Annotated in this window: 59 protein-coding genes (1 of these 59 only partly in view); 27 read left to right on the plus strand and 32 right to left on the minus strand. The window is 60.2% G+C overall.

Annotated features, from left to right (window positions below; genetic code table 11):
* Positions 1-75: 75 nt before the first annotated feature.
* Positions 76-1,005 carry a fatty acid desaturase gene (locus A7D21_RS15540; protein ID WP_053257682.1) on the minus strand — a complete coding sequence of 310 codons (930 nt, stop codon included), beginning with the start codon at positions 1,003-1,005 and terminating at the stop codon, positions 76-78.
* A gap of 301 nt (positions 1,006-1,306) precedes the next feature.
* Here A7D21_RS15540 and A7D21_RS15545 point away from each other — a divergent pair, with 301 nt between their 5' ends.
* Positions 1,307-1,738, plus strand: coding sequence for a GNAT family N-acetyltransferase (locus tag A7D21_RS15545; protein ID WP_053257683.1), 432 nt, complete (start codon positions 1,307-1,309; stop codon positions 1,736-1,738).
* Between the two features lie 66 nt (positions 1,739-1,804).
* The gene (locus A7D21_RS15550; RefSeq protein ID WP_069552062.1) at positions 1,805-2,623 is read left to right on the plus strand and encodes a class I SAM-dependent methyltransferase; all 819 of its coding nucleotides are present in this window, start codon (positions 1,805-1,807) and stop codon (positions 2,621-2,623) included.
* Positions 2,624-2,761: 138 nt separating this feature from the next.
* On the opposite strand, the gene def is transcribed toward A7D21_RS15550, so the two are convergent.
* From def to A7D21_RS15565, 3 genes are all read right to left on the minus strand, one after another.
* Positions 2,762-3,301: a peptide deformylase gene (gene def, locus A7D21_RS15555; protein ID WP_053257685.1), complete on the minus strand. Its 540-nt coding sequence runs from the start codon at positions 3,299-3,301 to the stop codon at positions 2,762-2,764.
* A 3-nt stretch (positions 3,302-3,304) separates the two neighbouring features.
* Positions 3,305-4,255, minus strand: a complete 951-nt coding sequence (locus A7D21_RS15560; protein ID WP_053257686.1) for a YihY/virulence factor BrkB family protein — start codon at positions 4,253-4,255, stop codon at positions 3,305-3,307.
* A 180-nt stretch (positions 4,256-4,435) separates the two neighbouring features.
* Complete coding sequence (locus tag A7D21_RS15565) at positions 4,436-4,621, minus strand: CsbD family protein (RefSeq protein WP_069552063.1); 186 nt, start codon at positions 4,619-4,621, stop codon at positions 4,436-4,438.
* A gap of 199 nt (positions 4,622-4,820) precedes the next feature.
* On the opposite strand from A7D21_RS15565, the gene A7D21_RS15570 reads away from it, so the two are divergent.
* Positions 4,821-5,198 (plus strand): hypothetical protein, encoded by a 378-nt coding sequence (locus A7D21_RS15570; RefSeq protein ID WP_053257688.1) that lies wholly within the window; start codon positions 4,821-4,823, stop codon positions 5,196-5,198.
* A 104-nt stretch (positions 5,199-5,302) separates the two neighbouring features.
* Here A7D21_RS15570 and fadD1 read toward each other — a convergent pair whose 3' ends face one another.
* Together fadD1 and fadD2 are read right to left on the minus strand one after the other, a co-directional pair.
* Positions 5,303-6,994: a long-chain-fatty-acid--CoA ligase FadD1 gene (gene fadD1, locus A7D21_RS15575; protein WP_053257689.1), complete on the minus strand. Its 1,692-nt coding sequence runs from the start codon at positions 6,992-6,994 to the stop codon at positions 5,303-5,305.
* A gap of 384 nt (positions 6,995-7,378) precedes the next feature.
* Entirely contained in the window at positions 7,379-9,067 is a 1,689-nt protein-coding gene (fadD2, locus tag A7D21_RS15580; protein WP_069552064.1) for a long-chain-fatty-acid--CoA ligase FadD2, read from the minus strand.
* A 222-nt stretch (positions 9,068-9,289) separates the two neighbouring features.
* On the opposite strand from fadD2, the gene A7D21_RS15585 reads away from it, so the two are divergent.
* Together A7D21_RS15585 and A7D21_RS15590 are read left to right on the plus strand one after the other, a co-directional pair.
* Positions 9,290-10,234 (plus strand): alpha/beta hydrolase, encoded by a 945-nt coding sequence (locus tag A7D21_RS15585; RefSeq protein ID WP_069552065.1) that lies wholly within the window; start codon positions 9,290-9,292, stop codon positions 10,232-10,234.
* A gap of 71 nt (positions 10,235-10,305) precedes the next feature.
* Complete coding sequence (locus A7D21_RS15590; RefSeq protein ID WP_024077080.1) at positions 10,306-10,776, plus strand: MaoC family dehydratase; 471 nt, start codon at positions 10,306-10,308, stop codon at positions 10,774-10,776.
* 149 nt (positions 10,777-10,925) lie between these two features.
* Here the strand turns inward: A7D21_RS15590 and A7D21_RS15595 are convergent, their stop codons facing one another.
* Entirely contained in the window at positions 10,926-11,393 is a 468-nt protein-coding gene (locus tag A7D21_RS15595) for a PA2169 family four-helix-bundle protein (protein ID WP_053257692.1), read from the minus strand.
* 204 nt (positions 11,394-11,597) lie between these two features.
* Between A7D21_RS15595 and A7D21_RS15600 the strand changes: the two genes are divergently transcribed.
* Positions 11,598-11,834, plus strand: a complete 237-nt coding sequence (locus tag A7D21_RS15600) for a DUF3820 family protein (RefSeq protein WP_003213031.1) — start codon at positions 11,598-11,600, stop codon at positions 11,832-11,834.
* Between the two features lie 11 nt (positions 11,835-11,845).
* Complete coding sequence (locus A7D21_RS15605; protein WP_069552066.1) at positions 11,846-13,021, plus strand: aminotransferase class V-fold PLP-dependent enzyme; 1,176 nt, start codon at positions 11,846-11,848, stop codon at positions 13,019-13,021.
* Positions 13,022-13,239: 218 nt separating this feature from the next.
* Here A7D21_RS15605 and A7D21_RS15610 read toward each other — a convergent pair whose 3' ends face one another.
* The 3 genes from A7D21_RS15610 to zwf are packed head-to-tail and all read right to left on the minus strand — an operon-like array spanning position 13,240 to position 16,089.
* Entirely contained in the window at positions 13,240-13,905 is a 666-nt protein-coding gene (locus tag A7D21_RS15610) for a bifunctional 4-hydroxy-2-oxoglutarate aldolase/2-dehydro-3-deoxy-phosphogluconate aldolase (protein ID WP_048726837.1), read from the minus strand.
* 17 nt (positions 13,906-13,922) lie between these two features.
* Positions 13,923-14,636 (minus strand): 6-phosphogluconolactonase, encoded by a 714-nt coding sequence (gene pgl, locus A7D21_RS15615; RefSeq protein ID WP_053257694.1) that lies wholly within the window; start codon positions 14,634-14,636, stop codon positions 13,923-13,925.
* On the minus strand, positions 14,623-16,089 hold the full coding sequence (zwf, locus tag A7D21_RS15620) for a glucose-6-phosphate dehydrogenase (protein ID WP_069552067.1): 1,467 nt from the start codon (positions 16,087-16,089) through the stop codon (positions 14,623-14,625). The genes pgl and zwf overlap by 14 nt, the downstream gene beginning before the upstream one ends.
* A gap of 219 nt (positions 16,090-16,308) precedes the next feature.
* Between zwf and A7D21_RS15625 the strand changes: the two genes are divergently transcribed.
* The gene (locus A7D21_RS15625) at positions 16,309-17,169 is read left to right on the plus strand and encodes a MurR/RpiR family transcriptional regulator (RefSeq protein WP_169875662.1); all 861 of its coding nucleotides are present in this window, start codon (positions 16,309-16,311) and stop codon (positions 17,167-17,169) included.
* 130 nt (positions 17,170-17,299) lie between these two features.
* Here the strand turns inward: A7D21_RS15625 and A7D21_RS15630 are convergent, their stop codons facing one another.
* From A7D21_RS15630 to A7D21_RS15675, 10 genes are all read right to left on the minus strand, one after another.
* Positions 17,300-18,145, minus strand: a complete 846-nt coding sequence (locus A7D21_RS15630) for a D-hexose-6-phosphate mutarotase (protein ID WP_053257696.1) — start codon at positions 18,143-18,145, stop codon at positions 17,300-17,302.
* A gap of 102 nt (positions 18,146-18,247) precedes the next feature.
* Complete coding sequence (locus tag A7D21_RS15635; RefSeq protein WP_053257697.1) at positions 18,248-19,594, minus strand: carbohydrate porin; 1,347 nt, start codon at positions 19,592-19,594, stop codon at positions 18,248-18,250.
* Positions 19,595-19,679: 85 nt separating this feature from the next.
* On the minus strand, positions 19,680-20,840 hold the full coding sequence (locus tag A7D21_RS15640; protein ID WP_053257698.1) for an ABC transporter ATP-binding protein: 1,161 nt from the start codon (positions 20,838-20,840) through the stop codon (positions 19,680-19,682).
* Between the two features lie 2 nt (positions 20,841-20,842).
* A complete protein-coding gene (locus A7D21_RS15645) occupies positions 20,843-21,688 on the minus strand; it encodes a carbohydrate ABC transporter permease (RefSeq protein WP_069552068.1) in 846 nt (281 codons plus the stop codon).
* A complete protein-coding gene (locus tag A7D21_RS15650) occupies positions 21,681-22,589 on the minus strand; it encodes a carbohydrate ABC transporter permease (protein ID WP_053257700.1) in 909 nt (302 codons plus the stop codon). The genes A7D21_RS15645 and A7D21_RS15650 overlap by 8 nt, the downstream gene beginning before the upstream one ends.
* A gap of 92 nt (positions 22,590-22,681) precedes the next feature.
* Entirely contained in the window at positions 22,682-23,968 is a 1,287-nt protein-coding gene (locus A7D21_RS15655) for an ABC transporter substrate-binding protein (protein ID WP_053257701.1), read from the minus strand.
* A gap of 104 nt (positions 23,969-24,072) precedes the next feature.
* Positions 24,073-25,332, minus strand: a complete 1,260-nt coding sequence (locus A7D21_RS15660; RefSeq protein WP_069552069.1) for an AGE family epimerase/isomerase — start codon at positions 25,330-25,332, stop codon at positions 24,073-24,075.
* A 115-nt stretch (positions 25,333-25,447) separates the two neighbouring features.
* Complete coding sequence (locus A7D21_RS15665; protein ID WP_053257703.1) at positions 25,448-26,272, minus strand: hypothetical protein; 825 nt, start codon at positions 26,270-26,272, stop codon at positions 25,448-25,450.
* A 127-nt stretch (positions 26,273-26,399) separates the two neighbouring features.
* Positions 26,400-27,398, minus strand: coding sequence for an NAD(P)-dependent oxidoreductase (locus A7D21_RS15670; RefSeq protein WP_053257704.1), 999 nt, complete (start codon positions 27,396-27,398; stop codon positions 26,400-26,402).
* A gap of 52 nt (positions 27,399-27,450) precedes the next feature.
* Positions 27,451-28,344: a LysR family transcriptional regulator ArgP gene (locus tag A7D21_RS15675; RefSeq protein ID WP_053257705.1), complete on the minus strand. Its 894-nt coding sequence runs from the start codon at positions 28,342-28,344 to the stop codon at positions 27,451-27,453.
* 100 nt (positions 28,345-28,444) lie between these two features.
* Here A7D21_RS15675 and A7D21_RS15680 point away from each other — a divergent pair, with 100 nt between their 5' ends.
* The 7 genes from A7D21_RS15680 to A7D21_RS15705 all read left to right on the plus strand — a co-directional run bounded on the left by A7D21_RS15680 (position 28,445) and on the right by A7D21_RS15705 (position 35,937).
* Positions 28,445-28,846, plus strand: coding sequence for an ACT domain-containing protein (locus tag A7D21_RS15680; protein WP_053257706.1), 402 nt, complete (start codon positions 28,445-28,447; stop codon positions 28,844-28,846).
* 5 nt (positions 28,847-28,851) lie between these two features.
* Positions 28,852-29,451 carry a LysE/ArgO family amino acid transporter gene (locus A7D21_RS15685; RefSeq protein WP_069552070.1) on the plus strand — a complete coding sequence of 200 codons (600 nt, stop codon included), beginning with the start codon at positions 28,852-28,854 and terminating at the stop codon, positions 29,449-29,451.
* A gap of 178 nt (positions 29,452-29,629) precedes the next feature.
* Complete coding sequence (locus A7D21_RS15690) at positions 29,630-30,226, plus strand: superoxide dismutase (RefSeq protein ID WP_003212997.1); 597 nt, start codon at positions 29,630-29,632, stop codon at positions 30,224-30,226.
* A 157-nt stretch (positions 30,227-30,383) separates the two neighbouring features.
* On the plus strand, positions 30,384-30,551 hold the full coding sequence (locus A7D21_RS35790; RefSeq protein WP_155512289.1) for a hypothetical protein: 168 nt from the start codon (positions 30,384-30,386) through the stop codon (positions 30,549-30,551).
* 172 nt (positions 30,552-30,723) lie between these two features.
* Positions 30,724-32,772 carry a bifunctional diguanylate cyclase/phosphodiesterase gene (locus A7D21_RS15695; protein ID WP_069552071.1) on the plus strand — a complete coding sequence of 683 codons (2,049 nt, stop codon included), beginning with the start codon at positions 30,724-30,726 and terminating at the stop codon, positions 32,770-32,772.
* A gap of 127 nt (positions 32,773-32,899) precedes the next feature.
* The gene (locus tag A7D21_RS15700; RefSeq protein ID WP_053257709.1) at positions 32,900-34,234 is read left to right on the plus strand and encodes an imelysin family protein; all 1,335 of its coding nucleotides are present in this window, start codon (positions 32,900-32,902) and stop codon (positions 34,232-34,234) included.
* Between the two features lie 248 nt (positions 34,235-34,482).
* A complete protein-coding gene (locus A7D21_RS15705) occupies positions 34,483-35,937 on the plus strand; it encodes a TrkH family potassium uptake protein (protein WP_053257710.1) in 1,455 nt (484 codons plus the stop codon).
* Here the strand turns inward: A7D21_RS15705 and A7D21_RS15710 are convergent.
* Entirely contained in the window at positions 35,894-36,952 is a 1,059-nt protein-coding gene (locus tag A7D21_RS15710) for an AraC family transcriptional regulator (RefSeq protein WP_069552072.1), read from the minus strand. The genes A7D21_RS15705 and A7D21_RS15710 overlap by 44 nt on opposite strands.
* Positions 36,953-37,112: 160 nt before the next feature.
* Here A7D21_RS15710 and A7D21_RS15715 point away from each other — a divergent pair, with 160 nt between their 5' ends.
* The 3 genes from A7D21_RS15715 (at position 37,113) to A7D21_RS15725 (ending at position 39,315) form a co-directional block, all read left to right on the plus strand.
* Positions 37,113-37,424, plus strand: coding sequence for a DUF962 domain-containing protein (locus tag A7D21_RS15715; protein ID WP_053258034.1), 312 nt, complete (start codon positions 37,113-37,115; stop codon positions 37,422-37,424).
* Positions 37,425-37,821: 397 nt separating this feature from the next.
* The gene (locus A7D21_RS15720) at positions 37,822-38,016 is read left to right on the plus strand and encodes a hypothetical protein (RefSeq protein ID WP_069552073.1); all 195 of its coding nucleotides are present in this window, start codon (positions 37,822-37,824) and stop codon (positions 38,014-38,016) included.
* 102 nt (positions 38,017-38,118) lie between these two features.
* On the plus strand, positions 38,119-39,315 hold the full coding sequence (locus A7D21_RS15725; RefSeq protein WP_069552074.1) for an MFS transporter: 1,197 nt from the start codon (positions 38,119-38,121) through the stop codon (positions 39,313-39,315).
* On the opposite strand, the gene arfB is transcribed toward A7D21_RS15725, so the two are convergent.
* From arfB to A7D21_RS15740, 3 genes are all read right to left on the minus strand, one after another.
* Positions 39,312-39,725 (minus strand): alternative ribosome rescue aminoacyl-tRNA hydrolase ArfB, encoded by a 414-nt coding sequence (gene arfB, locus A7D21_RS15730; RefSeq protein ID WP_053257714.1) that lies wholly within the window; start codon positions 39,723-39,725, stop codon positions 39,312-39,314. The genes A7D21_RS15725 and arfB overlap by 4 nt on opposite strands.
* Positions 39,726-39,737: 12 nt before the next feature.
* Positions 39,738-40,421, minus strand: a complete 684-nt coding sequence (locus A7D21_RS15735) for a pentapeptide repeat-containing protein (RefSeq protein WP_069552075.1) — start codon at positions 40,419-40,421, stop codon at positions 39,738-39,740.
* Between the two features lie 106 nt (positions 40,422-40,527).
* On the minus strand, positions 40,528-41,949 hold the full coding sequence (locus A7D21_RS15740) for an amino acid permease (RefSeq protein WP_069552076.1): 1,422 nt from the start codon (positions 41,947-41,949) through the stop codon (positions 40,528-40,530).
* Positions 41,950-42,596: 647 nt separating this feature from the next.
* Between A7D21_RS15740 and A7D21_RS35795 the strand changes: the two genes are divergently transcribed.
* Together A7D21_RS35795 and A7D21_RS15745 are read left to right on the plus strand one after the other, a co-directional pair.
* Positions 42,597-42,734, plus strand: coding sequence for a hypothetical protein (locus A7D21_RS35795; protein ID WP_003175756.1), 138 nt, complete (start codon positions 42,597-42,599; stop codon positions 42,732-42,734).
* A 73-nt stretch (positions 42,735-42,807) separates the two neighbouring features.
* Complete coding sequence (locus tag A7D21_RS15745; protein ID WP_069552077.1) at positions 42,808-43,767, plus strand: leucyl aminopeptidase; 960 nt, start codon at positions 42,808-42,810, stop codon at positions 43,765-43,767.
* A 194-nt stretch (positions 43,768-43,961) separates the two neighbouring features.
* On the opposite strand, the gene rluB is transcribed toward A7D21_RS15745, so the two are convergent.
* From rluB to A7D21_RS15775, 6 genes are all read right to left on the minus strand, one after another.
* Positions 43,962-45,203, minus strand: a complete 1,242-nt coding sequence (gene rluB, locus A7D21_RS15750) for a 23S rRNA pseudouridine(2605) synthase RluB (RefSeq protein WP_053257718.1) — start codon at positions 45,201-45,203, stop codon at positions 43,962-43,964.
* A 144-nt stretch (positions 45,204-45,347) separates the two neighbouring features.
* Positions 45,348-45,539: a DUF1289 domain-containing protein gene (locus tag A7D21_RS15755; protein WP_005790815.1), complete on the minus strand. Its 192-nt coding sequence runs from the start codon at positions 45,537-45,539 to the stop codon at positions 45,348-45,350.
* A gap of 127 nt (positions 45,540-45,666) precedes the next feature.
* The gene (scpB, locus tag A7D21_RS15760; RefSeq protein WP_069552078.1) at positions 45,667-46,605 is read right to left on the minus strand and encodes an SMC-Scp complex subunit ScpB; all 939 of its coding nucleotides are present in this window, start codon (positions 46,603-46,605) and stop codon (positions 45,667-45,669) included.
* 12 nt (positions 46,606-46,617) lie between these two features.
* A complete protein-coding gene (locus tag A7D21_RS15765; RefSeq protein ID WP_169875663.1) occupies positions 46,618-47,316 on the minus strand; it encodes a ScpA family protein in 699 nt (232 codons plus the stop codon).
* Positions 47,317-47,436: 120 nt separating this feature from the next.
* Positions 47,437-48,066, minus strand: coding sequence for an L-threonylcarbamoyladenylate synthase (locus A7D21_RS15770; RefSeq protein WP_053257721.1), 630 nt, complete (start codon positions 48,064-48,066; stop codon positions 47,437-47,439).
* Positions 48,067-48,079: 13 nt separating this feature from the next.
* Positions 48,080-48,943, minus strand: coding sequence for a PHP domain-containing protein (locus A7D21_RS15775; protein ID WP_053257722.1), 864 nt, complete (start codon positions 48,941-48,943; stop codon positions 48,080-48,082).
* Between the two features lie 87 nt (positions 48,944-49,030).
* Between A7D21_RS15775 and A7D21_RS15780 the strand changes: the two genes are divergently transcribed.
* The 7 genes from A7D21_RS15780 to A7D21_RS15810 all read left to right on the plus strand — a co-directional run bounded on the left by A7D21_RS15780 (position 49,031) and on the right by A7D21_RS15810 (position 54,552).
* On the plus strand, positions 49,031-49,627 hold the full coding sequence (locus tag A7D21_RS15780; RefSeq protein ID WP_053257723.1) for a septation protein A: 597 nt from the start codon (positions 49,031-49,033) through the stop codon (positions 49,625-49,627).
* A gap of 1 nt (position 49,628) precedes the next feature.
* Positions 49,629-49,928 (plus strand): YciI family protein, encoded by a 300-nt coding sequence (locus tag A7D21_RS15785; protein WP_069552079.1) that lies wholly within the window; start codon positions 49,629-49,631, stop codon positions 49,926-49,928.
* 120 nt (positions 49,929-50,048) lie between these two features.
* Positions 50,049-50,456, plus strand: coding sequence for a translation initiation factor 2 (locus A7D21_RS15790; protein ID WP_053257725.1), 408 nt, complete (start codon positions 50,049-50,051; stop codon positions 50,454-50,456).
* A gap of 7 nt (positions 50,457-50,463) precedes the next feature.
* Positions 50,464-51,141: a response regulator transcription factor gene (locus A7D21_RS15795; RefSeq protein ID WP_053257726.1), complete on the plus strand. Its 678-nt coding sequence runs from the start codon at positions 50,464-50,466 to the stop codon at positions 51,139-51,141.
* A gap of 145 nt (positions 51,142-51,286) precedes the next feature.
* Complete coding sequence (locus tag A7D21_RS15800) at positions 51,287-51,751, plus strand: LTXXQ domain protein (protein ID WP_053257727.1); 465 nt, start codon at positions 51,287-51,289, stop codon at positions 51,749-51,751.
* A 67-nt stretch (positions 51,752-51,818) separates the two neighbouring features.
* Positions 51,819-53,162 (plus strand): HAMP domain-containing sensor histidine kinase, encoded by a 1,344-nt coding sequence (locus A7D21_RS15805; RefSeq protein WP_053257728.1) that lies wholly within the window; start codon positions 51,819-51,821, stop codon positions 53,160-53,162.
* Positions 53,163-53,202: 40 nt separating this feature from the next.
* Entirely contained in the window at positions 53,203-54,552 is a 1,350-nt protein-coding gene (locus A7D21_RS15810; RefSeq protein ID WP_069552080.1) for a CoA transferase, read from the plus strand.
* 114 nt (positions 54,553-54,666) lie between these two features.
* Here the strand turns inward: A7D21_RS15810 and A7D21_RS15815 are convergent, their stop codons facing one another.
* Both A7D21_RS15815 and arcD read right to left on the minus strand, forming a co-directional pair.
* Entirely contained in the window at positions 54,667-55,530 is an 864-nt protein-coding gene (locus A7D21_RS15815) for a DNA-3-methyladenine glycosylase (RefSeq protein ID WP_069552081.1), read from the minus strand.
* On the minus strand, positions 55,527-55,878 hold the 3' portion of the coding sequence (arcD, locus tag A7D21_RS15820) for an arginine-ornithine antiporter (RefSeq protein WP_053257731.1). Its footprint extends 1,076 nt past the window's final position; the window shows 352 of its 1,428 coding nt (coding positions 1,077-1,428); the start codon falls outside the window, past its right edge; it ends in the stop codon at positions 55,527-55,529. Before arcD ends, A7D21_RS15815 begins: the two co-directional genes overlap by 4 nt.

Here is a 55,878-nt window from a genome sequence, read left to right on the forward strand (position 1 = left end):
CTGGTTGGCGTGCTGCACCGCCTCTGGCGCGACGTACATCAGCAGCTCGGCGTAGTGGTCACTCATGGTCGTCTCTCAAGCAAAAGGGTGCCGGGGGCTGTCGATGGCCTTGAGGCCGTGGCGGCTGATCAGTTGGCCGTAACCCTGCAGCAGAAAGCCGCCGCTGCGAGCCACCCATTGTTCACGGCGGGCGCGGTAGACCGTGGGCAGCAAGTACCAGGGCAATTTCGGCAAGTCGTGGTGCACCAGGTGCAGGTTGTTATTGAGGAACAGCCACGTCCACGGCCACGCCGCTTCGTTGAGCACGGTGCGCTGTTCCGGCTGCGGGTGCGGGCGGTGTTCATAGTAGGAACGGATCGACGCCAGGGACAAGGCCGGCACACTGACCAGCAGCAGGTAGTGCCACACCGGCAGCGCGCTGTGATGGGCGATAAAGCTCAGCATCAATGCCGTCACGGCGCCGTGGGCCAGCCACATCGGCCATACCTGCGCCAGGCGCTGGAACTCATGGCGCGCCAATCGGCCAATCGCCAGCGGCGCGGCCAACACGCAACGGCCGAGCACGGTTTTGGTCAGCCAATGCACGCCACGTTCAAACAATGAGCTGGCGTCCCATTGTTGTTGAGTGAGATAGCGGCTTTCCGGATCGATGCCCGGCAGGGTCAGGTCTTGATCGTTGTGGTGGAGCAGATGGCTGTTGCGATACAGCGTATAGGGATACCACACGGCAAAGGGCGCGTAGCCGAGCAGTTTGTTCACCAGCAGGGAACGGGTGGGATGGCCGTGGAGCAGCTCGTGCTGCACCGACAGCCATAGCGTCACCAGAGGAATCAGCAACAGGGTGCTCAGCCACAGGCCGAGCCAATCGCTGCCCAGTATCACGGCGAACCAGCCGCTATACACGCCGATCAACAGTAGCCAGGTCGGCCATTCGGTCGTTGCGGTGAAACCGCGTGCCAGGGCTTCGATTTCCCGGCGTTGGGTTAGATCAAGGTAGTAGGCCATCGGCAGCTCAGAGCAGGTGTTTCCTGCTCTGTGCATTGAGGCGCGCAAATCTTGCAGATCGTTTGGTTCTAAGCGTGTAACTCAGTGACCGAACAGGCCTGTATCGGACTTTTTGGCTTTCTTGTCAGCGCGTTTTTCATCGGCGGTTTTTGCCGGTTTCTTCTTCGCGGCTTTCTTTGAATCCATACCTTTGGCCATGATGCATGCTCCACTTACGGGGGATGTAACACTGGGTATACCACCTATTGCCCGGCAGAAGGCGCTTATAATCCCCAGCCCTTGATTATGTTGCCCAAACACCATGCCTGAACTGCACATCGAACCCCTGGCAGAGCCGCTGTGGCCGCTGCTGAACAAGTTTTACCGCAGCCATGATTCGTCGATGAAGGCCATGAAGGGTGGGCGCTTATGGGTAGCGCGCGACGGCGAGATTGTGGCCGGGTTGTGCCTCTCCCCCGTGGTGGGAGGGCAGTGGCTGACCGGGGTGTTTGTCGACCCGGCTTATCGCGGCCAGGGGCTGGCCGCGCGTTTGATTTTGCAGGCGGTGGACGACGTGGCGGGGACCGTCTGGCTGCTGTGCCATCCCGACCTGGAAGGTGTGTATCAGCGCATGGGGTTCACCCAGGATACGCGGCTGCCGCAATCCCTCAGCGAGCGGTGGGTGCGCTACAAACGTAACAAGCCAATGATCGCCATGGGGCTTATAACCAACGCAAAGGTCGACCGCGGATAATGTGTGATCAGCCGGTCCGGAGCCCATGCTAGCCTCGATGGCACAGTGGCCCCTTACAGGATGATCATGAAAACGACACTTGCAGCGCTGTCCCTCACCGCCCTCCTCGCGCCAACCTTCAGCCACGCCGCGGATGCGCCGATTACCGCTGAGCAGTACGCCAGTGTGCTGGCCGGCAGTTGGCGCGACCCGGCCAACAGCGCACGCGACGGCTATCGCCACCCGCAGCAAACCCTGGCGTTCTTCGGCTTGGACGCCAAGCAGACGGTGATCGAAATCACCCCCGGTGCCGGCTGGTACAGCGAAGTGCTGGCGCCGCTGCTCAAAGACCACGGGCATTACATCGCCGCCGTGCAGGCAGCGAGCAGCAGCGCCTATGCGCGCACCTCCGAAGACAACCTGAAAAAGAAATTCGCCGCCGACCCGACGCGCTATGCCAAGGCCCACGTGGTGGAGTTCGACCCCAAGGCGCCGGTGTTTGGTACGCCCGCTTCGGCCGATGCCGTGCTGACCTTCCGCAACGTGCATAACTGGGTGGCGGCCGATACCGCAGGCGCTACATTCAGTGCGTTTTACACGGTGCTCAAACCGGGCGGCGTGCTGGGTGTGGAAGATCACCGGGCCAAAGACGGTGCGGACCTGGAAGCGATCAAGGACAGTGGTTACCTGACCACAGCCCAAGTGGTGAAACTGGCGACCGATGCCGGGTTCAAGCTGGCTGGGCAGAGTGAGGTGAATGCCAACCCCAAGGACACCAAGGATTATCCGGGTGGCGTCTGGACGTTGCCGCCAACGTTGAAGTTGGGCGAGCAGGACAAGGCCAGGTACGTGGCGATTGGAGAGTCGGATCGGATGACGTTGCGGTTTGTTAAACCCGCCAAATAGTTCGGTTTGAAATGCTATCCCAATGTGGGAGCCGGCTTGCTCGCGAAAGCGGAGTGTCAGTCAATGTATTCGGTGACTGATACACCGCTTTCGCGAGCAAGCCCGCTCCCACATTTTCGGTTTCAGTGTGGCTGCGCGTTACTCGTCGGCATTCGGGTCCATCTCCGGAAACATCACTTCGATGTATCCGAATTTGCTGAAGTCGGTAATCCGCGACGGGTACAACCGGCCGATCAGGTGGTCACATTCATGCTGCACCACCCGCGCGTGGAAGCCCTCGGCGACGCGCACGATGGGCAAGCCCTTGGGGTCGAAACCTTCGTAGCGGATCTGCTGGTAACGGTCCACCGCGCCACGTAGACCGGGCACGGACAGGCAACCTTCAAACCCCTCTTCCAGCACGGGACTGAGCGGCGTAATCAACGGGTTGATCAAGATGGTCTGCGGCACCGGTGGCGCGTCCGGGTAGCGTTCACTGGCCTCAAAACCAAAGATCACCAGTTGCAGATCAACGCCGATCTGCGGGGCCGCAAGGCCGACACCGCCGACGTGCTCCATGGTCTGGAACATGTCATCAATCAATTGCCACAGCTCGGGGCTGTCAAACATTTCCGGCGGAACCGGTGGGGCGATACGCAGCAGGCGTTCGTCGCCCATTTTCAGGATTTCACGGATCATCGATCAGACTTCGTCGGTAGTGGGCTTGGAGTGGTCCCGGCCGAGGCCTGAGACGTGCTGTTTTTCATCCGTGTGCGTGCTTTCATCAAAATCCTTTTCGCCTGGGTCCTTGCCTTCGGCGGACATGTGTTCGATCACGGCATTCATCTCGGCCCCGAGCAATAGCACGGCGGCGGAAATATAGAAGTACAGCAGCAGGACAATAATCGCACCGATGCTGCCATACATGGCGTTGTAGTCGGCAAAGGTTTTGACGTAATAGCCAAACCCCAGGGAGGCAATAATCCACACCACCACGGCCAGCACCGAGCCGGGGGTGATGAAGCGGAATTTCTGCTGCACGTCAGGCATCACGTAGTACATGAGGGCCACCGCGAACATCAGCAAAATCACGATCAGCGGCCAGCGCAGGATGGTCCACAGCGTCACCACGAATTCCTGCATGCCGATCTGCCCGGCGAGCCACTCCATCACCTGCGGGCCAAGCACCATCAGCGCGGCGGCGGCCAGCAACATGCCGGCGATGCCGACGGTGTAGAAAATCGACAGCGGGAAACGCTTCCAGATCGGCCGACCTTCGACCACATCGTAGGCGGCGTTCATCGCGCTCATCATCAGCCGCACACCCGCCGACGCGGTCCACAAGGCGATCACGATACCCACGGACAGCAAGCCACCCTTGGATTGCTGCAACTGGTCGATCACCGGGTTGACCTGTTCCAGCGCCTGGGGCGGCAGCACCAGCTCCGACTGCATACGCAGCCAGGTGAAGAAGTCCGGCAGGTGCAGGAAACCAATCAGGGCGATAAGGAACAACAAGAAGGGAAACAGCGAGAACAGCATCTGGTAGGCCAGTGCCGAGGCGTAGGTAGGCATTTCGTCATCGACGAATTCCTTGACGGTGCGCACCAACACTTTGTGGAGCTTGAGGCCGTCGAGTACCGGAAAAATCATAGCGTCTCCTTTCGCCGCATAAAGGGTGAGGTCGTGGGCGACTCAGGGGCCGTTTTCTACATCAAAGTAGACCATTTGGCGACTTTGAAACAATTTCCAAACTTTAGTTGCACGCTTTACACAAAAACGGCCATCCGTGGATGGCCGTCGGGCTGCATGAATCCAGCCGGCGATTCAGTGTTACTTGACGGCTTTTTTTACCGCATCTTTGGTGTCGCCGACGGCTTTCTGCACTTCGCCTTTCTTTTCCTGAATCACGCCTTCAGCGCGCAGTTTGTCGTTGCCAGTCACTTTGCCAACGCCTTGCTTGATGTTACCAACGGCTTCGTTGGCCAAACCTTTTGCCTTATCCGATGTGCTGCTCATGGTATTTCTCCGAAAGAACAATCAAGGGTTTTGGTCACTACCTAAAGATTGACCCGAGGCCATTCGGCAGAGTTTCAATTATTTTCAGCGCGCATTTCATCGCCGGCGACAGGTTTGGCTTTATGTTTTGCCGCCAACCCACGAGAATGCCCGGCACATTCAGGCTATAACGCTGAATAACAGATCCCGTAGGAAGGTTATGAAACTCAATAAAGCACAGGCCATCGCCCGCAGAAACCAGGAACTGGGCGGTGCCGTACTCGGCGTCAACAACTGCCACTTCACTGACCTGGACAGCAAACGCAACATCTGGTGGTTCGACCTGCCGGTGGTGCGTATTGGTGTGGGGCAGTACGAGTGGATTCACCTGTTGATGCACAACGCCGAGACTGACCAGTTGCTGCACTTGAAGGTGCCGACGGCGTTCCTGCGTGAAAAGCTCGAAGGGCTGGTGGTGCGCAATGCGAACAAGCGCAAGCCGGAGATCACTCTGGAGCTGAGCGCCGACAAGGATTCGTTCCTCAAAGACGTGCGCCCGGCCGGTGCGGGCGTGAGCTTCGCGCAGTTTGCCGTGTAGCACACTCGGTCAAATACGGTGGGCGCTGGCAAGCCTGCTCCCACCGTGGATCGCATCCCAACCCAGGCATTAAAAAACCCCGCATGGCGGGGTTTTTTATTCGGTTACTTTTTCAGGCCCAGCTTCTTCAGCTCTTCATCGCGCAACTCACGGCGCAGGATCTTGCCCACGTTGGTGGTCGGCAACGCATCACGGAACTCAACGGCCTTGGGCACCTTGTAGCCGGTGACATTGGCGCGCATATGTTCCATCACCTGGTCCTTGGTCAGGGTAGCCCCTGGCTTGACCACGATGAAGATCTTGATGTGCTCCCCGGATTTTTCGTCCGGCACGCCAATGGCCGCGCACTGCAGCACGCCCGGCAGGGTCGCCAGCACGTCTTCCAGCTCGTTCGGGTAAACGTTGAAACCGGAGACCAGAATCATGTCTTTCTTGCGATCGACAATCCGCATGTAGCCGTCCGGCTGGATAATCGCGATGTCGCCGGTCTTCAACCAGCCTTCGCTGTCGAGGATCTCGGCGGTAGCGTCTTCGCGCTGCCAGTAGCCTTTCATCACCTGCGGGCCTTTGACGCACAGCTCGCCGATTTCGCCCAGGGCCAGTTCAACGCCGTCATCGGTAATGACTTTGCACACAGTAGACGGCACCGGAATGCCGATGGTGCCGATCTGGATGTTCTGGATCGGGTTGACCGTCGCCACCGGGCTGGTTTCGGTCATGCCGTAACCTTCGCAAATATTGCAGCCGGTCACGTCCTTCCAACGTTCAGCAGCCGCCAGTTGCAAGGCCATGCCGCCGGACAGGGTGACTTTGAGCGCGGAGAAATCCAGCTTGCGGAACGCTTCGTTGTTGCACAGCGCCACAAACAGCGTGTTCAGGCCTACAAAGCCGCTGAACTTCCACTTCGACAGTTCCTTGACCATCGCCGGCAGGTCGCGCGGGTTGCTGATCAGGATGTTGTGGTTGCCGATCAGCATCATCGCCATGCAATGAAAGGTGAAGGCATAGATGTGGTAAAGCGGCAGCGGCGTGATCAGGATCTCGCAACCTTCATTGAGGTTGGAGCCCATCAGCGCCTTGCACTGCAGCATGTTGGCAACCAGGTTGCGGTGGGTGAGCATCGCGCCCTTGGCCACGCCGGTGGTGCCGCCGGTGTATTGCAGCACGGCAACATCACCGCTGGCCGGGCTGGCATCATTGACCGGTTGGCCGTGCCCCTTGGCCAGCACGTCGTTGAACTTGACCGCCTTGGGCAAGTGATAGGCCGGGACCATTTTTTTCACGTACTTGATGACGCTGTTGATCAGCAGGCGCTTGAACGGCGACAGCAGGTCAGCGACTTCGGTGACGATCACGTGCTTGACGGCGGTCTTGGGCACGACTTTTTCAGCCAGGTGCGCCATGTTGGCCAGGCAAACCAGAGCCTTGGCTCCGGAATCATTGAATTGGTGTTCCATTTCCCGCGCGGTGTACAGCGGGTTGGTGTTGACCACGATCAGGCCCGCGCGAATGGCGCCGAACACGGCGACCGGGTATTGCAGGACATTGGGCAGTTGCACGGCGATTCGATCGCCAGGCTTCAAGTCGGTATGCTGTTGCAGGTAGGCGGCGAAAGCGCCGGACAATTCGTACAGTTCACCGTAGGTGAGTGTCTTGCCCAGGTTGCTGAAAGCCGGTTTGTTGGCGAAGCGCTGGCAGGACTGTTTAAGTACCGCCTGAATATTTTGATACTCGTCTGGATTGATGTCTGCAGCAATCCCGGCGGGGTACTTATCCTTCCAAAAGTCTTCGTTCATGGAAGCCCACTCCTCAGCGACGCGAATTCATCATCGCATTTGATGCGATTATTATTGGTGTATGTTTTTTTAGGTGAGTCTGGCGCTTTCAAGCAGGCCGAGAAGTCACAAAGCGCGCCGAGAGTAGCAGCTTTGCCAAAGGCCGACTAGAGCCAAAAGAGGGCCCTACAGTCATAAACATGACTCAAGAATATCTAATGGTCATTTTTAGAGCAAAGATTCTATAAGCCTGGATAGCGCTCTGGAATGGGCCTTTCAGCACAATAAATACCAATGTGGGAGCGGGCTTGCTCGCGAATGCGGTGCTTCAGTCGATACATCTGGTGACTGATACACCGCATTCGCGAGCAAGCCCGCTCCCACATTTTTTAAGTGCATTGCACATCAAGCGATGTCGCGCAGCTCCCGCCGCAGGATCTTGCCCACCGGCGTCATCGGCAACGACTCGCGCAACACAATATGCTTGGGCACCTTGTACCCGGTGAAATTGGTCTTGCAGTACGCTTTCAGCTCTTCAAGGCTCACGCCCTGCGCACGCGCCACCACAAACAGCTTCACCGCCTCACCGGTGCGATCATCCGGTACGCCGATCACGGCGCAGTTGGCTACCGCCGGGTGGGCCATCACCACGTCTTCGATCTCGTTGGGGTACACGTTAAAGCCCGAGACGATGATCAGGTCTTTCTTGCGATCAACAATGCTCACGAACCCATCGGCATCGATTACCGCGATGTCACCGGTTTTCAGCCAGCCCTCGGCGTCGAGTGTCTCGGCGGTGGCCACCGGTTGCTGCCAGTAGCCCTTCATCACCTGCGGCCCCTTGATGCACAGCTCGCCGCGCTCACCGAACGGCAGCTCGCGCCCTTCGTCGTCGATAACTTTCATCGCCGTGCCCGGCACCGGCACACCCACGGTCCCCAGGCGCGACTGGCTGCCATAGGGGTTGGTGCTGGCCACCGGGGAGGTTTCGGTCAGGCCGTAGCCTTCGCCGATGGAACAACCAGTCAACGCTTTCCAACGCTCGGCCGTGGCCTTGACCAGTGCCGTGCCGCCGGAGTTGGTGATCTTGAGATGGGAAAAATCCAGGGTCTTGAAATCCGGGTGGTCCATGAGCGCCACAAACAACGTGTTCAGCCCCAACAGGCAGGAGAACCGCCACTTTTTCAGTTCCTTGATGAAGCCGCCGATGTCCCGCGGGTTGGTGATCAGCACGTTGTGGTTGCCGGTCACCATCATGCACATGCAGTTCGCCGTGAATGCATAGATGTGGTACAGCGGCAGCGGCGCGATCATCACCTCCTGGCCTTCTTTCACCAGCGGCTGGCCGTCGTCGGTGAGTTGGGACATGCACGCCCGCGCCTGCTGCATATTGGCGACCAGGTTGCCATGGGTGAGCATCGCGCCCTTGGCCAGGCCGGTGGTGCCGCCGGTGTATTGCAGCACAGCGATGTCATCCAGGGTCACCGGATGCCGAATCAGGCCCTGCCCTGCGCCCATGCGCAGCGCGCGCTTGAACGATACCGCCCGTGGCAGGTGGTAGGCCGGGACCATTTTCTTGACTTTGTCGACCACGGTGTTGATCAGCCAGCCCTTGGCCGCCGGCATGAAGTCGCCCATCTTGGCTTCGATGAGGTAGTCGATCTCGGTATCGGCGCACACTTCCTGCACACGCGAACCGAACAAGTTGAGGTAGACCAGCGCACGAATACCGGCGTCCTTGAACTGGTGGCGCATCTCACGCGGAGTGTACAGAGGGTTGGTGTTGACCACGATGAGCCCGGCACGCAACGCGCCAAACACCGCAATCGGGTAATGCAGCACGTTGGGCATCTGCACCGCTATGCGCTCGCCAGGCTTGAGGTCGGTGTGCTGTTGCAGGTAGCTGGCGAACGCCGCACTTTGGCGCTCAAGCTCGGCGTAAGTCAGGGTGATGCCCATGTTGCTGAATGCCGGACGGTCGGCAAAAGCCTTGCAGGAACGCTCGAAGACTTCGATCACCGACTTGTAGGTGGTGAGGTCGATGTCATGGGGAACGCCCGCCGCGCGTTTGTCATTCCAGAAATCAGGTTGCACTATTCTTGTCCTCTTACCTGAGTGTGTCCGGCCGCTGCAGCTGTAAAAAGCCGGCTGCGATAAAAAGCGGAGCTTTGAGGACGGTAGCAGCTATGGCCAATCAGGCAAATACAGGAAACAGCGTCATCAATTGCGTGAATCTTCGTACAAGGGCCTGCACAGATCAAACGCACGCCTGGGGATGAGCTATACACTGCAACGACCTCGAGCAAAGGAAGCGCCATGAACCACCGCACCTTCTGGCTGACCGCGAATGACCGCAGCCGCCTGTACGTCAATCAATGGCTGCCGGAAGGCCCGGCCAAGGCCATGATCATGCTGTCCCACGGCATGGCCGAGCACAGCGGGCGTTATGCGCGCCTGGCCGACGCGTTGTGCGCCGCCGGCTATGGCGTGTATGCGCTGGACCAGCGCGGCCATGGCCGCACCGCCGATGAGGGCACGCTGGGCCTCTACGCCGAGAAGGATGGGTGGAACAAGGTGGTCGGCGACCTTGCCAGCCTGAACCAGCACATTGGCCAACAGCATCCGGGGCTGCCGATCATTCTGCTGGGGCACAGCATGGGCAGCTATATCGCCCAGGCCTACCTGGTGCATCACAGCGCCAGCTTGAAGGGCGTGATTCTCAGCGGTTCGAATTTCCAGCCGGTGGCGCTGTACCGCGCGGCCGCCGTGATCGCCCGCCTCGAACGCGCACGCCAAGGCTTGCGTGGGCGCAGTGCACTGATCGAGTTCCTGTCATTCGGCTCGTTCAACAAAGCGTTCAAGCCCAACCGCACGGCGTTTGATTGGCTCAGCCGCGACCCGAATGAAGTCGATAAATACATCAACGACCCGCTGTGTGGTTTCCGCTGCACCAACCAGCTGTGGATCGACTTGCTGGGCGGCTTGCAGCAAATCAGCAAAGCGTCCAATCTCGAACAGATCGTCCCGGGCCTGCCGATCCTGGTGATGGGCGGAGAATGTGATCCGGTGAGTGAAGGCAAGCGTCTCAAAAACCTGGCCCACGCATTGCGCGAAGCCGGCTGCCAGAACCTGCAACTGAATATTTATCCGCAGGCACGCCATGAAGTGTTCAATGAAACCAACCGCGATGAAGTCACTGCGGATGTACTGACGTGGCTAGACCAGACGCTGGCGCTGCACAGCCCGACCCGCTGCGAATGATTTTTCGCCTAAAATCAAACGCTTATCATCAGCCAATTTAATTACCGATTAGCCACAGGATGTACCTTTAGATGACTCAGGTTACCAACACCCCGTACGAAGCCCTCGAAGTTGGCCAGACCGCCAGTTACAGCAAGACCGTCGAGGAGCGCGACATCCAGCTGTTCGCCGCCATGTCCGGTGACCATAACCCCGTGCACCTGGATGCCGAGTACGCCAAGGCGACCATGTTCAAGGAGCGTATCGCCCACGGCATGTTCAGCGGCGCCCTGATCAGCGCGGCCGTTGCCTGCGAGTTGCCTGGGCCGGGCACCATCTATATCGGCCAGCAGATGACCTTCCAGAAGCCGGTAAAAATCGGCGACACCCTGACCGTGCGTCTGGAAATCCTCGAAAAGCTGCCAAAATTTCGCGTCCGCATTGCCACCCGTGTCTTCAACCAGCGCGATGAGCTGGTGGTCGATGGCGAGGCGGAAATCCTCGCGCCACGCAAGCAGCAGGTCGTGACCCTAACCGAGCTGCCGCCGATCAGCATCGGCTGATTGCAGCGTCAAGGTGAATACCAGGCACATGTAGAAGCGGGCTTGCCCGCGAAGACGGTAGGTCAGTCACCTCTCGGTCACTGATACACCGCTTTCGCGAACAAGCCCGCTCCCACATTTGTTACACAGCAGTTGCTACACAACAGGCCTTACGACTGAGCGCGAGCCTGGTTACGCAGGGCTTTCACCTGGTCGTGGTTGCGTTGTGCGCCGTGGAACTGACGCTCAACCAGGTCACGAATACCCAGCAGGTTGTGCTTGTTGATCTTCTCGATCGCTTCCTTGTAAGCCTTCAGTGCGTGGTCTTCACCGCGCTCGGCTTCGTTCAGGACAGCCTCTTCATCTTTACCGGTCACCAGGGACTTCACGTCAACCCAGCCACGGTGCAAGGCGCCGGCAACCGAACCGGAATTTTCCGGGTCGCCGCCCAGGGCTTTCACAGCGGTTTGCAATTCGGCGGCAGCGGTGGCGCAGTCGGTGGAGCGCTTGACGAACAGGGCTTTAAGCTCTGGGTGCTTGATGTCTTCAGCACAGGTAGCGAAGCCTTTCTGGCCGTCTTTGCTGGTCTCGATCAGGTCGTTCAGTACGGAGATCGATTCTTTGTTGATGTCAGTCATTTTTCAATTCCTTGTGCGGGTTAAGAAAGGTGTCTTAGTAATTGCAGCGCCCGTGCCAAGTTTTTGAAAAAGTATTTTTCTTTATTTTTCAATGATTTAAAAATTAATGAACCATCTGTATTTACGTTATTTGCATGATCTGTCATTTGGCCTTCATGCAGAATGCCTGTATTTTCCAAGGTCTCGACTCAAACACTGAAGCCCATGAACCCCGAAAAACTCGAACTGCTGATCACCCGAGAAATGCCCTTCGGCAAATACAAGGGACGGATCATCGCCGACCTGCCCGGCCCCTACCTGAACTGGTTTGCCCGTGAAGGTTTCCCCCACGGCGAGCTGGGCGGTTTGCTGGCCTTGATGCAGGAAATCGATCACAACGGCCTGTCCGAATTATTGGAACCTCTACGCGCAAAACACGGTAAACCCGCCCCTCGCCATTAAGAGCCCACGCCATGCCACGGAATGCCGATAACGAACGTCACTGGCAGGCCATTGCCGAGCGCTATGCGCTGGAATCTGGCCCGATCAATCTGGAGAATGGCTACTTCGGGCGCATGAGCCGCGCGGTCCAAGCGCAGTACCTGGAGCACGTTGCATTTATCAACCGCAGCAACTCGTTGTATGTGCGCCAGCGGTTCGAGCAAGGTCAAAACGTCGATATCCTTCGCCAACTGGCCGGGCTGATTGAGGCCGCCCCGGAGGCGATTGCGTTCACCCGCAATGCCACCGAAGCCTTGCAGTCACTGATCCGCAACTACAACGGCCTGAAACCGGGCGACCAGGTGCTGATCAGCGACCTGGAGTACGACACAGTCAAAGGCGCCATGCGCTGGCTGGCCGGTTATCGGGGTGTCGAGGTGATCGAAATCTCCCATGCCCACCCGGCAAGTTTCGACAGCCTGTTGCAGACTTATCGTGAGACGTTCGCGCAGTACCCGCGCCTGAAGATGATGGCGTTGACCCATGTCACCCACCGCACCGGCCTGGTGATGCCCGTCGAGGCCATTGCCAGGGCCGCGCGCGAGCATGGCATCGACGTCATCCTTGATGGTGCCCACGCGTTGGGCCAGATCGAGTTCAACCTGGCGGCGCTCGGCATTCAGTTTGCCGGCTTCAACCTGCACAAATGGATCGGCGCGCCGTTGACGCTTGGCTTCCTCTATATAGCCCCGGAACGCCTGGCCGATATCGACCCGGACATGGGCGAGTTCCACTACCCCGCCACTGACGTGCGCGCACGCACGCCCTACAGCACGCCGAACTTTCCGGCATTGATGACCTTGCCGCTGGTGCTCGAAGAACATCGCGCACTGGGCGGCTCGGCGGCCAAGGGCGCGCGGGTCAATTACCTGCGCGACTTATGGGTTAGCCAGGTACGGCAGCTGCCGGGGATTGAAGTGCTGACGCCGGACGATCCACGGCTGTATTGCGGGATCACGGCCTTCAAGTTTACGGGCCGGGATCAAGCGGCGATGGCGCAACGGTTGCTCAAGGAGTACGACCTGTTTACCACCACGCGCACGGGTGCGGTGTTTGGCACCTGTATTCGGGTGACGCCGGGGTTGGTGACGTCGGCGGCGGATATCGGTGTACTGGTCAAAGCGATCACTGAACTACACGCGGATTAAAAATGTGGGAGCGGGCTTGTGTGGGAGCGGGCTTGCTCGCGAATACGGTGTGTCAGTCAACGAATATGCCAACTGAACCACCGCATTCGCGAGCAAGCCCGCTCCCACATTAATCGGTGTCGGATGCGCGTTTTTTTCAGGCAAAAAAAAGCGGTACACCGACCAAGTGCACCGCAAAAATGCCGTTAAGCACAGCAACAACGATTCGGTAAATCAGATCAGTCCAGCAGCGCCAACGCCTGTGCGGTGACTTCCTGGATGCGTGCCCAGTCGCCGTTCTTGACCCATTCCGGGTCCAGCATCCAGCTACCGCCCACGCACATGACGTTTTTCAACGCCATGTAGTGTTTGATGTTGGCCGGCCCCACGCCGCCAGTCGGGCAGAACTTCACTTCGCCGAACGGGCCGCCGAGCGCCTTGATGGCCGCCACGCCGCCGCTGACTTCAGCCGGGAACAGCTTGAAGCGGCGATAACCCAGACCGTAGCCTTCCATGATGCCGGAGGCATTGCTGATGCCTGGCAGCAGCGGGATCGGGCTGTGCACCGAGGCTTCAAGCAGGTCGCGGGTGATGCCGGGGGTGACGATGAATTGCGAGCCGGCCACTTCGGCCGCTTCGAGCATATGACGGTCGAGTACGGTGCCGGCACCGGTGCACAGCTCAGGGCGTTGCTCACGCAGCACCTGAATGGCCTTGAGGCCGAACTCGGAACGCAGGGTCACCTCCAATGCGGTCAAGCCACCGGCAGCCAAGGCATCGGCCAACGGCAGGATGTCCTGTTCGCGGGCGATGGTGATCACCGGCAGGATCCGCGCCTTGGCGCAGAGGCTGTCGATCAGGGCAACTTTATCCGCCATGGACACGGTCGGTTGAGGGCTTTTCATAGCGGCTGATCCTTGGCTCATGGGCACCAGTAAATCTCTAAAGTAGGTTGCAAAAACGCGCGAATCGGCATGGCAGCAACATCGTCACTGGCCAGCGCGGCGCTCAAGGTGGTCAATTTCGAGCTGCCGGAAATCGACAGCACGGTGTAGTGGGCCGAGGCCAGCAGTGCACGACTCATGGTCAGGCGCTGGTGCGGCACGGTCGGCGCCAGCATCGGCCAGCAACGGCGGGTGCCGTCAGCTTTCAATGCTTCGCCCAGGTTCGGGCTGTTGGGAAACAGCGATGCGGTGTGACCGTCATCGCCCATGCCCAGTACCAGCACATCAATGGCTTGCAGCTCGGCCAACTGGCGATCGGCCAATTCGGCGGCGTCTTCCAGATTCGCGGCAACGTTGTACAAGCTCAGGAACGTGGCCTTGGCCGCCGGGCCTTGCAGCAGGTATTTCTTCAGCAGGCCGGCATTGCTGTCGGCATGTTCCACCGGCACCCAGCGCTCATCGGCCAGGGTGACGGTGACGTTGGACCAGTCCAGGTCTTGCTTGGCCAGGTTCTGAAAAAACGCCACGGGGCTGCGGCCACCGGACACCACCAACGTGGCCGCGCCACGGGCGCTGATGGCCGTGCGCAATTGCCCGGCCACGTCATTGGCCAAGCCGTCCGCCAGCAACGTGGGCGAGCGGTACTCATGGGCTGTTACACCCTGAGGCAGTTTCAATTCAGATATCGCCATACCAAGACCTCCCATCCCGCGTGATCAGTGCAATCGAGCTCATCGGCCCCCAGGACCCCGCCGCATAAGGCTTGGGCGCATCACCGGATTTTTTCCACCCGGCAATCAACTGGTCACACCACTTCCACGCGGCTTCGATTTCATCTTTGCGAACAAACAGGTTCTGATTGCCGCGCATCACTTCCAACAACAACCGCTCGTAGGCATCGGGGATCCGCGCGCTGCGATAGGTGTCGGAAAAATTCAGTTGCAGCGGGCCGCTGCGCAGTTGCATGCCCTTGTCCAGGCCCTGCTCCTTGGTCATCACACGCAAGGAAATACCTTCGTCCGGCTGCAGGCGAATGATCAGTTTGTTGCTGATCTGCAGGCGCTGCTCGGGCGCGAAGATGTAGTGGGACGGTTCCTTGAAGTGGATGACAATCTGCGACAGCTTTTGCGGCATGCGTTTACCGGTGCGCAGGTAGAACGGCACCCCGGCCCAACGCCAGTTACGAATATCGGCACGCAGGGCGACGAACGTTTCGGTGTCGCTCTGGGTGTTGGAGTTTTCTTCTTCCAGGTAACCCGGCACCGGTTTGCCGGCGCTGTAACCGGCGATGTATTGGCCGCGTACCACTTGAGTGGTCAACCCTTCCGGACTGATCGGCGCCAGGGCCTTGAGCACCTTGACCTTCTCGTCACGGATGCTGTCGGCGGACAGGTCGGCCGGCGGGTCCATGGCAATCAGGCAGAGCAGTTGCAGCAGGTGGTTCTGGATCATGTCCCGCAGCTGGCCAGCCTTGTCGAAGTAACCCCAACGGCCTTCGATACCGACTTGCTCGGCCACGGTGATTTCCACGTGGGAGATGTAGTTCTGGTTCCACTGGGTTTCGAACAGGCTGTTGGCGAAACGCAGGGCGATCAGGTTCTGGACGGTCTCTTTGCCCAAGTAGTGGTCGATGCGGTACGTGCGGTTTTCCGGGAAAAACTGCGCCACGGCGTCGTTAACCTTGCGCGAGGATTCCAGGTCCGAACCGATGGGTTTTTCCAGCACTACACGGGTGTTTTCCGCCAGGCCGACCTTGGCCAGGTTTTCGCAGATGGCGCCATACACCGCCGCAGGCGTGGCGAAATAGGCGATCAGGCGTTGTTCGACACCGACGTTGGCGGCCAGGGTGGCGTAGTCATCGGCGTTTATGAAATCGACGTGCACGTAGGCCAGGCGTGCGAGGAAGCGCGCTGCCACGGCCTCATCCAGTTCCTTGCCGACGTATTTACGCAGTTCTTTTTCGATATGGGCCAGGTGCTCTTGCTCGGACCCGGCTTCACGGGCCAATGCCAGGATGCGCGTGTCGTCGTGCAGGAGCCCGGCGCCATCGAGTTGGTAAAGTGCAGGAAATAACTTGCGCAGCGCCAGATCACCCAAGGCGCCAAACAGGGCAAAGGTGCAGGGTTCTACGGTTATCAAAGGCATGATGTTTGTTCTTTTATCAAGTTAAGCTACAAATACCTTTTTTCAAGGCATCACTCAAGGAAAAATGTAGTAATAACCACAACATTTTCCCAAAATACGCATTCCGAGTGGTGGTGTTCAGCTACCCTCAGTAGGATAGGCCACCGCAAAGGGCCACTCGTCGATGGGTTACCGCCCTTTATTTGCATCGTCGCCCGAAGGAAAGACTGAATGGACCGCGTGCGAAATCTTCTGGAACAAATCCGGAACCGCCTCGAAGAATTGAACAAGGCTGAGAAAAAAGTCGCCGAGGTCATCCTGCTCAACCCGCAGCAGGCGACCCGCTTCTCTATCGCCGCCCTCGCCCAAGCCGCCTCGGTCAGTGAACCGACGGTCAACCGTTTCTGCCGTTCGTTCGGTGTCAGCGGTTACCCTGAACTTAAATTGCAGCTGGCGCAAAGTTTGGCCAGTGGTGCGGCGTATGTGAGCCGTGCCGTGGAAGCCGATGATAACCCTGAGGCCTACACGCAGAAGATCTTTGGCAGCGCCATTGCCTCCCTGGACAGTGCGTGCCAGGCCCTCGACCCGGCGCTGATCAGCAAGGCCGTGGACCTGTTGATCCAGGCGCGGCAGATCCACTTCTTCGGCCTGGGCGCATCGGCGCCGGTCGCCATGGATGCGCTGCACAAGTTTTTCCGTTTCAACCTGTCCGTGACTGCCCATGCCGATGTACTGATGCAACGCATGATCGCGTCGGTGGCGCATACCGGCGAGCTGTTCGTGATCATTTCCTACACCGGGCGTACCCGTGAGTTGGTGGAAGTGGCGCGTATCGCGCGGGAAAACGGCGCGTCGGTGCTGGGCGTGACCGCCGAAAACTCGCCGCTGGCCAAAGCCAGCACGGTGAGCCTGAACATTCCGTTGCCGGAAGACACCGACATCTACATGCCGATGACCTCGCGGATCATTCAACTGACCGTGCTGGATGTGCTGGCAACCGGCATGACCCTGCGCCGTGGCGTGGATTTCCAGCCGCATTTGCGCAAGATCAAAGAGAGCTTGAATGACAGCCGGTACCCGGTGGGGGATGAGTTTAACTAGCAGGAATCTCTACCAGCAGTACCGGCCCTTTCGCGAGCAAGCCCGCGCCCACATTCGACCGTATGCCAAGGTGGGACCCGGTCAACATGTGGGAGCGCGCTTGCCCGCGATGGCGCCATCAGCAACAGCGCTAAACCCCGGCCCGGGCCTGCAGACTCAAGTGCGCCCTCTCCCCCGGCGCCAGGCTCGCCCCGGCCATCGCCGACTCCACGCACACAAACCCTGACGCCTCGTTAAAGCTCACGCCCAGTAACGGCCGGCTGCCCGGATGCCATACCACGGTGTCGGCGCTGTCGCCGGTGTCGATGCACAGTTCGCGTTGCCAGGCGTGGTCCTTGAGCTGCAATTCACCCTCATGCTGGAACACCCGCTGGCAGCCGCCATCCACTCGCAGCTCACCTTCCTGCTGGCAAACCTGACGGCTGAGCTGGTCATAACCTTGCGCACCGTCAAGCCCAGACAGCGCTATCTCGTCGACGTGACCAATACGCCAATAAGCGTGCAACGCATGGCTCAACTGGCACGGCAACTCGTCCTGGTGCTCGGTGCTCAAGCGCAACTCAAGGGTCTCGCCCAGGTGCGCGTGCAGGTCGACTTGCCAGTCGCACAATTGCAATTGCCAGTGCAGGCGCACACCGTCGTCGTCGGTGCTGCTGTCGAGCAGCTTCCAGTCGATCAGCCGCGCCCAGCCATGGGACGGCCACGCGTTTTCGCTCGGATGGCGCCCATACCACGGCCAGCACACCGGCACCCCACCACGGATGGCGCCGACTTGCGGCCACTTGGCCGCACACCATAGCCAGGGTTTCTGGCCGCGGGGCTGAAAGTGCAGCAATTGCGCGCCCTGACGGCTGAACACCGCCTGGCACAGCGGATGGTCGATCACCAACACATCGCGCATCTGAAAGCGCTCCCAGGCGAACACCGGTTGTTCACGCAGGGATTTGAAAAAGCGTTGCAGCGGATGCTCATGCATGTGCCACGGTCCTGAATATCATCACAGCGCGCCCCAAAAAAAGCGGGTAGCCATGGCTACCCGCAAAATGCGCACAGAGAGAAGGAGCTTATCGCAACAGCGTTAGAACGTAGACTGAATTTTCAGGCCCGCTACCAGCGCGTTGTCGACTTTATCGACGCCACCTGGGTGGGTAACGTATTGCAGGTTAGGACGCACGGTCAGCCAGTTGGTGACGTGGAAGCCGTAGTTGATTTCAGTGTTGTACTCGGTGTCACGCAGCGGCGCGTAGCCCACCTGATCGTAGTCGGTGAAACCACCGGCTGCGTTCAGCAACTCTGCGTTTTTCCTCACGTCCTGGTTGACATGGATGCGGGAGAAGCCGATACCGACGTCATCTTTTGGACGCGCATCGAACGGGCCTTTGTAGACCAGCATCAACGACTGATAGTTGTCGACGAGGTTGGTGTCCTTGTCGTGGAAGGTGGCGTTGGCCGCGATGTTCAGACCGCGCGACGCGTCGCCGTTATGGGTGGTAAGTTGCTGCTGCACAACGCCCCAATAGCCGCTTTTGCTGCTGCGGGTACGGTAAGCCAAGCCTGTGGTGGCAGCATCGTTGCCGTTAACGTCGTCACGTACGTCGCTGGCATCCGCGGCGCTCTTGTAGTAACCCACACGGTATTCGCCCGGCAGGCCATTGACCTTCGGCGACCAGACCAACTCCACCGGAATCACGGTGCCCTTGGTGCCGCTGCCGCTGAGCTTGAAGCCATTGCCGTGCTCAAGCTGCGACGGGTTCTGGTTGTACGCACCAATCTGCGCATACAGCTCAGGCGTGATGTTGTACTTCACGCGGATAGCGGCCTGGGCGACCGGCCAGTTGTACCAGGTGTTTACATAGTTACCCACCTGCGAGCCACAGAACGACAGGTTCTGGAAGTCGCATGGGAAGGTGTTGAAGTCTTCGCCTTCACCGAAGTAACCGAGTTTCACGTCCAGCTTGTTATCGAACATCTGGTGCTGAATCCAGAACTGGGTCAGACGCACCATGTGGCCACGACCATAGACTTCCATCGACGAACTCAGCGTGCCGGCACGCGGGTCACCGATACGGTCGTTGGAGATGTTTTGGCCATTACGGTTGGTCAACTGGATCTTGGCCTGGGTGTTGTCCCAGCCCCACAGCTTTTGCAGATCGAGCGCTACGCCCAGCCCGAACTGGTCGGAGTAACGGCCGGTCTTGTCGTCGTTATAGCCGCCGTGCAGGTTGGCGCCCATTTCCCCTACGTAGTCAGCCTTGATGTCGATACCTTGCTCGATCAGCTTGGTACGCTCGCCACCCCAATCACCGGTCATCCACTTGGAGTCGGCGCTGAATGCATCGGCCGCCATCGCATTGGCGGACAATACCAGGGCTGCTGCTGCTGACAGTTGGCAGATCAGCCGAGTGTTGTTGTGTTGCTTTTTCATCCCTACATCCTCGTCTTTATTGTTATTTAACTGTTTTTATCTAACGCGGGTTACTTTTTTTAACCAAAACAACAAGTTATCTGCTTCAGCGGCCTTTGAATTGGGCCACGTTGTCGGCATGCCCGTGTGCAGGCAATGAGGCAGCAGTGCCCAAGCGTTCGCCGGTTTTGGCGTCGAACAGCAATACCTTGGCCGGGTCGAATTGCAGGGTCAGGGTCTCACCGACCTGCGGTGCAACGTCCGGCGCGAGGCGGCAGCAGACCTTGGTGTCGTTGAGTTGCACAAACACCAACGTGTCCGGACCGGTCGGCTCAGTGACCTGGACTTCGGCACGAATGCTCGACGCCCCATTCGCTTCACCCGTGGCCAGAACAATTTGCTCCGGGCGCAGACCCAGGATCACATCACGATCTTCAAGCCCAGCATCACTCATCCCCAGCGGCAGCTCGCAACGGGCCTGGCCGCTGTCGAGCAGGGCCACCAATTTGCCATCCTTGCGTTGCAGGCGCAGCGGAATGAAGTTCATTGGTGGTGAACCGATAAAGCTTGCCACAAACAGGTTGGCCGGGTCGTTATAGATTTCTTTCGGCGTGCCAAATTGTTGAATGATGCCGTCCTTCATCACCGCCACTTTGTCGCCCAGGGTCATCGCTTCGATCTGGTCGTGCGTGACGTAGACGGTGGTGGTTTTGAGGCGCTGGTGCATCAATTTCATTTCGGTGCGCATCTCGACCCGCAGCTTGGCGTCGAGGTTGGACAGCGGTTCGTCGAACAGGTAGATCTTCGGCCGACGGGCCAGGGCACGGCCCATGGCCACACGCTGTTGCTGGCCACCGGACAGTTGGCCTGGCTTGCGGTTAAGCAGGTGTTCGATCTGCAGCAGCTTGGCCACGCGCGCCACTTCGGCGTCGATGTCCGCCTGAGGCATCTTGCGGATTTTGAGGCCGAACTCGATGTTCTCGCGCACGCTCATGGTCGGGTACAGCGCGTAGGACTGGAACACCATGGCGATGTCACGGTCCTTGGGGCTCATGCCGCTCACATCCTGATCGCCGATCATGATGGCGCCGCCGGTAATGGTTTCCAGACCGGCGATGCAGTTCATCAGCGTGGATTTACCACACCCCGAAGGGCCGACCAGAATCAGGAATTCGCCTTCCTTGATCGACAGTTCGATGTTCTTCAAGGTGTCGGGCAGGCCGGCGCCATAGGTCTTGTTTACATTGCGAAGTTCAAGCGTAGCCATGATTACCCCTTGACCGCGCCGGCCGTAAGGCCGCGCACGAAATACTTGCCTGCGATCACATAGACCAGCAGGGTCGGCAGCCCGGCGATCATCGCCGCCGCCATATCCACGTTATATTCCTTGGCCCCGGTGCTGGTGTTGACCAGGTTGTTCAGCGCCACCGTGATGGGCTGCGAGTCGCCGCTGGAGAACACCACACCGAACAGGAAGTCGTTCCAGATCTGGGTGAACTGCCAGATCAGGCAGACCATGATGATCGGCGTCGACATCGGCAGAATGATCAGCCGGAAGATGGTGAAGAAACCTGCACCGTCCAGTCGCGCTGCCTTGATCAATGCATCTGGAATGCTCACGTAGTAGTTACGGAAGAACAGTGTGGTAAATGCAAGCCCGTAGACCACGTGCACGAACACCAGGCCCGTGGTGGTACTGGCCAGGCCCATCTTGCCGAGGGTGAACGACGCGGGCAGCAGCACGGTCTGGAACGGCAGGAAGCAGCCAAACAACAGCAGGCCGAAGAACAGCTGCGAGCCTTTGAAGCGCCAGAACGACAGCACATAGCCGTTCAACGCACCGATGGCGGTGGAGATCAGTACGGCCGGTACGGTGATCTTGATCGAGTTCCAGAAGTAGCCGTCTACAGTGGCCCAGGCCTTGACCCAGCCAATGCCGGTGACCACGGTCGGCCAGCTCAGCAGGTTGCCGGTGCTGATGTCTTCCGGGGTCTTGAAGCTGGTCAGCAGCATCACCACCAGCGGTACCAGGTACAGCAACACAGCGAGGATCAGCACCGTGTAGATCGCGATGCGACTCAGGCTGATGGAAGGTTTGGAAGCGAGACTAGTCATTACGCTTGGTCCTCAGCTCGGAGTACAGGTAAGGCACGATGATCGCGAGGATCGCGCCGAGCATCAGGATTGCACTGGCCGAGCCCATGCCCATCTGGCCACGACTGAAGGTGAACGAGTACATGAACATGGCAGGCAGGTCGGACGAGTAGCCCGGGCCACCGGCCGTCATTGCGGCAACCAGGTCAAAGCTCTTGATCGCAATGTGCGCCAGGATCATCACCGCACTGAAGAACACCGGACGCAGGCTTGGCAGCACCACACTCCAGTAGATGCGCGGCAGGCTGGCACCGTCGATCTGGGCGGCACGGATGATCGACTGATCAACGCCGCGCAGGCCGGCGAGAAACATCGCCATGATGAACCCGGAGGCTTGCCATACAGCAGCAATCACCAGGCAGTAGACGACACGGTCGGGGTCGATCAGCCAGTCCAGGCGGAAGCCTTCCCAGCCCCAGTCACGCAGGAGTTTGTCCAGGCCCATGCCCGGGTTGAGCAGCCATTTCCAGGCGGTACCGGTCACGATCATCGAGAGCGCCATCGGGTACAGGTAAATGGTGCGGATAAAACCTTCGCGGCGGATTTTCTGGTCGAGGAAAATCGCCAGGGTCACGCCAATCACAAGGGTGATGCCGATAAACATCCCGCCGAAAACAGCCAGGTTCTTGCTCGCTACCCACCAGCGGTCGTTGTCGAACAACCGCGCGTATTGCGCAAGGCCTGCCCATTTGTAGCTTGGCAGGAACGTGGACGTGGTGAACGACAGCACGAACGTCCACAGGATGTAGCCATAAAAGCCCACCAGCACGATGAACATGCTGGGCGCCAGCACCAGTTTAGGGAGCCAGCGCTGCAGTGCATCGAACGGCGAGGCCTTGCTGAACACAGCAACAGAACTCATGGGAAAATCCAGTACAGGGAAAAAGGACTACAAGAGCCTGCCTTGTGAGGGGTCAGGGGGTTTCCCCTCACAAGGACCAGCCGTGCTAACCGTTACTTGGCAGACTTGATCGCAGCGCCGAGTTTCTTGGCGGTGTCGGCCGGGTCGGCTTTCGGGTCGTTGATGAAGTTGGTCACGACATCAAAGAACGCACCTTGGACCGCCAGGGTAGTGGCCATGTTGTGCGCCATACTTGGCTGCAGGCCGCCAGTCTGGGCGTCGGCAAGGAAGTCCTTAGCGGCGGTCTGGGCGCAGGAGTCGAAGCCGAGCTTGTCCATTTCATGGAGCATGTCGTTACGAACCGGGATCGAGCCTTTGTTGATGCTGAAGACTTTCTGGAAGTTTTCACCCAACACGACTTTGGCGATGTCCTGTTGACCGGCCTGAGTGCCCTTGTCTTTCACCTTGAACACCGCCAGGGAGTCGATGTTGTAGGTGAAGGCTTTGTCGGTGCCCGGGAAGGCTACGCACTCGTAGTCTTTGCCGGCGACTTTCTTGGCGGCGGTCCACTCGGACTTGGCCCAGTCACCCATGATCTGCATACCGGCCTTGCCGTTGATGACCTTGCCGGCTTCGAGGTTCCAGTCCTGGCCTTTGCCATCGACGTCCATATAGGTCGCGACTTTCTTCAGCTCGGTCAGGGCCTTGACCATTTGCGGGCCGGTCAGCGCATCGTTATCCAGGTCGACCAGGGCTTTCTTGTAGCCATCGGCACCCATCACCGACAGAACGACGGCTTCAAATACGGTGCTGTCCTGCCAAGGCTGGCCACCGTGGGCAAGCGGAATGAAGCCTGCGGCCTTGAGCTTGTCGCCCGCTGCGTAGAACTCTTCGAGGGTGGTCGGGTTCTTGGTGATACCGGCTTTCTTGAAGACTTCCGGGTTGATCCACAGCCAGTTCACGCGGTGGATGTTGACCGGTACGGCAACGTAGTTACCTTCGTACTTCACGGTATCGGAGACTTTCTTATCGAGCAGCGAGTCCCACTTTTCTTCTTTGGCGACGTCTTTGAGCACGTCAGTGTCGAGCAAGCCAGTGGACGCCCACTCCTGGATGTCCGGACCTTTGATCTGGGCAACGCCTGGCGGGTTGCCGGCCACTGCGCGGCTTTTCAGTACGGTCATGGCAGTGGCGCCACCGCCACCTGCAACGGCACCGTCTTTCCAGGTGAAGCCGTCTTTCTCAACTTGGGCCTTCAGGACATCTACTGCCGCTTTCTCACCGCCAGAGGTCCACCAATGCACAACTTCAACCGTCCCTTTCGAGTCGGCGGCAAATGCACTGAGGGGAAACAACGAGGCAATGGAAATAGCAACGGCGAGGCGATTAATCGCGTTCATCTGAGTACCTTTTCTTGTTGTTATGCATGCAAGTCTAGAGCTTGCGCTGCACGGAGTTTAAACATGGATTTTTAAGGCGCAGGTAACAAAGGGACGCACAAATGTCACCAGCTGGTGACATTCATGCCCGCTCCGATGGCACTGGCCATGCTGGGTGCCAAGGGTAGCGCAGGCAGCAATACCGCTTGCCAGGCATGGTACAGGTCCGGCTTGCCACCCCAGATCTTGCTGCTGGGCTGGTTGCGCGGGCTAAGTTCGTGGTGCCAACTGCCGTGTAGACGGTCGATAAAGTGCGTTTCGCAAAACTCCCAAAAGCACCGATACCAGGTTTCGTAATGCCGTTCGCCCGTACGTTTGAGCAACGCCTGGGCAGCGGCGCTGGCTTCGGCGTGAGTCCAATGCAGGCGCTCGCGCACCACCGGGCGATGGTTCCAATCCAGGGTGTAGACGATGCCGGGAGCACCGTCCACGGCCCAGGCGTACTCACAGGCGCTGGCGAACAAGCCCTTGGCGTCGTTCAACAGCCACTCCGGCGTTGCCAGTCCGGCCTGCAGGCGTGCCGCTTCCAAATGCAGCACCAAGCGCGCCCACTCAAAGCCATGGCCTGGGGTGATGCCATAGGGGCGAAAACCGTCGGCGGGGTTGTCCTCGTTGTAGCCGAGCAAGGGTTTCCACTGCGCGTCAAAATGCTCGATTACCATGAACCGGTTACCGGCAGCGTGCGTGTGGATGACGCGCTCGACGATGCGCAACGCGCGGTCCAGCCAGCGCGTGTCGCCGGTCACATCAGCCAGGGCCAGAAATGCTTCGGTGGCGTGCATGTTGCTGTTGGCGCCGCGATAGGCCTCGACAGCGCTCCAGTCCTGGGCAAACGATTCGAGCATCACGCCCTCCTCCTCGCTCCAGAAAAACTGGTCGATGATGTGCACGGCGTCGTTCAACAGGCTCTGTGCACCGGGCGCGCCGGCCACCACCGCAGAACTCGCGGCCAGGGCCACGAAAGCGTGCAGGTAGGCGGCTTTGCCACGGTTGCCATCCAGGGCATTGGGGGCAGCGAACCAACCGCCGTGCTCAGGATCGCGCAACGGGCCGCTGAGGGCCGCAACGCCATGCGCCACCCGCTCGGCGTAGCCGGGCAAGCCCATGGCATGGGCCATGGCGAAGCTGTGGGTCATGCGGGCGGTGTTCATGGTTTCGGCGTGGGCGTCGGCCGGCAAGTGGCCTTTGTCGTCCAGATTGCCGAAGCCGTCCGGCAGGCGCGAGGCTTTGGCGAATGACAGTAGGCGCTGGCCTTCGCTGGCAAGCCAGGCGTGATGGGCAGGTGCGTTCAGCCAACTGCTGGCAGGCAGTGGTTGCGTGGTCATGGGTAGCCCTTTTTATTTTTTGTGGGATGACCGGAGTCTAAACAAGGGCGAGGTAGGGGCAAGTAACGAAGGGGATGGTAAATGTCACCATCCGGTGACATTTCCAGTGCAGCGCTTACTGACCGAGCGGCGTAACGGCTGCCGGCGCATTCAGGCGCTGATTCAGGTTCTGCACCTGGCTCTGCAACGTGGTGATGTTACGGGTGGTCTGGATACGGAACACGTCGAACTCTTTATTGGTCGGCGCATCGCTATTGGCAGGCTGGTTGTCCTGCGCGCTCTTGAGGACCACAAGGTCCTGCTCCAGGCGCGCAATGGCGGCGCTCGGATTGCCCTGCTTCTTCAGGGCCGCCACGTCGGCGGACAACTCCTTGACGTCGCCTTGTGCCGCCTTGAGGCTGGCCACGGCGTCCGTCAGGGCCTGCACCTGGCCCTGCAGCTTGGCGTTCGCACTCGACAGTTCGGTAGTGCTGGCGCTCATCTGCGCCAGGCGTTGATCGAGCACGGTTGCCTGACCGGCGACGCCGACCTGTTGCTTGCCTTGCTCCAGCAACTGGGTCTCCAACTGCTTGATCTGCTGCTTGAGCGCTTCGCTGCCGTTGTTCACGCTGGCTTCGCTGGCCACTACCTTGCCGGAAATGTCCTGCAGGCGCCCTGCCGCTTCTTCGCTGATACGCGCAAAGCTTTCCTGGGTGGCGACCAACTGCTGACCCATCAAGGAAATTTGCTGGAAGCTCCACCAGGCAAGGCCCGCGAAGGCGATCAGCAGTGCGCCGACCAAGGCCCAGAGCGGGCCAGTGCTGGCGCTCTTGACCTTGACCACCGGCGTAGTGCGCGAGCGCACGGACGTGGCGGGAGACGGCTCGAAATCATCGTCGTCCCCGAGATCGGCCCGCAGGCTGGGAACATTGTCGAAATCGTCTTTAGCATCGTTACGCATGAATCAACCCTGAATCGGTGAGATGGCGACCTGAAAAGCCGAGCGAGCGGAGTATAAACCCCGTTCGCACCGCACTGATCGACCGGGAACCGCGAATTCGGTTCCCGATGTGTTGCCGGTTGTGAGCTTACTTAAGCCCCGGGTCCTGAGCTTTCCACCAACTGCAAAACTCGTCGAGGGCAGTCCACAGGCTGACTTTGGGCTCATAGTCGAGATAATGCCTCGCGCGGCTGATATCGAGGGTGAAATCTTTGTTCATCACTTGCATGCCCAGCCGCGACAAGGCTGGCTCCGGACGCCCCGGCCACATCGCACAGAATGCCTCGTTCAGCGCAGCCACGCTGTAGGACAGGCCGTAGGACCGATAACGGGTAACCTGGGGCATGTCCATTTGGCGCATCACGTAGTTCACTACATCCCACACCGGCACCGGGGTGCCATTGCTGATGTTGTAGGCCTTGCCCAACGCCGAGCCGGTCGCCAGCAAACTGCTGAGCAAGGCCTCATTGAGGTTATGCACACTGGTGAAGTCGACCTTGTTCAAGCCGTCGCCGACGATGGCCAGGCGGTTCTTGCGCTGCATTTTCAGCAACCGCGGGAAGATGCTCATGTCTCCGGCCCCGGTGACAAAACGCGGGCGCAGGGCCAGCACTTCAAGGCCGAACTCCTGGGCACCGAACACCTTCTGTTCCGCCAGGTATTTAGTCGCGGCGTAAGGATGTTTGAAGCGCTTGGGCACCTGTTCTTCGGTCAGCCCCACGTGGTCGCGGCCGTCAAAGTAGATCGACGGCGACGACAGGTGTACCAGGCGCCCGACCCGCTGTTTAAGGCAGGCCTCGACGACGTTTTCGGTGACCAGCACGTTGCCCTGATGGAAGTCCTGATACTTGCCCCACAACCCGACGGCACCGGCGCAATGCACGACAGCCTCGACATCACGGCACAGTTCGCGCACCAGGTCGGCATCATTCAAATCACCCTGGATAAACTCGGCGCCGCGCCGTACCAGGTGCTCTACACCCTCGGCGCGTCGCCCGTTGACCCGCACGTCCAGGCCCTGCTCCAGGGCGAAACGCGCAAAGCGTCCGCCGATGAAGCCGCTTGCGCCGGTGACCAGAATCTTCATGTATTACTCCGTGTTCTTTCGTTTTTCATCGCTGTTGCCTTGACGCACGCCATCACTCCAACGGCACCAACCACTGGCCACACGCCTGGGCCAAATGGTCGGTCAACAGGCCCAACAATTGCCCGCCGCTGCGCCAATGATGCCAGTACAGCGGCACATCGATGGGCTTATCTGGCAATAACTCCACCAAAACGCCAGTTTGCAGTTGGTCGCGCACCTGTAATTCGGGCACGAGGCCCCAGCCCAGACCGGCTTCAGTCAAACGAATAAAGCCTTCAGACGACGGGCATAAATGGTGCTCGAAACCACCATCCACCCCCAGCGAAGCCAGGTAACGGTGCTGCAGGAAATCATCCGGGCCGAACACCAGCGCCGGCGTTCTGGCCAATTGATCGGCACGCACACCCTGCGGAAAATGCCGAGCAATAAACGCCGGGCTGGCCAGCGCCCGATAACGCATGGCGCCGAGCAACAGACTACGCGCGCCGGCCACCGGGCGTTCACTGGCGCAGATGCAGGCGGCCACTTCCCCGGCGCGCATGCGTTTGAGGCCGACGGTCTGGTCTTCCACCACCAGGTCGAGCAACAAATGCTGCTCGGCGCAAAAGCCGCTGACCGCCTCGGCCCACCAGGTGGCAAGGCTGTCGGCATTCAGGGCGATGCGCAGGCGTTCGGGCATGCCCTCGTCGTCCAGCGCCGGCACCTGGCTTTGCAGGTCGCGCTCAAGCAAGCGTACTTGTTGCACATGGTTGAGCAGGCGCCGACCGATATCGGTGGGTGTCGGTGGAGTAGCCCGCACCAGCACCGGCTGGCCAATGCGCGCCTCGAGCAACTTGATGCGCTGGGAGATTGCCGACTGCGACAGGCCCAGTACCTGGGCACCCCGTTCGAAGCCAGCCTGTTCCACCACCGCCGCGAGGGCAGAAAGCAATTTATAGTCGAACATCAGTTTCTCTAATGGGCGATCAGCAATATTTGTTTTTCTTATACAGCCTGGCCCGTAAGAATGACCAGCATGGCTTCTCTCTTTATAAAGGATCTTTCACATGGCTGGCGAAACCGCCCTGGCAACCCTGCTGCGCAGCATGAGCCCGCAACTCAATGACGGCGATTATGTGTTCTGCACCCTGCCCGACCACCGCATTCCGGCAGGTTGCGAGGTGATTGGCAGCTTTCGCGAGCAGGAAGGCCTGACGCTGATTCTGGAGCGTCAGCAGGCGCAGCAGGCCGGTCTGGCGTTCGATTACGTTGCCGCCTGGATCACTCTGAAGGTGCATTCCGCCCTGGAAGCCGTAGGCCTGACGGCGGCATTCGCCAGTGCACTGGGCAACGCCGGCATCAGTTGCAACGTGATTGCCGGCTATTACCACGACCACCTGTTTGTCGGCCGCGCCGATGCCGAGCGGGCCATGAACGTATTGCGCCAACTGGCAGCGGACGCGGAGTAAATCCTATGTGGCAAAGCTATACGAACGGACTGCTGGTGGCCCTGGGCCTGATCATGGCGATCGGCACGCAGAACGCCTTCGTCCTGGCGCAGAGTCTGCGCCGTGAACATCACCTGCCGGTCGCGGCATTGTGCATCGTGTGCGATGCAATTCTGGTGGCGGCCGGGGTATTTGGCCTGGCGACCGTACTGGCGCAAAACCCGCTGTTGCTGGCGATTGCCCGCTGGGGCGGCGCGGCGTTCCTGTTGTGGTACGGCACCCTGGCGCTGCGTCGGGCGTGTTCCAGGCAAAGCCTGGAACACGGGCAACACCTCAAGGTGCGTTCATTGCGCGCCGTGCTGCTCAGCGCGCTGGCGGTGACACTGCTCAACCCCCATGTCTATCTGGACACCGTGTTGTTGATCGGCTCGCTGGGGGCTCAACAAACCGAACCCGGTGCTTACGTGGCAGGTGCCGCCAGCGCTTCGTTCCTGTGGTTTGCCACGCTGGCGTTCGGTGCGGCGTGGTTGGCGCCCTGGCTGGCACGCCCGGCAACATGGCGCCTGCTGGACCTCTTGGTGGCGGTGATGATGTTCAGCGTGGCCTACCAACTGATCAGTGCTTGATGAATATTCCAAAACGCTCTGGAACCTCTATCCCACACAGTTGTTGCGTGGTTTTGCCGCAACCCCGGTGCTATGATCCGGACCCTGCGCCGCAAAGAGTACAAACTCCCCGGCGCTTGTTTGGCCGCCCGTGATCGGCCTTGCGCTCACCGCAACTGACCTGATTAGGAGAATCATCATGGCTTTCGAATTGCCGCCGCTGCCCTACGCACACGATGCCCTGCAGCCGCACATCTCCAAGGAAACCTTGGAGTACCACCACGACAAGCACCACAACACCTATGTCGTGAACCTGAACAACCTGGTGCCAGGCACCGAGTTCGAAGGCAAGACCCTGGAAGAGATCGTCAAGTCTTCCTCAGGCGGTATCTTCAACAACGCCGCTCAGGTCTGGAACCACACTTTCTACTGGAACTGCCTGGCGCCAAACGCTGGCGGTCAACCGACCGGCGCACTGGCTGAGGCGATCAACGCGGCTTTCGGTTCGTTCGACAAGTTCAAAGAAGAGTTCACCAAGACTTCCGTCGGCACCTTCGGTTCCGGCTGGGGCTGGCTGGTGAAAAAAGCTGACGGTTCCCTGGCCCTGGCCAGCACCATCGGCGCCGGCAACCCGCTGACCAGCGGCGACACCCCGCTGCTGACCTGCGACGTCTGGGAACACGCTTACTACATCGACTACCGCAACGTGCGTCCAAAGTATGTGGAAGCGTTCTGGAACCTGGTCAACTGGAAGTTCGTGGCTGAGCAGTTCGAAGGCAAGACCTTCACTGCCTAAGTAGCGCTTGCAGTAGAAAGAGCCCGGCAATTGCCGGGCTTTTTTATGGGAGATTTCCGCTAACCGCCAAGGACACATGGAACTGGCCAGCAGGCTTCGCCACTCAGGTATCGAGAGGCCCGTCGCCTCCTTTTCCATCCACTTCGGAGATTTCAGCATGATCGAATTAGCAGCATTGGGTGCCCTGGCCCCCGTCGCCGCAACCGCCCTGCCACTGGCCGCAAAAGCCGCAGAGGCCGGTATCAAGGTCGCAAGCGACGTAGCGAGTAAAACGGTGGAATTCGCCAAGGAAGCGGTAAACCAAGGCTCGCAGATCACGTTTTAAGCCGTACGACCCCCATCGGTACCAGAGCGGCGGACACCGATCCGTCGCCCTTCCAACAACCCCCGCCAACACCCTCGCCCTCTTCTCCATCAATGTCCCTTTGACTGCCATCACCAGATTGCCAATACTCATGGCATATTGAGGCCACCCGCATGGAACAAGGAATGCCCCTTTGAAGCTGGAACTCAAAAACAGCTTGTCGGTGAAGTTGCTACGGGTTGTGCTGCTGTCGGCATTGATCGTGGGCGTTGCGCTGAGCGTGGCGCAGATCGTGTTTGATGCCTACAAGACGCGCCAGGCCGTGGCCGGTGATGCCCAGCGCATCCTCGACATGTTTCGCGACCCGTCTACCCAGGCCGTCTACAGCCTGGACCGCGAAATGGGCATGCAGGTGATTGAAGGCCTGTTTCAGGACGACGCCGTGCGCATGGCTTCCATCGGCCACCCCAACGAAACCATGCTCGCGGAAAAAAGCCGCCCGTTGCAGCAATCGCCCACCCGCTGGTTAACCGACCTGATTCTTGACCAGGAGCGTACATTTACCACCGCGCTGGTCGGCAAGGGCCCCTATAGCGAATATTACGGCGACCTGAGCATTACCCTGGACACGGCCACCTACGGCAAAAGCTTTATTGTCAGTTCGGTGATCATCTTTATTTCCGGCGTGCTGCGCGCCCTCGCCATGGGCCTGGTGCTGTACCTGGTCTATCACTGGCTGCTGACCAAGCCGTTGTCGCGGATTATCGAGCACTTGACCGCGATCAACCCGGACCGGCCCAGCGAGCACAAGATCCCGCAGATCAAGGGTCACGAACGCAACGAACTGGGGCTGTGGATCAACACTGCCAACCAGTTGCTCGAATCCATCGAGCGCAATACCCACTTGCGCCATGAGGCGGAATCCAGCCTGCTGCGCATGGCCCAGTATGACTTTCTCACCGGCCTGCCCAACCGCCAGAAGCTGCAGGAGCAACTGGACAAGATCCTGATCGACGCCGGTCGCCGGCAACGCCGTGTGGCGGTGTTATGCGTCGGGTTGGACGACTTCAAAAGCGTCAATGAGCAGTTCACTTACCAGGCCGGCGACAAATTATTGCTGGCCTTGGCCGACCGTCTGCGTGCTCACAACGGTCGTCTCGGCGCCCTCGCCCGCCTCGGCGGCGACCAGTTCGCCATGGTGCAGGCCGATATCGACCAGCCCTACGAGGCGGCCGAACTGGCGCAAAGCATCCTGGACGACCTGGAAGCGGAATTCGCCCTCGATCAGGACCATATTCGCCTGCGCGCCACCATCGGCATCACCTTGTTTCCGGAAGACGGCGACAGCACCGAAAAGCTGCTGCAAAAAGCCGAACAGACCATGACCCTGGCCAAGAGCCGCTCACGCAACCGCTATCAGTTCTACATCGCCAGCGTCGACAGTGAAATGCGCCGACGCCGCGAGCTGGAAAAAGACCTGCGCGACGCCCTGAGCCGTGACCAGTTCCACCTGGTGTATCAGCCGCAAATCAGCTACCGCGACCACCGCGTGGTCGGTGTGGAAGCGCTGATTCGCTGGCAGCACCCGGAACACGGCCTGGTGCCGCCGGACTTGTTTATCCCGCTGGCGGAACAGAACGGCACCATTATCCCGATTGGCGAATGGGTGCTCGACCAGGCCTGCCGCCAGTTGCGCGAATGGCATGACCTGGGCTTCACCGAGTTGCGCATGGCGGTCAACCTGTCGACCGTGCAGTTGCACCACACCGAGTTGCCGCGGGTGGTCAACAACCTGATGCAGATCTACCGCCTGCCACCCCGCAGCCTTGAGCTGGAAGTGACCGAGACCGGCCTGATGGAAGACATCAGCACCGCTGCCCAACACTTGCTGAGCCTGCGTCGTTCCGGGGCGCTGATCGCCATTGATGACTTCGGTACCGGCTACTCATCCCTGAGCTACCTGAAAAGCCTGCCGCTGGACAAGATCAAGATCGACAAGAGCTTTGTTCAGGACCTGCTCGATGACGACGATGCAACCATCGTGCGCGCCATCATCCAACTGGGCAAAAGCCTCGGCATGCAGGTGATTGCCGAAGGCGTGGAAACCGCCGAGCAGGAGGCTTACATCATTTCCGAGGGCTGCCATGAGGGCCAGGGCTACCACTACAGCAAACCGCTGCAAGCCCGCGAGTTAGCGGCTTATTTGAAGCAGTCCGAACGCAACAACGCGGCGATTCTCTGACCCGGCAAAACGATACCAAATATTTCCCTCGTATAAACCTTTACACAAAATGCAAATCTTTCGCATTATGTCGCAGTTTTTGCGCTCCCCCGCGCGCCCTATCAACAACCGAAGCAGGATGTTCGCCATGATTCGTATGCCCCTGGCCACCGCCAGTCTGCTGGCCATTGCCATTTCTCTCGCCGGTTGCGGCGAAGGTAAAGACAAGGCCGCCGCGCCGACCCCGGCTGCCAGCACCACCGCTCCAGCCGCTGCCACGCCTGCCGGCCAGGTCGACGAAGCGGCCGCCAAGGCTGTGGTCGCGCATTACGCTGACATGGTGTTCGCGGTGTACAGCGACGCGCAATCCACTGCAAAAACCCTGCAAACCGCGATCGACACCTTCCTCGCCAACCCGGACGAGCAAACCCTGAAAGCCGCCCGTACTGCTTGGATCGCCGCTCGCGTACCGTACCTGCAGAGCGAAGTGTTCCGTTTCGGCAACACCATCATCGACGACTGGGAAGGCCAGGTTAACGCCTGGCCCCTGGACGAAGGCCTGATCGATTACGTCGACAAATCCTACGAGCACGCACTGGGCAACCCTGGCGCCAACGCCAACATCATTGCCAACAACGAGATCCAGGTCGGCGAAGACAAGGTCGACGTCAAAGACATCACCCCGGAAAAACTCGCCAGCCTCAATGAGCTGGGCGGTTCCGAAGCCAACGTCGCCACCGGCTACCACGCCATCGAATTCCTGCTTTGGGGCCAGGACCTCAACGGCACCGGCCCTGGCGCGGGCAATCGCCCGGCGTCGGACTACATGACCGGCGACGGTGCAACCGGCGGTCACAACGAGCGCCGTCGCACCTACCTGCGCGCGGTGACTCAGCTGCTGGTCAGCGACCTGGAAGAAATGGTCGGCAACTGGAAGCCCAACGTCGAAGACAACTACCGCGCCACCCTGGAGGCAGAACCTGCCACCGACGGCCTGCGCAAAATGTTGTTCGGCATGGGCAGCCTGTCCCTGGGCGAGCTGGCCGGTGAACGCATGAAGGTGTCCCTGGAAGCCAACTCGCCGGAAGACGAACAGGATTGCTTCAGCGACAACACCCACAACTCGCATTTCTACGACGCCAAGGGCATCCGCAACGTCTACCTGGGCGAGTACACCCGCACCGACGGCAACAAGATGACCGGCCCAAGCCTGTCGTCGTTGGTGGCCAAGGCTGACCCGGCGGCCGACGCGGCGCTGAAAGCTGACCTTGCGGCCACTGAAGCGAAGATTCAGGTCATGGTGGATCACGCCAATAACGGTGAGCATTACGACCAACTGATTGCTGCGGGTAACGATGCGGGCAACCAGATCGTGCGTGACGCGATTGCGGCACTGGTCAAGCAGACCGGGGCGATTGAAACAGCGGCGGGCAAACTGGGGATCAGCGACTTGAACCCGGACAGTGCTGATCACGAGTTCTGATCAGTGCTGGATTAAATGAGGCGACCTTCGGGTCGCCTTTTTTGTGCCTGCCTTCCAGGCCTCGTCAAACGCCACAGAGCTTGTGTGGGAGCGGGCTTGCTCGCGAATACGGCGTGTCAGCCAATGGATTGCTCACTGAACCAGCGCCTTCGCGAGCAAGCCCGCTCCCACATTTTACCGCGTCGCCTTTGAGCCCTCGAATTACGCAGGTAGAATGGCGCCTTTAATCGTCACCCCGAGCACATTTCATGGCGTTGCCGACCCTACGCATCATCGGTTTCATCATCGGCATCTTCCTGATCACACTCGCGATCGCCATGGTCGTCCCGATGGCCACCCTGGTGATATTCGAACGCACCAGCGACCTGCCCTCATTCCTCTGGGCCAGCCTGATTACCTTCCTCGCCGGCTTGGCCCTGGTGATCCCCGGCCGCCCCGAACACATACACCTGCGCCCTCGGGACATGTACCTGCTGACCGTCAGCAGTTGGCTGGTGGTCTGCATCTTCGCCGCGCTGCCATTTCTACTGACCCAACACATCAGTTACACCGACTCGTTTTTTGAAAGCATGTCGGGCATCACCGCCACCGGCTCCACCGTGTTGAGCGGGCTGGACAGCATGTCCCCCGGCATTCTGATGTGGCGCTCGCTGCTGCACTGGCTTGGTGGCATCGGCTTTATCGGCATGGCGGTGGCGATCCTGCCGCTGCTGCGCATCGGTGGCATGCGCCTGTTCCAGACCGAATCGTCGGACCGCTCGGAAAAGGTCATGCCGCGCTCGCACATGGTGGCGCGGCTGATCGTGGCAACGTATGTCGGCATCACCATCCTTGGCAGCCTGGCGTTCTGGTGGGCCGGGATGGGCTTGTTCGATGCAATCAACCACGCGATGTCGGCGATCTCCACCGGTGGGTTTTCGACCTCCGATGAATCCCTGGCCCACTGGAAACAACCGGCTGTGCACTGGGTTGCCGTGGTCGTGATGATCCTCGGCAGCTTACCGTTCACGCTGTACGTCGCCACCTTGCGCGGCAATCGCCGGGCGCTGATCAAGGATCAGCAGGTGCAAGGCTTGCTCGGGCTATTGATCGTGACCTGGCTGGTCCTCGGCACCTGGTACTGGTGGACGACCAATTTGCATTGGCTCGACGCCCTGCGCCATGTGGCGGTTAACGTCACCTCCGTGGTCACCACCACCGGCTTTGCGCTGGGGGACTACAGCATCTGGGGCAACTTCTCACTGATGTTGTTTTTCTACTTGGGCTTTGTCGGCGGCTGCTCGGGTTCTACGGCGGGCGGGATCAAGATCTTCCGGTTCCAGGTCGCGTATATCCTGCTCAAGGCCAACTTGAATCAGTTGATTCACCCGCGCGCCGTGATCAAGCAGAAGTACAACGGCCACCGTCTCGACGAAGAGATCGTGCGCTCGATTCTGACTTTCTCGTTTTTCTTCGCCATCACCATCTGTGCAATCGCACTGGCCCTTTCGCTGCTGGGGCTGGACTGGATGACCGCGTTGACCGGCGCCGCCAGTACCGTATCGGGTGTAGGCCCGGGCCTGGGCGAAACCATCGGCCCGGCCGGTAACTTCGCCAGCCTGCCGGACGCCGCGAAGTGGATCTTGTCGTTCGGCATGCTGCTGGGGCGACTGGAGATTATTACAGTCTTTGTTCTGTGCATCCCGGCGTTTTGGCGCCACTGACAGTCGGCGCTTCCAGCAACCGCGCCCGGTACTCGCCGGGCGTGGTGTCGAACCAGCGGCGAAACGCGCGGAAGAAATTGCTTGGGTCGGCAAACCCCAACAGGTAGGCAATCTCCAGCAACGTCATGCTCGGCTGCGCGAGGTACTGCTCGGCGAGTTCGCGGCGCGTGTCGTCGAGCAACGTCTGGAAACTGGTGCCCTCTTCCTGCAAACGCCGCTGCAAGGTGCGCTGGGACAAGTGCAAGGTCTGGGCGACCACTTCACGCTTGGGTTCGCCCTGAGGGAGCAGACGGCACAACACCTGGCGCGCCTTGTGGGTCACGCGGCTCTCGGAAAACCGTGCCAGGTACTCACCGGCAAACCGATCGTGCAACAGCGCCATGGCCTCGTTGGCCGTGGGCAGCGGTGCATCCATGTCAGCCTGGTCGAAAATCAGCGCGTCATACGGCGCACTGAACTCCAAAGGGGCGTGGAAGGCTTGCTTGTAGGGCGCGAGGTCCGCCGGTGGCTCACCTTGTAACATCACCTTGCGCGGGTGCAGGGTGCGCCCGGTCAACCAGCCGCACAGCGCCAGTGCGCTGGCCAGCGAGGCTTCGGTGCTTTGTCGGGTAGGCGGCAGGTGATCGCCGTGCACCGTCAAAATCAGCGCATAGCCTTCAGGTAAAAGTCGGAAACTCAGGTCGGCGCTTTCGGCAATGATCCGTTGGTAACGCACCAGGCTCATAAAGCCTTCCGCCAGGGTGTTGCTGGACATCAAGGCATAACCGGCGACATGAAACGACGCCGGGCGCACCACCTTGCCCATGTTCAGGCCGATCGCCGGGTTCCCCGACAGCTCCACCGCACGTTGCCAGAGACGGGTCATGGAGTCCTGGGGGAAACGCGCATCGGGGTCACTGAGGGCGGCGTAGTCCAGGCCGAGTTGCTTGAACAAGACGCGGCAGTCCAGCCCGTCCATTTCCAACGCCTTGACTATCCCCATCGCCCAGCTTGCAGAAGTTGTTCGTTCGCTCATGGCGTCTTCTTAAAAAAGCAGGCTTAAACGGCAGCCAGGAAGCCAAGGATACTAAAGTGGCATCTATTGTCACTGGCTGTTACCACTGCTCACTCTAGACTCAAATAAGCTCCCCGCCGAACATCTGTTGGGCGGCACAACCACCCAAGGGCCGGCCATCGTGGAAAACATCAAACAATTCAATAGCTTTGCCGAATTCTACCCTTACTACCTGAGCGAACATGGCAACAGCACCTGCCGGCGCCTGCATTTTATCGGCACGACCCTGGTGATCGGCATTCTGGCGTATGCCATCGGCCGCGGTTCATTGGGCCTGCTGCTGGCGTTGCCCATCGCGGGTTACAGCTTTGCCTGGATCGGCCATTTCTTCTTCGAAAAGAACCGCCCGGCCACGTTTCAACACCCGCTCTACAGTTTGCTGGGCGATTTTGTGATGTACCGCGACATGATTTTGGGCAAGGTGCCTTTCTAACCTTTCACGGTGCCGTCTTGAATACGGCGCCATTTCAAGGTGTGACCTCTTGTCACTTGTGTGAAAGCATGAAAATTCGTACATCAGCGGACATAAAATTCTTTTTGTCATTTTCAGTGTTGTATCCTGCCAAGGCTTTTTGAGAGCGCGGAATCACCTGCGATTGAAAAAACAGATCTTGCGAGGAGCGACGACGATGCACGAGATACCTAATCTCCCCTTCCCAAGCCTGCACCCAACACAGCAGCCAACACCGCAGCAGGCCAGCAATAAACAGCCTGAGGCCAAAGAAGCAAAACCAGTCGACAGCAAACGCCAGGACTGACGCCGTACCAGACCGTGTGGAAAGCGCCCCTTCAAGCGCTTTCCACACTGCCTGAATGATGAGATACCCGCGATGACCGATGACGCCCCCACCCCCCCTGCCGATACCCCGGATGCTGCTGTGCTCGACGCTGCCTTGCAGATGATCGAAGTCTGGAACCGTCTCAGCACCGACAAACAAGCCCTGCTGCTCAAACGTTTCGGCACCCAGGAAAATGCCTTGGCCGCCCTGGTGACCACGCAAATGCTCGCGCCCGCCAAATCCTGATGGCGATGAGCTGAAGTTTTTGAAGTATTGCCGCCCCGCCCGGCCCCAGCGCCGGTATCATTAGCAGCCTATCTTTACCTGCTGCGACAGTGGACCTCTCCCATGTCAGATACCCAGCGCCCCATGGCGGTCACGCTGCAAGTTGTTTCCATCGTGTTGTTCACCTTTATCGGCTACCTGAACATTGGTATTCCCCTGGCCGTTTTGCCGGGCTATGTCCATAGCCAACTGGGCTATGGCGCCGTGATTGCCGGGCTGGTGATCAGCGTGCAATACCTGGCCACGCTGCTCAGCCGCCCGTATGCCGGCAAAATCATCGATAACCTGGGCAGCAAGCGCGCGGTGCTGATCGGCCTGGTCGGCTGCGGCCTGAGTGGCGTGTTCATGTTGCTGGCGGCGTGGTTTTCCAGCTTGCCGGCCTTCAGCCTGGTCTGCCTGCTCATCGGGCGACTGGTCCTCGGCAGCGCGGAAAGCCTGGTGGGCTCGGGCGCCATCGGCTGGGGAATCGGCCGCGTCGGCGCCGCCAACACGGCCAAGGTTATCTCGTGGAACGGCATCGCCAGTTATGGCGCGCTGGCCGTCGGCGCACCGTTGGGGGTGCTGCTGGTCAGTCACTTCGGGCTGTGGAGCATGGGCGTCAGCATTATTCTGCTGGCGGTCGTCGGCGTGCTGCTGGCCTGGAACAAGGAGGCGGCACCGATCGTGGCCGGCGTGCGCCTGCCGTTCATGAACGTACTGGGCCGGGTGCTGCCCCACGGCTGTGCCTTGGCGCTGGGCTCGATCGGCTTTGGCACCATCGCCACGTTTATCACCCTGTATTACACCACCCAACATTGGGACAACGCGGTATGGGCCTTGAGCCTGTTCGGCGCGAGTTTTATCGGTGCACGCCTGCTGTTCGGCAATTTGATCAACCGTATCGGCGGCTTTCGCGTGGCGATTGCCTGCCTGTCGGTGGAGATCTTCGGCCTGCTGCTGCTGTGGCTCGCCCCTGACGCCCACCTGGCCTTGGCCGGTGCGGCGTTGAGCGGCTTTGGTTTTTCCCTGGTGTTTCCGGCGCTGGGGGTGGAGGCGGTCAACCTGGTGCCAGCCTCCAGCCGCGGTGCGGCGGTCGGGGCTTATTCACTGTTTATCGACTTGTCGCTGGGTATCACCGGCCCGCTGGCGGGAGCTGTGGCGGCAGGCTTCGGTTTTGCGTCGATCTTCCTGTTCGCCGCCCTCGCCGCCTTCGGCGGTTTGCTGCTGAGTGTGTATTTGTACCGGCAAGCACCCAGGGCCCGCGAAGCACGCGACGCTTAGAAATCCACCTTGCCGCGCCCGGCCTTGATGCTGCCGCGCTTGGTCTTGGATTCCAGGCGACGCTTTTTCGAGCCCAGGGTGGGCTTGGTCGGGCGGCGCTTTTTCTCGACCTTGGTGGCGCTGAGGATCAACTCCACCAGGCGCTCCAGCGCATCCGCGCGATTCTGTTCCTGAGTCCGGTATTGCTGGGCCTTGAGCACCAGCACGCCGTCACTGGTGATGCGGCTGTCGCGCAGCGCCAGCAGCCGCTCCTTGTAAAACTCCGGCAACGATGACGCCGGAATATCAAACCGCAGGTGCACCGCGCTCGACACCTTGTTGACGTTCTGCCCACCGGCGCCCTGGGCGCGAATGGCGGTCAGCTCGATCTCGGCATCGGGCAGGTGCACAGTGTTGGAAATTACCAGCATCACTCAAAAACCTTAGGCAACGGACAAGCCCAACTCGGACAACAACATCGACGCCTGGGCTTTGGAAATCACGGCGCCTTTGAACAGTTTGGCATCATTGAGGCGAAAGCCGCTCAAATCCGCGCCGCGCAGGTCGGCGCCCGCGAAATTGGCGCCGTTGATACGGGCGTGAGCGAGGCTGCAATCGATCAGTTCAGCCTTGCGAAAGTCTGCATCCGACAAGTCGCTGTCGGAGAAGTCCAGGTTATTCAGCACGGTTCGGGCAAACGACAGACCGGACAAAAATGCGCTGTTGAGCCGGGTTTCGCTGAAGCTCAGCCCCAGCGAGGCACAGTGAGTGAAGTTGGCGCCAGTCAGCTTGCAGTGGGCAAAACTCGCCTGGGACAATTTGCTGCGCTGCCAGCGGGTGTTGTTCAGGTCACAGCTGTTGAACTGGGCTTCCAGCAGGTTCGCCGCTTCGAATACGGCGTGGGCCGCGCGGCAACGGGTCCATTGCGTGCCTTCCAGGCGCGAGCCAAGAAAAGAAGTCTGGACCAGCATGCAGCGTTCGAACACCCAATGGTCCAGCGCCATCCGCGACAAATCGGCGCCGCTCAAGTCGACGTCAATCAACCGCAACGGCCCACTGTGCTGGTCAATCAGGTCTTCCAGCTCGGAACGCTGCAAGGTGCCGCCGTCGATGTCAGTGTGCTGCATGGAGCCTCCGGGCAGGGGTCTAGGTAAAACCAGGCAGCGAGTCTAACCCGCACACGCCCACCGAAAACCCGACAACGTGCCGGGTTTTCTGTTTACGGGAAACGTCCTACTCCAGAACCGTCCGCACGGTGTTCTGAACCGTTTGTGCCTTGCGCTTGTTCTTGATCCAGTAACACAGCCCCATGAACGCCACCCACACCGGGATCGCGTACACCGACACCTGAATCCCCGGAATCATCAGCATGATCACCAGGATAAACGCGACGAATGCCAGGCAGATGAAGTTACCGTAGGGGTACCACAGCGCCTTGAACAACGGCACCTGGCCGGTACGGTTCATGTGCTGGCGGAATTTGAAGTGGGAGAAGCTGATCATCGCCCAGTTGATCACCAGCGTGGCCACTACCAAGGACATCAGCAGTTCCAGCGCATGTTGCGGGATCAGGTAGTTCATCAACACCGCCACCAGCGTGATAGCCGCCGAGGCCAGGATCGAACGCACCGGCACACCGCGCTTGTCGATCTTCGCCAGCGCACGAGGCGCGTCGCCCTGCTCAGCCATGCCCAACAACATGCGGCTGTTGCAGTAGGTGCCGCTGTTGTACACCGACAGTGCGGCGGTCAACACCACGAAGTTGAGGATGTGCGCGGCAGTGTTGCTGCCCAGCATCGAAAACACCTGCACGAACGGGCTGCCGCTGTAGGCATCGCCGGACGCGTTGAGGCTTGCCAGCAGGCTGTCCCACGGCGTGAGCGACAACAGCACCACCAGGGCACCGATGTAGAAAATCAGGATGCGATAGATCACCTGATTGATCGCTTTGGGGATCACGGTGCGTGGCTGGTCGGCTTCGGCGGCGGTAAAACCGAGCATTTCCAGGCCGCCGAACGAGAACATGATGATCGCCATGGCCATCACCAATCCACCCACACCGTGCGGGAAGAACCCACCGTGGTCCCACAGGTTGCTCACCGAGGCTTGCGGGCCGCCGCTGCCGCTGACCAGCAAATAGCTGCCCAGGGCGATCATGCCGACGATGGCCACAACCTTGATAATGGCGAACCAGAATTCGGCCTCACCGAAGACTTTGACGTTGGCCAGGTTAATCAAGTTGATCAACACGAAGAACGCCGCTGCCGACACCCACGTCGGGATCTCCGGCCACCAGTAGTGCACGTATTTGCCGACGGCCGTCAGCTCCGACATACCGACCAGAATGTACAGAATCCAGCAGTTCCAGCCCGACAGGAAGCCGGCGAAACCACCCCAGTACTTGTGGGCAAAATGGCTGAAGGAGCCGGCGACCGGCTCTTCGACGATCATTTCGCCGAGCTGGCGCATGATCATGAAGGCGATAAAGCCGCAGATGGCATAGCCCAGGATCATCGACGGTCCGGCGGATTTGAGCACCCCGGCCGAGCCCAGGAACAGGCCGGTGCCGATGGCGCCCCCGAGGGCGATCAACTGGATATGCCGATTTTTCAGGCCGCGTTTCAGCTCGCCTGAAGAGGAATGGGGTCCACTCATGAAAAGGGTCTCACGCAAGGTTTGATGATGTTGAATGCACGTTGCTGCCTTGAGTCTCGACTCAAGCAGCGCTGCTCAAACCCCAGCGCAGGCACCAGGAGTACAGCGTCTTTCTAACGGTCATGCGTCACCTGTTTGTTTTTATCTGTGACGAAATCGAACCCGTCCGGCTCGTGGCCAGGCGGAGTGATCAGGGTGGGTAAACCCCGAGGTCTTGGCCTTTTGCGTAGGTACGCAAGGGGGTCACAGTAAAACGCGGCGCATTGTACACCGCTCGACAGCTTCGGGCCGACCCCGCAAGACGCCTGTGACAATCTGTCAGGCATTCCTTACAGCTTCTTACTCGTCAAGTTTTGCGCGGCTTTCTCGTAAATTAATCGTTACAGCACGGAAAATAAGCGTTACAGCCAAGCGCGGGCTGTCTGAAAACGGAAAAATGTCAGTCGGAAATTTACGGTTGGTTACCCGCTCCAGTCCGTTGTTTTTTCTGAAAAAAAGACAGCGCTAAAAAAACAGAAGAAAAAATCCAAATGAGACCGTGTCAATAAACATTTTGCATTCCGAAACACTCTCTCCTAGGTTCTTTCACTTGCCAGCGAAGCCCGTTGGCAAGCCGTTCTCAAACAACGTCCTCTAGGAGATACACCATGCAAGCACTGGAAAACGACCTGGAAACCGAACTGCAACTCGACGATTGGTTTGAAGCGCCGACCCATGAGGCCGCCGTTGAAATGATGCAAGCCGATGCCGTTGTGCCCTTTGGCACCGCGATGTGGCCTTTCTAACACCCGGCAGGCATCCGGCAGGTGCTGTGCACGGCACCTGCCCCCTTACCCAAGGCACAGAAGGACACCCGTCATGGACAAGGCCCGCGCCGTCGAACACTTTCTCTACTACCTCGCGCACCACCCGGCCCTCAACGGCCTGAGCCGCCCTACCGTGCTACTGGGCCATACCGAACGCTACGACGCCATCGCCCAGGCAATCACCCACGGCAGTGCCGCCCGATTCAATTTCCAGGTGCAGCGCCTGGACCTGGCCGCCAGCGACAACCTGGCCCAGGCCATCGAAGCCTGCGACCTGTACCTGTTTCTCTACGATTCCTCGACCCTGCCCAACCCACGCGCCGAAGGCCCGGACTTTATCCGCGCCCTGCAAGGCGTGATGGCGGAGCACTGGAAGAAATCCCTGCTGTTCAAGGATTACGGCGACTACTTCTACGACACCTTCAGCGTCGAGCCGCAGCGCATTGCCGACCTCAACGCCACGCTGATCCGCCGCATGTCCCAAGCCAACGTGCTGAGCTTTACCGACAAACACGGTTCACGCCTGGAAGCGCCGATGAGCAGCATCAAGAAGTGGACCAACATCAACGGCGTCGGCAACCACGACCTGGCACCGGGCGAGATCGCCACCCACAGCGAAGCCATCAATGGCCAGGTGCGGTTTGTCGGCACCTTCCTCAGCACCATCCCGTTTGCACGCAAATACGGCGTGCTGCAGTCACCGCTCGAACTGTGGATCGAGAATTCGACGATATGCAGCGTGGCCAGCGACGTGCCGGGGCTGGCGGATGATTTCAACAAGTACCTGAATGCCAACCCGTCCAACCGGCGCGTGGAGGAATTGGGGATTGGCACCAATGAAGGCGTGAAAGACTTGTATGCGCGCAATGCCGGCTTCGAGGAGCGCCATTGCGGCCTGCACCTGGGCTTGGGTGGCGGACAGAAAGGCAGCCATCACCTGGACCTGATCTTTGCCAGCGGGGTGTTGGCGCTGGATGACAAGCCGGTGTTTGACGGTACTTTTGCGTTCTGAAAGCCGATTTCGAAATCAACAGAGATCTAAATGTGGGAGCGGGCTTGCTCGCGAATGCGGTGTATCCGCTTGCACATGCATCAACTGACACACCGTATTCGCGAGCAAGCCCGCTCCCACAGTTGATCGCATTGCAAATTCAGAGCAAAAAAAAACGCCAACCCTAAGGTTGGCGTTTTTGTGCAGCACTTACATCACTGCGGCTTCTTGCGACCAAAACCCGGGCGCTGACCGGAACCGGCCGGGGCGCCACGGCGCTTGCCCGACGGCTCGTCGGCGACCAGTTTCGGGCCGGGGCGCTTGTTCGCCGCCGGCTTGGCTGGGCGCTTGGTGCTGGCGCTGTCGGCTGGGCGATCGGATGCCGGAGCACCACGGCCTTCGCCACGGTTGCTACGGCCACCGCTTGGCGCTTCGCCACGGGCTGGACGCGGAGTGCGCGGTGCACGCTCGCCTTCCTGACGCGATGGCGCGGTTGGGCGACGCTCGCCTTCGATGTGCGGCTCACGGGAGATACGACCGCCGGTGGCCGGCGCATTCAGCGCCGGGCGCAAGGTGCGGGCAACGCGTTCGGTACGCGCCACAGGACGCGACGATTTACGCTGCATACGCTCAAGCTTGTCTTTGCTCTTGGCGTTCATCTGCGGCATCGCGACCGGCGTCAGGCCAACTTCAGCGCTGAGGATGTCGACTTCGTACTGGCTCATTTCGCGCCAGCGGCCCATCGGCAGGTCGGAGTTCAAGAACACCGGGCCGAAACGCACGCGCTTCAGGCGGCTGACCACCAGGCCCTGGGATTCCCACAGGCGACGGACTTCACGGTTACGGCCTTCCATCACCACGCAGTGGTACCAGTGGTTGAAACCTTCGCCGCCGGGCGCCTGCTTGATGTCGGTGAACTTGGCCGGGCCGTCTTCAAGAACAACACCGGCTTTCAAGCGCTCGATCATCTCGTCATCGACTTCCCCACGTACACGCACCGCGTATTCACGGTCCATCTCGTAAGACGGGTGCATCAGGCGGTTGGCCAACTCACCGTCGGTGGTGAACATCAGCAAGCCGGTGGTGTTGATGTCCAGACGACCGATGTTGATCCAACGGCCTTCTTTGGGCTTGGGCATCTTGTCGAACACGGTCGGACGGCCTTCCGGGTCGTCACGGGTGCAGATCTCGCCATCGGGCTTGTTGTACATGATGACGCGGCGCACCGATTCGGCGGCCTCTTCACGCTTGATGACCTTGCCATCAATGGTGATTGCATCGTGCAGGTCGACGCGCTGGCCAAGGGTGGCTTCAACGCCGTTGACCTTGATGCGCTTCTGGGTGATCCAGGCTTCGACGTCGCGGCGCGAGCCCACGCCGATACGTGCCAGCACCTTTTGCAGTTTTTCGCCTGCTGGGCCGATTTCCTGGCTGTCGTTCTGGTCTTGGTCGTTCATCTTAAGCACCTCCCGGTGGGTCGATTCAGGCGTGGCCTGAAGAGTGTTGAAAGCGGGGCTTTGGGCGAATACCTCGCCAAAGGGTCGCGAATCATACGCGCATGGCGCGCGTTGCGCATCAGAGACTAGTCGATTAAGCCGTTGTCATTTGCTTTTCCGCCGACCGGTGGCGCCCAGCGCCAGCAAGCGCAGCTCGGCTTCGGCCAGAACCGTGCGTTTGTCGACCTTGTCGAGTTTCTTCCAGGCGCGGATCTCACGCTTGCTGCGGCCGCACCCGACGCAGATGTCATCGCTGAACTTGCAGATACTGATGCAGGGGTCTTTGGTTGAACTCATTTGAATCCTCCCAGGCAACGGGTTTTCTGTGGGAGCTGGCTCGCCTGCGATGGCGTCACCTCGGTGAAACACAAAGACCGAGTCGCCTGTATCGCAGGCAAGCCAGCTCCCACATTTTGATGCGGCGTCAGTCTTCGAACTGACGCCGCTCGGCCTCGATGGCCTCAGCCAACGCCCGGGCTTCGTCTTCCTCGTCGCTCAACGGCGGTTGTTCAAGGGCGGCGACGGCAGCCAGGAGTTTCTCACGGGCCTCAGCGACACCGAGGATGTCTTCCTCAGGCTCAGGCTCAACTTCAATGTCGACCTCAGGCACCGTTTCAACGTTCACCTGGGTTTCAGGCTCGGCAGCGCCATCACGCAGCAAGTCGTCGAAGTCGGTCTTGATGCCCTGCTCCATGTCGTCCAGTTCCAGCAATAAGGTATGGAAGCTGGTTTCGTCCTTGGGTTCCTCCGGCTCGGCCGTGGCGTCGGCGAGTTCCTGCAGGCTGGCGGGCACCGGCGCGTCGTCGAAGTCCAGCACCGGGTCCGGCTCCATCTCGCGCAGCTCAGCCAGGGGCGGCAGGTCATCGAGGTTTTTCAGGTTGAAGTGGTCGAGGAACACTTTGGTGGTGGCGAACATCGCCGGTTTACCGGGCACATCACGGTAGCCGACGATGCGGATCCACTCGCGCTCCAGCAACGTCTTGACGATATGGCTGTTGACCGCCACGCCACGCACATCCTCGATCTCGCCGCGTGTGATCGGCTGGCGATAGGCAATCAGCGCCATGGTCTCAAGCATCGCCCGCGAATAACGCTGCGGGCGTTCTTCCCACAAACGGCCGACCCACGGGGAAAACTTCTCACGGATCTGCAGGCGATAACCCGACGCCACTTCGCGCAGCTCAAAGGCACGGCCGTCGCAGGACTTGCGCAAAATCTCCAGCGCCTTCTTGAACACAGGGGGCTCGGGCCGCTCGGCCTCTTCAAAAAGTTCGAACAAGCGCTCCAGGGATTGCGGTTTACCCGAGGCCAGAAGAAAGGCTTCCAGCAACGGGGCCAGTTCGCGGGGTTCAGTCAAATTCATCGATTCAGCTCTTTATTCGGCTCGCGCCCGCACGTGGATAGCCGCAAAAGGCTCATTCTGGACCAGCTCGACCAAGGACTCCTTGACCAGTTCGAGGATCGCCATAAATGTCACCACGACCCCCAGGCGCCCCTCTTCTTTGGTAAACAGCTCAACAAACGGCACAAAGCCGCCGCCCTTGAGGCGTTCAAGCACATCACTCATGCGCTCACGGGTCGACAAGGCCTCGCGGCTGACCTGGTGGCTTTCAAACATATCGCCACGGCGCAATACCTCGGCCATCGACATCAACAACTCTTCCAGGCTCACGTCCGGCAACAGCTTGCGCGCCCGGGCTTCCGGGGCATCAAGCTTGGGCACCACCACATCACGGCCGACGCGGCTCAAGCCGTCGATGCCTTCGGCGGCGGCCTTGAAGCGTTCGTACTCCTGCAGGCGGCGGATCAGTTCGGCGCGCGGGTCGTCTTCTTCCGCTTCGATGGTTTCTGAACGCGGCAACAGCATGCGCGACTTGATCTCGGCCAGCATAGCGGCCATCACCAGGTATTCGGCGGCCAGTTCCAGGCGCACCGACTGCATCAGCTCGACATAGCCCATGTATTGGCGAGTGATTTCCGCCACCGGGATGTCGAGGATATTGATGTTCTGCTTGCGGATCAGGTACAGCAGCAAGTCCAGCGGGCCTTCGAAGGCTTCCAGGAAGACCTCCAGGGCGTCCGGCGGGATATACAAATCCAGCGGCATTTCCATGACCGCCTGGCCGTAGACCATGGCGAAGGGCAGTTCCTGCTGGGCACCGGCCTGGCTGTCGACGGTTTCCACGACCGCCATTCAGGCCTCGACCATGAAGGGCGTCGGGTCGCCACAGCCGACACGCACCACTTCCGGTTCGCCGTCAGCCAGGTTGATCACAGTGGAGGCCTTGTTGCCGCCGTAGCCGCCGTCGATGATCAGGTCGACGTGTTTTTCCAGCAGGCGCCGCATTTCGTAAGGGTCGTACAGCGGCTCGGTTTCACCGGGCAGGATCAACGACACACTCATCAACGGCTCGCCCAGCTCAGCGAGCAATGCCAGCGCAATCGGGTGCTCCGGCACCCGCAAGCCGATGGTGCGCTTCTTCGGGTGCAACAGCAGGCGCGGCACTTCGCGGGTGGCATTCAGAATAAATGTGTAAGGCCCCGGCGTGTGGGCCTTGAGCAGGCGGAACGTGCCGGTGTCGACCTTGGCGAACAGGCCCAGCTGGGACAGGTCGCTGCAGATCAACGCGAAGTTGTGGTTCTTGTCGAGGTCACGCAGGCGCCTGACCCGTTCAACCGCGCTTTTGTCGCCGATCTGGCAACCAATGGCGTAGGACGAATCCGTTGGGTAGATCACCACGCCACCGGCGCGAATAATCTCCACTGCCTGTTTAATCAGGCGCGCTTGAGGGTTTTCCGGATGAATCTGGAAGAATTGACTCACGTGTTCTACCTGTTCAGACGGTGGCAATAATGGGGTCATGCTTGAATCGCCCCCACAAGAGCGGCAGGTCGTCCGGGACGGGGCGATATTCGCCAATCTCGGACCAACCGCCTGGGCCATGAAAATCACTGCCGGCGCTGACCAGCAGACCAAATTCGCGGGCAAGAATCGCCAGGCTACCCACCTGTTCGGCGGGTTGATGGCCGTTGACCACTTCAATTGCGTGGCCGCCCGCTCCAATATAGTCGGCAATCAGCTTGCGGCGCTTGCTGCGGGTGAAATCGTAATGCCAGGGATGCGCCAGGCTGACCCAGGCTCCAGAGGCCCGCAGGGTTGCAACGGTGTCTTCCAGGGTCGGCCAGTGTTGCTTGACGTCACCCAACTTGCCGGCTCCCAGCCACTTGCGGAAGGCTTCGGCGCGATCTTTGACAAAACCTTCCCGCACCATCCAATCGGCAAAATGCGGCCGGGCCGGTGCATTACCGCTGTCGCCGAGCTCTTGCTGGATGGCGCGGGCGCCGTCCAGTGCATTGGGCATGCCTTTAAGGCCGAGCTTGCGGCTTATTTCTTCGGACCGCAGCCAACGGCCATCGTGCAATTGGGCGATGGCCTCGACCAACGGCGGGGCGCTCTGATCGAAACCGTAGCCGAGCACATGAATGGTGGCGCCGCCCCAGGTGCAGGACAATTCCACGCCATTGACCAGTTGCATGCCCAGTGCATGAGCCGCCTCGCGGGCTTCATCGAGGCCTTCGAGGGTGTCGTGGTCGGTCAACGACAGGACTCGCACGCCTTTTTCAAACGCACGCGCAACCAGTAACGCGGGCGCCAGGGCGCCGTCGGAGGCCGTGCTGTGGCAGTGCAAATCAACATTCACGGGAGTGTGTAACCTCAAGTCAGCTGGCGCTTTCGCTACCAAGGATGTTTGTTATTATGCCGCCACATCCAGCTTCTGGCTCTTACTGTGAAACAATTCATCGACTTCATCCCGCTGTTGCTGTTTTTCATCGTTTACAAACTCGACCCCAGGGTCATCGATCTCGCCGGCCATGAGCTGACAGTCGGGGGCATCTACAGTGCCACCGCCGTGTTGATCATCAGCTCTGTCGTGGTCTACGGCGCCATCTTCATATCCCAACGCAAACTCGAAAAAAGCCAATGGCTGACCCTGGTCGCCTGCCTGGTCTTCGGTAGCCTGACCCTCGCCTTCCACAGCGAAACCTTCCTTAAATGGAAAGCCCCGGTGGTGAACTGGCTGTTCGCCCTGGCGTTTATCGGCAGCCATTTCATCGGTGACCGCCTGTTGATCAAGCGGATCATGGGCCACGCACTGACCCTGCCGGAACCGGTGTGGACACGTTTGAACGTAGCCTGGATCGTGTTTTTCGTGTTTTGCGGCGCCGCCAACCTGTTTGTCGCCTTTACCTTCCAGGACTACTGGGTCGACTTCAAGGTGTTCGGCAGCCTGGGCATGACCGTCTTGTTCCTGGTCGGCCAGGGTATCTACCTGTCGCGCCATCTGCATGACACCGACCCTACCACGCCAAAAACCGAGGACTGACATGCTCTACGCCATCATTGCTACCGACGTTGCCAACTCGCTGGAAAAACGCCTCTCCGTGCGCCCGGCCCACGTTGAACGCCTGAAACAGCTGCAAGCCGAAGGCCGTATCGTGCTGGCCGGCCCGCACCCGGCAGTGGACAGCAATGACCCGGGCGACGCCGGTTTTACCGGCAGCCTGATCGTCGCCGAGTTCGCGTCGCTCGCCGAGGCCCAGGCCTGGGCCAAAGCCGACCCGTATGTGGCGGCGGGCGTCTACGCTGACGTGGTGATAAAGCCGTTCAAGCAAGTCCTGCCTTAACCAACCTTTCTTGAGCCTGAGCGCGCCGAACCAATTGCGTTCGGCGCGCTCCTAATGGCTCATTATTCTCGGTAACCTGCCGACAACGTTCTGAATATTCGTGTGGAATCAGGAGTTCCGATGCGCTTACGTCAGTTGGGTTTGTTGGCAGTGTTAATGATCGGGGCAACCGCCCACGCTGAAGAGACCTCGAACACCGGCAGCTCCACGCCCCTGTCCTTGAGTGCCGGCAGCCAGATCACCGAGTTGCAGCAACGCTTGAAAGAAAGCGAACGACTGCGTGAAGAACTGAGCAAACAACTGCAAAGCGCGGATACTGCTCGTGAAAGCGCCCAACTGAGTCGCTTGCGTCAGGAGAACCAACGCCTGGCCCAGCAACTCAAAGAAACACAAGGCGGCGCCTTGAACCGATGGCTGACCGAGCAACAGCAGTGGTTTGTCACGGGCGGCGCCGTTGCACTGATCGCGTTGCTGTGCGGGATCTTCGCCAGTGGTGGGCACCGTCGCCGTCGACAATGGCTAAATTGAGTGAGTCATGAGCGAGCTGTTACTGATAGATGATGACCAGGAGCTCTGTGAGCTGCTGACCAGTTGGCTAAGCCAGGAAGGTTTCCAGGTGCGCGCTTGCCATGACGGCTTGAGCGCCCGCAAAGCCTTGGCCGACAGCGCCCCCGCGGCGGTGGTGCTCGACGTGATGCTGCCCGATGGCAGTGGCCTGGAGCTGCTCAAACAATTGCGCAGTGACCACCCGGAATTGCCCGTGCTGATGCTCTCGGCCCGTGGCGAGCCGCTGGACAGGATCCTCGGCCTGGAACTGGGCGCGGACGATTACCTGGCCAAGCCCTGCGACCCACGCGAGCTGACTGCCCGCCTGCGCGCCGTGCTGCGCCGCAGCCACCCGGCTGCCGTGTCGAGCCAGTTGGAACTGGGTGACCTGTGCTTCAGCCCGGTACGTGGCGTGGTCACCATCGATGAGCAGGAGTTTGCCCTGACTGTTTCCGAAAGCCGCCTGCTGGAAGCCTTGCTGCGCCAACCCGGCGAACCGCTGGACAAGCAGGAACTGGCGCAGATCGCCCTCGGCCGCAAGCTGACCCTTTACGATCGCAGCCTGGACATGCACGTCAGCAACCTGCGCAAGAAAATCGGCCCGCACCCGGATGGCCGGCCGCGCATCGTGGCATTGCGCAGCCGGGGCTATTACTACAGCCGCTGAAATCGGGAGCCTGTGGCTCCCGGTTTTGTCAGTTCACCCCAAACCCCTCTTTACCCAAGCTTTACCGTCCCCTGACCGCCGCTGACCTTGATCTCCGTAATCTACTCACATCCGGACTCACCGGAATAGAGACAGGAGAATCACCATGCGCAAGACCCTTATCGCTCTGATGTTCGCCGCTGCCCTGCCGACCGTTGCCATGGCCGCAATGCCAGAAGGCCCAGGCCCGATGGGCGGCCCGGAAGGCCACATGATGGGTGGCCCGGGCCACGGCGGTGAACACGGTCCGCGTGGCAAAGGCGGCCCCTTCAGCCAACTGGACCTGACCAAGGAACAGCGCGAGCAAATCGGCAAATTGATGGGTGACCAATGGCACGCCCGCAAAGACCTGGTCAAAAAGTACCTGGACAAGCTGCCGGCCGCTGACCAGAAAGCCATGCAGGATGAAATCGCCGCCGGCAAACAGAAAACCCAGGCTGACATCCGTGCCGTGCTGAAACCCGATCAACAGAAGAAATTCGACGAGATCGTCAAGAAACAGGCCGAGCGCCGTGCCGAGTGGAAGGAATTCCAGGCCTGGAAAGCGCAACAGCCGCAAAAAGCGCAATAATGCTCTAGCGTTACCTCCCCAGCCCAGTGGCCCTCGCCGCTGGGCTTTTCCTGTTTGAGGGTTTCCTGTGCGTTCATTGTTCTGGCGCATCCTGGCCAGTTTCTGGCTGGCCATCGCCTTGGTTGCCGGGTTGTCGATCCTGCTTGGGCATATGCTCAACCAGGATGCCTGGATTCTCAGCCGCCACCCCGGCCTCAACAACCTGGCCGAAGAGTGGACCCAACTCTACGAAGCGCAAGGCGAAGACGCCGCCCAGGACTTGCTGCAACAGCGCAAGCGCCAGTATCACATCGACGTGCAAGTGCTGAATGAAAGCGGCGAGCCGGTAGTGCGTGGCACCTTCCCGAAGCGCGCTGCCGCCTTCGAAGCTCGGCAGAATGACAGCAAGGACGGCCACCTGCCCTGGCGCCGGCTGACCGCCGAGTACACCAGTGAAAAAACCGGCGACACCTACCTGCTGATCTACCGCATCCCGCACCCGGAACTCGACGAATGGCACCGCAACAGCCTGACCTGGCCGTTGAGCGCGCTGGCAATTGCGCTGGTGGTGCTGACGCTCTTCAGTTTGCTGGTGACACTGTCCATTACCCGCCCGCTCAGCCGACTGCGCGGCGCGGTGCATGACCTTGGCCAGGCCACCTACCAGCAAAACAGCCTGGCGCGGCTGGCTAACCGGCGCGATGAGTTCGGCGTACTGGCCACTGACTTCAACCGCATGGGCGCGCGCCTGCAAAGCCTGATCGGCAGCCAGCGTCAGTTGCTGCGGGACGTGTCCCACGAACTGCGCTCGCCCCTGGCCCGCTTGCGCATCGCCCTGGCCCTGGCCGAGCGCGCCAGCCCCGAAGAACGCGAAAAACTCTGGCCACGCCTGACCCGCGAATGCGACCGCCTGGAAGCGCTGATCAGCGAAATTCTGGTATTGGCCCGCGTCGATGCCGACAACGCCAGTGCCGAAGAGGTGGACCTCAACCCCCTGCTCAAAACCCTGCAAAAGGACGCCCAGCTCGGTGCGCCCGACCAGGTGGTGCAGCTGTCGGCCGACAACGAGCTGCACCTCAAGGGCTGGCCAACCATGATCGAACGCGCAGTGGATAACTTGCTGCGCAACGCCCAACGTTTCAACCCGCCGGGCCAGCCGATTGAGTTGAAGGCCCAACGCCAGGGCGAGCGCATTCTGATCAGCGTGCGCGACCATGGCCAAGGCGTGGACGCCGAACACCTGAGCCAACTGGGCGAACCGTTCTACCGCGCGCCCGGCCAGACGACCCAAGGCCACGGCCTGGGCCTGGCGATTGCCCGTCGTGCGGCAGAGCGCCATGGTGGCAGCCTGATACTGGCCAATCACCCCGACGGCGGGTTTATCGCCAGCATCGACCTGCCGCTGGTGCCCGGTGTTGTCACACCCGTGTGAGGATCTTCTATAGTGGCCCTTCTCTTACGGAGGGCCTTTGATGACTGACCTGCTGACTCCCATCCAAGCCGCACTCGATTTACCGCACGTCGCGCTGACCTTCACCGAAGCCGGCGCCCTGCCCTCGACGTTCGCCGTGACCGAACTGGCCTGCGCCAGCCTCGGTGCCGCCGGCCAAGCCGTTGCCCAACTTATCCAGCAACAGACTGGGCGCTTGCCCAGCGTCAGCGTGGACCGACGCCTCGCTTCCTTCTGGTTCTCGTCGTCGATTCGCCCGGAGGGTTGGCAACTGCCACCGCTTTGGGACCCCGTGGCCGGCGACTATGCCTGCGCCGATGGCTGGATTCGTCTACACACCAATGCGCCCCATCACCGTGCCGCCGCCGAGCGCGTGCTGGGCAAGGTCAATGACCGCGCCGAGATGGCCAACCATGTCGCGCCGTGGAACGCGGCAGTACTGGAACAGGCGATTGTCGATGAAGGCGGCTGCGCAGCGCAGATGCGTTCGTGGCAGGCCTGGCAGACTCATCCGCAGGGGCTCGCGGTCAATGCAGAGGACCTGGTGCAGCGCCGGACCTTCGACGCCACGGCCGACAAACCCTGGCTCGGCTCCGTGGCGCGGCCGTTGGCCGGCATCAAGGTGCTGGACCTGACCCGCGTACTGGCGGGCCCCGTGGCCAGTCGTTTCCTCGCCGGCCTTGGCGCCAATGTGCTGCGCATCGACTCACCCAGCTGGAACGAGCCGGGCGTGGTGCCGGAAATGACCCTGGGCAAACGCTGCGCTCGCCTTGACTTGAAACGCCCCGACGACCGGCAGATTTTCGAACGTCTGCTCAAAGAGGCCGACATCCTCTTCCACGGCTACCGCGCCGACGCCCTGGAGCAGCTCGGCTACTGCGCCGATGACCTGCAAACCCTCGCGCCCGGTTTGATCGACGTGAGCCTCAATGCCTACGGCTGGAGCGGCCCGTGGCGTAATCGTCGCGGCTTCGACAGCCTGGTGCAGATGAGCAGCGGGATTGCCGACGCGGGCATGGCCTGGAAACACGCGGATATACCGGTGCCGCTGCCGTTGCAGGCGCTGGATCACGCCACCGGGTACTTGATGGCGGCCAGTGCGATTCAGGCGTTGAGCGAGCGGCTGAAATCCGGGCGTGGCGGTTCGGCACGGTTGTCGTTGGCGCGCACCGCGAAGTTGTTGGTGGAAGCCGGCCAAGTGCCGGAGCAACCGGGGTTGCGGGCTGAAGAAGCGGGTGATCAGGGCGTGGTGGTGGAGCAAACGGCCTGGGGCCAGGCCCATCGTTTGCTGGCGCCGGTGACCATCAGTGGCACACCGTTACAGTGGGACCTGCCGGCGGGGGAATTGGGCTCGCACCGGCCGCAGTGGTGATTTGAAAAGCGCTTTCGCGAACAAGCCCGCTCTCACATTTTGACCGTAGTCCAATGGGTGTACGCAGTCAGTGTGGGAGCGGGCTTGCTCGCGAACAGGCCCTGGCGGCCACCCTCAATCCGCCCGACTCAACGACGTCCACAAATGCTGCGCGGCATACGCCCTTAACGGCCGCCACGCCTCAGCCCGCGCCAACAACGCGCGCGCGGTGACCGGCCCACCTTCCAACGCCGCCAGCGCATTGATCAACCCGATATCCCCCGAGGCAAACGCGTCCGGCTCGCGCAACTGGCGCATGGCGATGTACTGCGCGGTCCAGTCGCCGATTCCCGGCAACGCCACCAGCCGCGTCACGCCCTCCTTGAGGCTGGCTTTGGGGGCAAATAACTGCGGGTCATCCAATAAAGCCTGGGCCACACCCGACAAGGTGCGCCCGCGGGCCTTGGGCATGCCCAACGTCGCCAGGTCCGCCGCTGCCAACACGTCAGGCGTTGGGAACACATGGGTGATACCGGCGTGTGGCGTGTGCAGTGGCTGGCCATACTGCGCCACCAATTTACCTGCCAGACGGATTGCCGCTACCACGCTGATCTGTTGGCTCAGCACCGCGCGAATCGCCAGTTCAAGGCCGTCCCACGCCCCTGGAACCCGCAGGCCAGGACGGCCAGCCACCAGCTGCGCCATCAACGGGTCGGTGGCCAGTTGCGCCTGGATCAACTGCGGCTGGGCATCCACATCGAACATCGCCCTCAAGCGCCGCTCAATCTCGGCAAGCGCGGCGGTGTCAGGAAACTCGACGTCGACTTCCAGCCAATCGCCGACGCCCGGCGCCACACTGATCCAGCCATGGGAACCCGCAACACTGATGCTGCGCCGATACACCCCGGCCTCGACGATCTCCAACCCGCTGATTGCCCGCCAGGATAAAAAGCCCACCATCGCCGCCCAATCATAGGGAGGCTGATACGCCAGTCTCACAACGACAACACCCCGCTGTACAGCCCATACGCCGCCAGCCCAGCGCCCGCGACCACGCAGCTGAAAATGCCTTTTTCCATGTGGGTAAACAAGGGCTGGCCCTGCTCGCGCTTGGCCAGGGCAAATAGAATCACTCCGGGCGCGTACAGCAGTGCTGAAAGCAGCAGGTACTTCAAGCCTCCGGCGTACAGCAGCCATACCGCGTAACCAAGGGCAATCAGGCTGACCAGCACATCCTTGCAGCGCTGGCGGGGGGCGCCGTCATAGGTTTCGCCGCGCCCACTCAACAGCAGCGCGTAGGCCGCCGACCACAGGTAGGGCACCAGAATCATCGACGAGGCCAGGTAG

It is taken from the genome of Pseudomonas sp. AP19 (genome assembly GCF_001728855.1).
Classification (GTDB): Bacteria; Pseudomonadota; Gammaproteobacteria; order Pseudomonadales; family Pseudomonadaceae; genus Aquipseudomonas; species Aquipseudomonas fluorescens.

Excerpts from the sequence above, each read along its gene's own strand:
- A7D21_RS15540 (WP_053257682.1), bottom strand. The coding sequence starts at position 1,005 with ATGGCCTACTACCTTGATCTAACCCAACGCCGGGAAATCGAAGCCCTG.
- A7D21_RS15545 (WP_053257683.1), top strand. The coding sequence starts at position 1,307 with ATGCCTGAACTGCACATCGAACCCCTGGCAGAGCCGCTGTGGCCGCTG.
- A7D21_RS15550 (WP_069552062.1), top strand. The coding sequence starts at position 1,805 with ATGAAAACGACACTTGCAGCGCTGTCCCTCACCGCCCTCCTCGCGCCA.
- def (WP_053257685.1), bottom strand. The coding sequence starts at position 3,301 with ATGATCCGTGAAATCCTGAAAATGGGCGACGAACGCCTGCTGCGTATC.
- A7D21_RS15560 (WP_053257686.1), bottom strand. The coding sequence starts at position 4,255 with ATGATTTTTCCGGTACTCGACGGCCTCAAGCTCCACAAAGTGTTGGTG.
- A7D21_RS15565 (WP_069552063.1), bottom strand. The coding sequence starts at position 4,621 with ATGAGCAGCACATCGGATAAGGCAAAAGGTTTGGCCAACGAAGCCGTT.
- A7D21_RS15570 (WP_053257688.1), top strand. The coding sequence starts at position 4,821 with ATGAAACTCAATAAAGCACAGGCCATCGCCCGCAGAAACCAGGAACTG.
- fadD1 (WP_053257689.1), bottom strand. The coding sequence starts at position 6,994 with ATGAACGAAGACTTTTGGAAGGATAAGTACCCCGCCGGGATTGCTGCA.
- A7D21_RS15585 (WP_069552065.1), top strand. The coding sequence starts at position 9,290 with ATGAACCACCGCACCTTCTGGCTGACCGCGAATGACCGCAGCCGCCTG.
- A7D21_RS15590 (WP_024077080.1), top strand. The coding sequence starts at position 10,306 with ATGACTCAGGTTACCAACACCCCGTACGAAGCCCTCGAAGTTGGCCAG.
- A7D21_RS15595 (WP_053257692.1), bottom strand. The coding sequence starts at position 11,393 with ATGACTGACATCAACAAAGAATCGATCTCCGTACTGAACGACCTGATC.
- A7D21_RS15600 (WP_003213031.1), top strand. The coding sequence starts at position 11,598 with ATGAACCCCGAAAAACTCGAACTGCTGATCACCCGAGAAATGCCCTTC.
- A7D21_RS15605 (WP_069552066.1), top strand. The coding sequence starts at position 11,846 with ATGCCACGGAATGCCGATAACGAACGTCACTGGCAGGCCATTGCCGAG.
- A7D21_RS15610 (WP_048726837.1), bottom strand. The coding sequence starts at position 13,905 with ATGAAAAGCCCTCAACCGACCGTGTCCATGGCGGATAAAGTTGCCCTG.
- pgl (WP_053257694.1), bottom strand. The coding sequence starts at position 14,636 with ATGGCGATATCTGAATTGAAACTGCCTCAGGGTGTAACAGCCCATGAG.
- zwf (WP_069552067.1), bottom strand. The coding sequence starts at position 16,089 with ATGCCTTTGATAACCGTAGAACCCTGCACCTTTGCCCTGTTTGGCGCC.
- A7D21_RS15630 (WP_053257696.1), bottom strand. The coding sequence starts at position 18,145 with ATGCATGAGCATCCGCTGCAACGCTTTTTCAAATCCCTGCGTGAACAA.
- A7D21_RS15635 (WP_053257697.1), bottom strand. The coding sequence starts at position 19,594 with ATGAAAAAGCAACACAACAACACTCGGCTGATCTGCCAACTGTCAGCA.
- A7D21_RS15640 (WP_053257698.1), bottom strand. The coding sequence starts at position 20,840 with ATGGCTACGCTTGAACTTCGCAATGTAAACAAGACCTATGGCGCCGGC.
- A7D21_RS15645 (WP_069552068.1), bottom strand. The coding sequence starts at position 21,688 with ATGACTAGTCTCGCTTCCAAACCTTCCATCAGCCTGAGTCGCATCGCG.
- A7D21_RS15650 (WP_053257700.1), bottom strand. The coding sequence starts at position 22,589 with ATGAGTTCTGTTGCTGTGTTCAGCAAGGCCTCGCCGTTCGATGCACTG.
- A7D21_RS15655 (WP_053257701.1), bottom strand. The coding sequence starts at position 23,968 with ATGAACGCGATTAATCGCCTCGCCGTTGCTATTTCCATTGCCTCGTTG.
- A7D21_RS15660 (WP_069552069.1), bottom strand. The coding sequence starts at position 25,332 with ATGACCACGCAACCACTGCCTGCCAGCAGTTGGCTGAACGCACCTGCC.
- A7D21_RS15665 (WP_053257703.1), bottom strand. The coding sequence starts at position 26,272 with ATGCGTAACGATGCTAAAGACGATTTCGACAATGTTCCCAGCCTGCGG.
- A7D21_RS15670 (WP_053257704.1), bottom strand. The coding sequence starts at position 27,398 with ATGAAGATTCTGGTCACCGGCGCAAGCGGCTTCATCGGCGGACGCTTT.
- A7D21_RS15675 (WP_053257705.1), bottom strand. The coding sequence starts at position 28,344 with ATGTTCGACTATAAATTGCTTTCTGCCCTCGCGGCGGTGGTGGAACAG.
- A7D21_RS15680 (WP_053257706.1), top strand. The coding sequence starts at position 28,445 with ATGGCTGGCGAAACCGCCCTGGCAACCCTGCTGCGCAGCATGAGCCCG.
- A7D21_RS15685 (WP_069552070.1), top strand. The coding sequence starts at position 28,852 with ATGTGGCAAAGCTATACGAACGGACTGCTGGTGGCCCTGGGCCTGATC.
- A7D21_RS15690 (WP_003212997.1), top strand. The coding sequence starts at position 29,630 with ATGGCTTTCGAATTGCCGCCGCTGCCCTACGCACACGATGCCCTGCAG.
- A7D21_RS35790 (WP_155512289.1), top strand. The coding sequence starts at position 30,384 with ATGATCGAATTAGCAGCATTGGGTGCCCTGGCCCCCGTCGCCGCAACC.
- A7D21_RS15700 (WP_053257709.1), top strand. The coding sequence starts at position 32,900 with ATGATTCGTATGCCCCTGGCCACCGCCAGTCTGCTGGCCATTGCCATT.
- A7D21_RS15705 (WP_053257710.1), top strand. The coding sequence starts at position 34,483 with ATGGCGTTGCCGACCCTACGCATCATCGGTTTCATCATCGGCATCTTC.
- A7D21_RS15710 (WP_069552072.1), bottom strand. The coding sequence starts at position 36,952 with ATGAGCGAACGAACAACTTCTGCAAGCTGGGCGATGGGGATAGTCAAG.
- A7D21_RS15720 (WP_069552073.1), top strand. The coding sequence starts at position 37,822 with ATGACCGATGACGCCCCCACCCCCCCTGCCGATACCCCGGATGCTGCT.
- A7D21_RS15725 (WP_069552074.1), top strand. The coding sequence starts at position 38,119 with ATGTCAGATACCCAGCGCCCCATGGCGGTCACGCTGCAAGTTGTTTCC.
- arfB (WP_053257714.1), bottom strand. The coding sequence starts at position 39,725 with ATGCTGGTAATTTCCAACACTGTGCACCTGCCCGATGCCGAGATCGAG.
- A7D21_RS15735 (WP_069552075.1), bottom strand. The coding sequence starts at position 40,421 with ATGCAGCACACTGACATCGACGGCGGCACCTTGCAGCGTTCCGAGCTG.
- A7D21_RS15740 (WP_069552076.1), bottom strand. The coding sequence starts at position 41,949 with ATGAGTGGACCCCATTCCTCTTCAGGCGAGCTGAAACGCGGCCTGAAA.
- A7D21_RS35795 (WP_003175756.1), top strand. The coding sequence starts at position 42,597 with ATGCAAGCACTGGAAAACGACCTGGAAACCGAACTGCAACTCGACGAT.
- A7D21_RS15745 (WP_069552077.1), top strand. The coding sequence starts at position 42,808 with ATGGACAAGGCCCGCGCCGTCGAACACTTTCTCTACTACCTCGCGCAC.
- rluB (WP_053257718.1), bottom strand. The coding sequence starts at position 45,203 with ATGAACGACCAAGACCAGAACGACAGCCAGGAAATCGGCCCAGCAGGC.
- A7D21_RS15755 (WP_005790815.1), bottom strand. The coding sequence starts at position 45,539 with ATGAGTTCAACCAAAGACCCCTGCATCAGTATCTGCAAGTTCAGCGAT.
- scpB (WP_069552078.1), bottom strand. The coding sequence starts at position 46,605 with ATGAATTTGACTGAACCCCGCGAACTGGCCCCGTTGCTGGAAGCCTTT.
- A7D21_RS15785 (WP_069552079.1), top strand. The coding sequence starts at position 49,629 with ATGCTCTACGCCATCATTGCTACCGACGTTGCCAACTCGCTGGAAAAA.
- A7D21_RS15790 (WP_053257725.1), top strand. The coding sequence starts at position 50,049 with ATGCGCTTACGTCAGTTGGGTTTGTTGGCAGTGTTAATGATCGGGGCA.
- A7D21_RS15795 (WP_053257726.1), top strand. The coding sequence starts at position 50,464 with ATGAGCGAGCTGTTACTGATAGATGATGACCAGGAGCTCTGTGAGCTG.
- A7D21_RS15800 (WP_053257727.1), top strand. The coding sequence starts at position 51,287 with ATGCGCAAGACCCTTATCGCTCTGATGTTCGCCGCTGCCCTGCCGACC.
- A7D21_RS15810 (WP_069552080.1), top strand. The coding sequence starts at position 53,203 with ATGACTGACCTGCTGACTCCCATCCAAGCCGCACTCGATTTACCGCAC.